This is a genomic window from Streptomyces sp. DvalAA-43 (assembly GCF_900091725.1).
Lineage (GTDB): Bacteria > Actinomycetota > Actinomycetes > Streptomycetales > Streptomycetaceae > Streptomyces > Streptomyces pulveraceus.
Genome location: NZ_FMBW01000054.1, coordinates 1 through 57,671, shown reverse-complemented (window position 1 = coordinate 57,671; position 57,671 = coordinate 1). Strand labels below are relative to the sequence as shown.

42 protein-coding genes and 5 pseudogenes (1 of these 47 running past the window's edge) are annotated in these 57,671 nt (G+C 70.4%); 22 read left to right on the top strand and 25 right to left on the bottom strand.

Annotated elements, in window-relative coordinates; genetic code table 11:
- From GA0115234_RS22085 to GA0115234_RS22060, 6 genes are all read right to left on the bottom strand, one after another.
- Nucleotides 1-675, bottom strand: the 5' portion of a protein-coding gene (locus GA0115234_RS22085; RefSeq protein ID WP_093544287.1) for a hypothetical protein. It extends 339 nt beyond the left edge of the window; the window shows 675 of its 1,014 coding nt (coding positions 1-675); it begins with the start codon at nt 673-675; its stop codon lies off the left edge, out of view.
- 44 nt (nt 676-719) lie between these two features.
- Nucleotides 720-1,250, bottom strand: coding sequence for a hypothetical protein (locus tag GA0115234_RS22080; RefSeq protein WP_093544284.1), 531 nt, complete (start codon nt 1,248-1,250; stop codon nt 720-722).
- Between the two features lie 230 nt (nt 1,251-1,480).
- On the bottom strand, nt 1,481-4,870 hold the full coding sequence (locus tag GA0115234_RS22075) for a S8 family serine peptidase (protein ID WP_093544281.1): 3,390 nt from the start codon (nt 4,868-4,870) through the stop codon (nt 1,481-1,483).
- Between the two features lie 287 nt (nt 4,871-5,157).
- Nucleotides 5,158-6,186 carry a helix-turn-helix domain-containing protein gene (locus tag GA0115234_RS22070; protein WP_093544278.1) on the bottom strand — a complete coding sequence of 343 codons (1,029 nt, stop codon included), beginning with the start codon at nt 6,184-6,186 and terminating at the stop codon, nt 5,158-5,160.
- Nucleotides 6,187-6,700: 514 nt separating this feature from the next.
- The gene (locus GA0115234_RS22065; RefSeq protein WP_093544757.1) at nt 6,701-7,804 is read right to left on the bottom strand and encodes a phosphotransferase family protein; all 1,104 of its coding nucleotides are present in this window, start codon (nt 7,802-7,804) and stop codon (nt 6,701-6,703) included.
- Nucleotides 7,805-7,829: 25 nt separating this feature from the next.
- On the bottom strand, nt 7,830-8,951 hold the full coding sequence (locus GA0115234_RS22060) for a hypothetical protein (RefSeq protein ID WP_093544275.1): 1,122 nt from the start codon (nt 8,949-8,951) through the stop codon (nt 7,830-7,832).
- Nucleotides 8,952-9,792: 841 nt separating this feature from the next.
- Here GA0115234_RS22060 and GA0115234_RS22055 point away from each other — a divergent pair.
- Both GA0115234_RS22055 and GA0115234_RS22050 read left to right on the top strand, forming a co-directional pair.
- On the top strand, nt 9,793-10,857 hold the full coding sequence (locus tag GA0115234_RS22055; RefSeq protein ID WP_093544754.1) for a PP2C family protein-serine/threonine phosphatase: 1,065 nt from the start codon (nt 9,793-9,795) through the stop codon (nt 10,855-10,857).
- Nucleotides 10,858-11,249: 392 nt separating this feature from the next.
- On the top strand, nt 11,250-11,990 hold the full coding sequence (locus GA0115234_RS22050) for a carbonic anhydrase (RefSeq protein ID WP_176729239.1): 741 nt from the start codon (nt 11,250-11,252) through the stop codon (nt 11,988-11,990).
- A 173-nt stretch (nt 11,991-12,163) separates the two neighbouring features.
- On the opposite strand, the pseudogene GA0115234_RS22045 reads toward GA0115234_RS22050, so the two are convergent.
- A pseudogene (locus tag GA0115234_RS22045) lies at nt 12,164-12,836 on the bottom strand (CBS domain-containing protein).
- A gap of 382 nt (nt 12,837-13,218) precedes the next feature.
- On the opposite strand from GA0115234_RS22045, the gene GA0115234_RS22040 reads away from it, so the two are divergent.
- Nucleotides 13,219-13,842 (top strand): CBS domain-containing protein, encoded by a 624-nt coding sequence (locus GA0115234_RS22040; RefSeq protein WP_093544273.1) that lies wholly within the window; start codon nt 13,219-13,221, stop codon nt 13,840-13,842.
- 232 nt (nt 13,843-14,074) lie between these two features.
- Nucleotides 14,075-14,173: pseudogene (locus tag GA0115234_RS44370) on the top strand (hypothetical protein); the annotation flags it as partial.
- 66 nt (nt 14,174-14,239) lie between these two features.
- On the opposite strand, the pseudogene GA0115234_RS22030 reads toward GA0115234_RS44370, so the two are convergent.
- A pseudogene (locus tag GA0115234_RS22030) lies at nt 14,240-14,897 on the bottom strand (GAF domain-containing protein); the annotation flags it as partial.
- Between the two features lie 644 nt (nt 14,898-15,541).
- Here GA0115234_RS22030 and GA0115234_RS22025 point away from each other — a divergent pair.
- Both GA0115234_RS22025 and GA0115234_RS22020 read left to right on the top strand, forming a co-directional pair.
- Nucleotides 15,542-18,142 (top strand): SdrD B-like domain-containing protein, encoded by a 2,601-nt coding sequence (locus GA0115234_RS22025; protein WP_093544271.1) that lies wholly within the window; start codon nt 15,542-15,544, stop codon nt 18,140-18,142.
- Nucleotides 18,143-18,265: 123 nt separating this feature from the next.
- On the top strand, nt 18,266-19,096 hold the full coding sequence (locus tag GA0115234_RS22020) for a hypothetical protein (protein WP_093544268.1): 831 nt from the start codon (nt 18,266-18,268) through the stop codon (nt 19,094-19,096).
- A gap of 107 nt (nt 19,097-19,203) precedes the next feature.
- Here GA0115234_RS22020 and GA0115234_RS22015 read toward each other — a convergent pair whose 3' ends face one another.
- A complete protein-coding gene (locus GA0115234_RS22015; RefSeq protein ID WP_237541600.1) occupies nt 19,204-20,544 on the bottom strand; it encodes a right-handed parallel beta-helix repeat-containing protein in 1,341 nt (446 codons plus the stop codon).
- A gap of 57 nt (nt 20,545-20,601) precedes the next feature.
- Here GA0115234_RS22015 and GA0115234_RS22010 point away from each other — a divergent pair, with 57 nt between their 5' ends.
- Both GA0115234_RS22010 and GA0115234_RS22005 read left to right on the top strand, forming a co-directional pair.
- Nucleotides 20,602-21,813 (top strand): Dyp-type peroxidase, encoded by a 1,212-nt coding sequence (locus GA0115234_RS22010; protein ID WP_093544263.1) that lies wholly within the window; start codon nt 20,602-20,604, stop codon nt 21,811-21,813.
- A gap of 202 nt (nt 21,814-22,015) precedes the next feature.
- A complete protein-coding gene (locus GA0115234_RS22005) occupies nt 22,016-22,531 on the top strand; it encodes a DUF6630 family protein (protein ID WP_093544261.1) in 516 nt (171 codons plus the stop codon).
- 51 nt (nt 22,532-22,582) lie between these two features.
- Here GA0115234_RS22005 and GA0115234_RS22000 read toward each other — a convergent pair whose 3' ends face one another.
- Nucleotides 22,583-23,809 (bottom strand): cytochrome P450 family protein, encoded by a 1,227-nt coding sequence (locus tag GA0115234_RS22000; protein WP_141718451.1) that lies wholly within the window; start codon nt 23,807-23,809, stop codon nt 22,583-22,585.
- Between the two features lie 329 nt (nt 23,810-24,138).
- On the opposite strand from GA0115234_RS22000, the gene GA0115234_RS21995 reads away from it, so the two are divergent.
- Nucleotides 24,139-25,476 carry a sensor histidine kinase gene (locus GA0115234_RS21995; RefSeq protein ID WP_093544257.1) on the top strand — a complete coding sequence of 446 codons (1,338 nt, stop codon included), beginning with the start codon at nt 24,139-24,141 and terminating at the stop codon, nt 25,474-25,476.
- A 53-nt stretch (nt 25,477-25,529) separates the two neighbouring features.
- A complete protein-coding gene (locus GA0115234_RS21990; RefSeq protein ID WP_093544748.1) occupies nt 25,530-26,201 on the top strand; it encodes a response regulator in 672 nt (223 codons plus the stop codon).
- Here GA0115234_RS21990 and GA0115234_RS21985 read toward each other — a convergent pair.
- Together GA0115234_RS21985 and GA0115234_RS21980 are read right to left on the bottom strand one after the other, a co-directional pair.
- The gene (locus GA0115234_RS21985; protein WP_237541596.1) at nt 26,185-26,922 is read right to left on the bottom strand and encodes a hypothetical protein; all 738 of its coding nucleotides are present in this window, start codon (nt 26,920-26,922) and stop codon (nt 26,185-26,187) included. The genes GA0115234_RS21990 and GA0115234_RS21985 overlap by 17 nt on opposite strands.
- A gap of 297 nt (nt 26,923-27,219) precedes the next feature.
- Nucleotides 27,220-29,013, bottom strand: a complete 1,794-nt coding sequence (locus tag GA0115234_RS21980) for a helix-turn-helix domain-containing protein (RefSeq protein ID WP_256088763.1) — start codon at nt 29,011-29,013, stop codon at nt 27,220-27,222.
- A gap of 195 nt (nt 29,014-29,208) precedes the next feature.
- Here GA0115234_RS21980 and GA0115234_RS21975 point away from each other — a divergent pair, with 195 nt between their 5' ends.
- Together GA0115234_RS21975 and GA0115234_RS43480 are read left to right on the top strand one after the other, a co-directional pair.
- Complete coding sequence (locus GA0115234_RS21975) at nt 29,209-30,222, top strand: extracellular catalytic domain type 2 short-chain-length polyhydroxyalkanoate depolymerase (protein WP_093544253.1); 1,014 nt, start codon at nt 29,209-29,211, stop codon at nt 30,220-30,222.
- 45 nt (nt 30,223-30,267) lie between these two features.
- Nucleotides 30,268-30,958: pseudogene (locus GA0115234_RS43480) on the top strand (hypothetical protein); the annotation flags it as partial.
- 304 nt (nt 30,959-31,262) lie between these two features.
- Here GA0115234_RS43480 and GA0115234_RS21965 read toward each other — a convergent pair.
- Complete coding sequence (locus tag GA0115234_RS21965) at nt 31,263-32,675, bottom strand: aminopeptidase P family protein (RefSeq protein ID WP_093544251.1); 1,413 nt, start codon at nt 32,673-32,675, stop codon at nt 31,263-31,265.
- 216 nt (nt 32,676-32,891) lie between these two features.
- Between GA0115234_RS21965 and GA0115234_RS21960 the strand changes: the two genes are divergently transcribed.
- Nucleotides 32,892-33,875, top strand: coding sequence for a LuxR family transcriptional regulator (locus GA0115234_RS21960; protein WP_176729238.1), 984 nt, complete (start codon nt 32,892-32,894; stop codon nt 33,873-33,875).
- Between the two features lie 81 nt (nt 33,876-33,956).
- On the opposite strand, the gene GA0115234_RS21955 is transcribed toward GA0115234_RS21960, so the two are convergent.
- Nucleotides 33,957-34,706 (bottom strand): RraA family protein, encoded by a 750-nt coding sequence (locus GA0115234_RS21955; protein ID WP_093544247.1) that lies wholly within the window; start codon nt 34,704-34,706, stop codon nt 33,957-33,959.
- A gap of 193 nt (nt 34,707-34,899) precedes the next feature.
- Between GA0115234_RS21955 and GA0115234_RS21950 the strand changes: the two genes are divergently transcribed.
- From GA0115234_RS21950 to GA0115234_RS21925, 6 genes are all read left to right on the top strand, one after another.
- Complete coding sequence (locus GA0115234_RS21950; RefSeq protein WP_093544245.1) at nt 34,900-36,186, top strand: alpha-L-fucosidase; 1,287 nt, start codon at nt 34,900-34,902, stop codon at nt 36,184-36,186.
- A gap of 8 nt (nt 36,187-36,194) precedes the next feature.
- Nucleotides 36,195-38,162: a heparinase II/III domain-containing protein gene (locus tag GA0115234_RS21945; protein ID WP_370804543.1), complete on the top strand. Its 1,968-nt coding sequence runs from the start codon at nt 36,195-36,197 to the stop codon at nt 38,160-38,162.
- 236 nt (nt 38,163-38,398) lie between these two features.
- Nucleotides 38,399-39,643, top strand: a complete 1,245-nt coding sequence (locus GA0115234_RS21940) for an ABC transporter substrate-binding protein (protein ID WP_161275631.1) — start codon at nt 38,399-38,401, stop codon at nt 39,641-39,643.
- Nucleotides 39,622-40,545, top strand: a complete 924-nt coding sequence (locus GA0115234_RS21935; RefSeq protein WP_256088762.1) for a carbohydrate ABC transporter permease — start codon at nt 39,622-39,624, stop codon at nt 40,543-40,545. Before GA0115234_RS21940 ends, GA0115234_RS21935 begins: the two co-directional genes overlap by 22 nt.
- 10 nt (nt 40,546-40,555) lie before the next feature.
- Nucleotides 40,556-41,467 carry a carbohydrate ABC transporter permease gene (locus GA0115234_RS21930; protein WP_093544241.1) on the top strand — a complete coding sequence of 304 codons (912 nt, stop codon included), beginning with the start codon at nt 40,556-40,558 and terminating at the stop codon, nt 41,465-41,467.
- A gap of 143 nt (nt 41,468-41,610) precedes the next feature.
- Nucleotides 41,611-43,530, top strand: a complete 1,920-nt coding sequence (locus GA0115234_RS21925) for a right-handed parallel beta-helix repeat-containing protein (protein ID WP_093544239.1) — start codon at nt 41,611-41,613, stop codon at nt 43,528-43,530.
- Between the two features lie 60 nt (nt 43,531-43,590).
- Here the strand turns inward: GA0115234_RS21925 and GA0115234_RS21920 are convergent, their stop codons facing one another.
- A complete protein-coding gene (locus GA0115234_RS21920; RefSeq protein ID WP_093544237.1) occupies nt 43,591-44,355 on the bottom strand; it encodes a GntR family transcriptional regulator in 765 nt (254 codons plus the stop codon).
- A 320-nt stretch (nt 44,356-44,675) separates the two neighbouring features.
- Complete coding sequence (locus tag GA0115234_RS21915) at nt 44,676-45,500, bottom strand: amidohydrolase family protein (protein WP_161275630.1); 825 nt, start codon at nt 45,498-45,500, stop codon at nt 44,676-44,678.
- 133 nt (nt 45,501-45,633) lie between these two features.
- Between GA0115234_RS21915 and GA0115234_RS21910 the strand changes: the two genes are divergently transcribed.
- Together GA0115234_RS21910 and GA0115234_RS21905 are read left to right on the top strand one after the other, a co-directional pair.
- Nucleotides 45,634-47,556, top strand: a complete 1,923-nt coding sequence (locus GA0115234_RS21910; protein ID WP_093544233.1) for a hypothetical protein — start codon at nt 45,634-45,636, stop codon at nt 47,554-47,556.
- Nucleotides 47,553-48,497: an aldo/keto reductase gene (locus tag GA0115234_RS21905; RefSeq protein ID WP_093544736.1), complete on the top strand. Its 945-nt coding sequence runs from the start codon at nt 47,553-47,555 to the stop codon at nt 48,495-48,497. The genes GA0115234_RS21910 and GA0115234_RS21905 overlap by 4 nt, the downstream gene beginning before the upstream one ends.
- 122 nt (nt 48,498-48,619) lie before the next feature.
- On the opposite strand, the gene GA0115234_RS21900 is transcribed toward GA0115234_RS21905, so the two are convergent.
- The 9 genes from GA0115234_RS21900 to GA0115234_RS21860 form a co-directional block, all read right to left on the bottom strand.
- Complete coding sequence (locus GA0115234_RS21900) at nt 48,620-49,828, bottom strand: NADase-type glycan-binding domain-containing protein (RefSeq protein ID WP_093544231.1); 1,209 nt, start codon at nt 49,826-49,828, stop codon at nt 48,620-48,622.
- Between the two features lie 4 nt (nt 49,829-49,832).
- Nucleotides 49,833-50,396 carry a phage tail protein I gene (locus tag GA0115234_RS21895; protein ID WP_093544229.1) on the bottom strand — a complete coding sequence of 188 codons (564 nt, stop codon included), beginning with the start codon at nt 50,394-50,396 and terminating at the stop codon, nt 49,833-49,835.
- Nucleotides 50,393-52,354, bottom strand: coding sequence for a putative baseplate assembly protein (locus GA0115234_RS21890; RefSeq protein ID WP_093544227.1), 1,962 nt, complete (start codon nt 52,352-52,354; stop codon nt 50,393-50,395). The genes GA0115234_RS21895 and GA0115234_RS21890 overlap by 4 nt, the downstream gene beginning before the upstream one ends.
- Nucleotides 52,354-52,779, bottom strand: coding sequence for a GPW/gp25 family protein (locus tag GA0115234_RS21885; protein WP_093544225.1), 426 nt, complete (start codon nt 52,777-52,779; stop codon nt 52,354-52,356). The genes GA0115234_RS21890 and GA0115234_RS21885 overlap by 1 nt, the downstream gene beginning before the upstream one ends.
- On the bottom strand, nt 52,776-53,093 hold the full coding sequence (locus tag GA0115234_RS21880) for a PAAR domain-containing protein (protein WP_093544223.1): 318 nt from the start codon (nt 53,091-53,093) through the stop codon (nt 52,776-52,778). Before GA0115234_RS21880 ends, GA0115234_RS21885 begins: the two co-directional genes overlap by 4 nt.
- 60 nt (nt 53,094-53,153) lie before the next feature.
- Nucleotides 53,154-54,920 carry a VgrG-related protein gene (locus tag GA0115234_RS21875; RefSeq protein ID WP_093544221.1) on the bottom strand — a complete coding sequence of 589 codons (1,767 nt, stop codon included), beginning with the start codon at nt 54,918-54,920 and terminating at the stop codon, nt 53,154-53,156.
- A complete protein-coding gene (locus GA0115234_RS21870; protein WP_093544219.1) occupies nt 54,917-55,639 on the bottom strand; it encodes a CIS tube protein in 723 nt (240 codons plus the stop codon). Before GA0115234_RS21870 ends, GA0115234_RS21875 begins: the two co-directional genes overlap by 4 nt.
- A 60-nt stretch (nt 55,640-55,699) precedes the next feature.
- Entirely contained in the window at nt 55,700-56,125 is a 426-nt protein-coding gene (locus GA0115234_RS21865) for a phage tail protein (RefSeq protein WP_093544217.1), read from the bottom strand.
- 62 nt (nt 56,126-56,187) lie between these two features.
- On the bottom strand, nt 56,188-56,706 hold the full coding sequence (locus GA0115234_RS21860) for a hypothetical protein (protein WP_256088761.1): 519 nt from the start codon (nt 56,704-56,706) through the stop codon (nt 56,188-56,190).
- 633 nt (nt 56,707-57,339) lie between these two features.
- On the opposite strand from GA0115234_RS21860, the pseudogene GA0115234_RS42820 reads away from it, so the two are divergent.
- A pseudogene (locus GA0115234_RS42820) lies at nt 57,340-57,671 on the top strand (hypothetical protein); the annotation flags it as partial.

The window sequence follows — 57,671 nt, the reverse complement described above, 5'->3', positions numbered from 1 at the left end:
CTCCCGCACTGCGGGGCGCAGTCCGTAACGGTTCTCGACCGGCACCGCGAGGCCCTGCATCAAGTCTCGGACATAGGTGGCGAATCGCTGCTGGCGGGGCACCAAGGGATCGCCGTGATGGTGGTACTCCACGTCCCGTACGACCAGATCGTCCGATGCCCCGACGTCATGGTGAGGCCCCAGGACCAGGCAGGCGTCCTCCCTGCCGAGGAAAGCCCGCAGTGCCTCGACCTCGTCCGGCCGGGCCTCCTGTCCGGTGACCATGTGGTCCAGCCCGAACACGAAGAGAGTGTCGGTGTCGGCAAGTACGCGCTCGTCGAGCGGGGTCCGGAATCCGGCCTGGTCGATGCGCTGATACACCGGGACGGGGTGCCCGGTGACCTCCTCCACGAACTGTTGAAACGGCACCCAGGCCCGGAAGAACAACTCCAGCGAGCCGGCGATACTCTGCTGGAACCGCAACGGGTCGGACCACTCCGGTTCCTCGTAGGCGGGCCACGCCGTGCGCCTGACCTCCGTCATCGTGGAGAACCTGTTGTCCAGCTCGGCCGGATTCCTGCCCGCCTCGGCCGGATAGCTCCACGAGACGTAGATACTCACCCGTCGTCGACCCGGGGTGTGTTCACGCGGGTTGTGGTTCTGGTTGTAGGTGCGCGCGGTCCTGACCTCGCTCATCTCGTCTCCGATCCACGATGGGACAAGCACACGGCAGCCCGCTCTCACTGCAGCTGGTCGAGCATCTCCGACAGGGCACCCTTGATCCGCAGAGCCTTCTTGATCTCGTCGGCGGATACGTACGGGTACTCCCCGTACTCGATGAAGCTCGGGCAGTGGTGCTCGCGCACGAACCTGACGAACGCCTCGGGATTGGTCCGCCAGTCCTCGGGGAATCCTTCGAGGTTCTCGAAGGCCGTGTTCACCCCTGCCCTTCCGAAAAGCACGACGGCGTCCTCGGTGTACTTGTCGAAGTCGGTATCGAAGATCCCCTGGTACATGAACCGCGTGTCGTCGTCGAAGAGCACCCAGCGCAGGTAGTGCAGTTTCAGTGGCGCGAGGAGATGAGGGTCTTCCTCCAATGCCTTGGCCAGGGTTTTGCCGTGGGCACGTATCGCATCGGCCCGGCCCGGCTTGACCTTCGCGACGATGGTGAACCCGTAGCACGCCGGTGTCTTCGGAAAGACGGGGCCGTATTTCCCCTGCTCGAGCCGGTCGATCGTGGGGATGACTGCCGCCTGCGGCTCGATCTCCATGTCCGCTCCTCCCGCCACCTGTCGGCCGGGACAATTCCTCTGATTGTCCCACGCGGCCGGCCCATCCGCCTCGTGGGCGGCACTGCCGTGATTCCGGTCGCGGGGTGCGGGCAGCACCGCCGGGGGCCTGGCCGGAGCCTGCCGCGGAAGTGTGGTCGTCACCGGTGGGGCAGCAGGTGGGTGGCCGGGCAGGCCCCTGTTGCGGGGGACTGCCCGGCCACGCCGTGTGGCTACCGGATGTCGTAGGCGCGGGTGATGTTCTGGGTGACCGCGTTGCCGTTGGAGTCGGTGAGGGTGGCCTTCAGCATGACCTGCTTGCCGGCGGCGCCGGTGTGGTCGAGGACGGCCGTCCACTCGCCGTGCTGCTGCTCGGTCTGCGCCTGCGTCCAGGTGGTGCCGCCGTCGTAGGAGTAAGACAGCGAGGCCGCCGTGATCACGCCTGGGGTGTACCCGGCGTGGCCCTCGGCCGACAGGCCGACCTTGATGCCGCTCCGCGCGGGCAGGGTGTTCGTACCGTCCACCGGCAGGTCGTACGCCGGGAAGAGGATCGGAAGACCGCGGGAGTAGACGTCCGGCTCCAGGCGGGAGCGGAAGCTCCAGGTGGTGGTGACCTCGGTGGAGCGCAGCCAGTTCCGGTCCGAGGTGTCGATCTTGGACAGGTTCTGGGTGAGTTCGTACGCGGAGTCCTCGGCCGGCACCTTGAACACGTCGTACGGATAGGCGCTTCTGGCGATCTCCTCGCCGTTGCGCTTCAGCAACAGGTTGCCGAGGTCGCCGAACGACGCGCCTCCGGACCAGTGATCGCCGGAGGCGTCGAGCCAGAGGGCGCTCTGGAAGCCGATCAGATCGCCCTGCCGCTCGGCGGCCAGCACCGGCTTGCCGGCGCTGTCACGCGGTGCGGCCGGCCTCAGGAGACCGCGGTACCACTCCTCGGTACGCCGGTCTCCGGCCCGGTAGATGCGGTCCTGGTCGCTCATGAACGCGGCAAACGGGAAGCTGGTCATCGCGCCGTGCATCCAGGCGTCGTCGCCGGTCGTGTAGTAGGCGGTACGGGTACCCGGCACGTGGACCGGGTCGAACAGGCTCACCGTGACGGTGGTGTTCCTGTTCCAGGAAGGACGGATGAACAGTCCGTCGGTGTAATCGGCCTCCTTGCCGAGGGCATTCCACTTCTCGGTGACCTGGGCCAGCTCGGAGTCCCTCGGCCGGTAGACCCGATCGGACTGCAGCGGGCCCTGGGTCGGGAACGAGAGGTTGTAGACATGGGCCGAGCCGCCCCGGGAACCGGTCGCTCGCCAGGTGGGCCGGAATTCGAAGGAGCCGTTCCGCGCACGCCCGTCGACCGAGGCGTAGAACTTCTGCACGGCGCTGCCGGCCATGAGTGATCCGCTCAGCTGCCAGGTGTCGTCCCACGTACGGGCGTAACTGAAGGTGGTGTGGCTCACCGTCGAGGGACGGTCGGTCCGCACGCTCAGCCGGTGGGCCTTGCGAGCGTCCAGAACGACGGTGGTGTCACGGGTGATCCGCAACTGCGGGCGCCCGAGGTAGCCGATGGACTCGGCTGCGTTGTCCGCGTCGTAGGTGGCCACGAAGCCGGCGAGAGCGTAGTCGCCCGGCCGCACGCTGTACATCTGGTCGGTCGCACCCTGGTTGCTGCGGCGCTCGCCCTTGTCGGTGTCGAGGCTGACCAGGTCCAGGGAGGAGGCGCCGGTCGCGGGCTCGCCGTTGCGGTCGATGACCTTGACCCGGAGGGTGACCGTTTCCGGCTGGACGTACAGCGTGACCGGCACGGAGACGTGCGCCTTGCTGCCGGTGGCCATGATCCGGCCGGTGACGGCACCGTACTGGGCGGCCTTGAGACGGGCGGTGGGGTCGATCCGCACCGGCACCTGGACGGTGGCCCCCGCGGGAACGGTCACCTTGCCCTGCTCCAGCTTGATGACGCCGGAGTCGATGTCGCTGCCGTCGTTGCCGTGCACACCGCCGACCTTGAGACTCAGGGAAAGTACGCCGGAGCTGGTGTTGGTGAAGGGCACCTGCACGGTGGTGCGGTCCGAGGTGTCCTGCGGCCAGTTGTAGCTGCCGCCCTGGACGGCGGGCGCGGAGAGCACCTGCTGGTGCACCGCCGCGGACACGTCGAGGACGCCGGCCCCGGTCTGGTCGGCACCCGCGACCTTGCCGCCGGTGCGGGCGGAGGAGACCAGGGCGGCCTTGATCTGTTGCGCGGTCCAGTCCGGGTGGGCCTGGCGGACGATGGCCGCTGCGCCCGCGACGTGCGGTGTCGCCATGGAGGTGCCCGACATCGTCTGGTAGGCGTAGACGCCGCGTCCGCCCGCGTTGGCCGCCGAGATGTCCACGCCGGGGGCCGCGATCTCGGGCTTGAGGGTGTGGGTGACGGCCACCGGACCGCGGCTGGAGAACCACGCGGTGGTGTCGTCACGGTCGACAGCGCCGACGGTCAGCACGCCGGGCGCGCAGCCGGGCGAGGAGACGGTCTCGGTGCCCGAGCCGGCGTTTCCGGCGGCGACGACGAACAGGGTGTGCGTGCTCTGCGAGAGCTGCTTCGCGGCCTCGGCCAGCGGGTCGGTGCAGTCGCCGATCGCGGGGTTGCCCAGACTCATGGAGACGACATCGGCCTGCTGGTCGACGGCCCACTGCATACCCGCGATGATCCAGGAGCTCGCGCCGGAGCCGCTGTCGTTGAGGACCTTGCCGATGAGCAGATCCGTCCCGGGGGCGACACCCTTCTTGCGTCCGTCACTGGCCGCCCCGGAACCGCCGACCGTGGAGGCGGTGTGGGTGCCATGCCCTTGCCGGTCGGCGGTGCTGTCGGAGTCCGTGAAGTTCTTGGACGCGGCGACCCGGCTCACCAGGTCCGGGTGCTCGGCGTCCACGCCCGTGTCCAGCACGGCGACCTTGGTGCCCCTGCCGTCGTAGCCCTCGGCCCAGGCCTCCGGCGCGTGCACCTGCTTGGTGGACCGGTCCAGCGTGGCCTTGACCTTGCCGTCCAGCCACAGCTTCTTCAGCGTGGAGGCAGAACGTGAGCGGGTGTGGGTGACGTCCTGCCAGAAAGTGGCGGCAGTGTCCTTGTCCGCCTTGAGCGCGACACCGTCCACAGCCGGGAGGCTCAGGCCTCGCTCGGCTCCACGAGGGGCCGCCGGCGCACTGCCGGCAACGTTCACACCGTTCCGGTAGGTGGCGATGAGCGGCAGCGCGTCGGTATGTGTGTCGTCGTATCCCTGGCGGATCAGCCCAGTGACGTTGAACAGCTGCTCGTCGACCTTGCCCTCGGCGATCGCCCGGGAGGCGTCCTCCGGGTAGACATAGAGGTCCTTGCCCATCTGGAAGGTCTGCACAATCGGCTGGGTGCCGTCCTCGCGGGGCAGCACGGCCGCCGAGCTGCGGCCCGACGTGTCCGTGGTCACCAGCACCTTGTCGCCGGTGATGAGCGTGACCGCGACCTGCTTGCCGCCCGTTGCCGAGGCACCGCCGCCGATGACGGGTCTCTTTCCCGAGGCACCGTCAGGCGGTGTATCCGCCGCCCCGGAAGGCGAGACCGCGGTGACGGCCAGGACGGCGGCGGTGGCCGCGCCCAAGGCTATACGCGCTATGGGATGCATGAGTCTCCCTACTTGAACCGTGAACATGCCATGCTGCGGCTGCATCCTGGCAGACATACGGATCACTTAGGGTTGCTGTGCGTGACGGGTTTCCCACGTGGCGGTATTCCGTCACACGGTCGCATCGAACGGATCATCAGCGCGTACCGCCGCTCCGGTGGATGCCTCCCAGCCCGGTTCACGGGCCCTCCGGCGGTGGAGCGGGAACCTGCCAGAAGTCGGCGGCCACCCTCGCAAGGGGACCGCCGGCAGAGGGAAGGTCCTCGGCTCTCAGGCCGAGAAGGAGGTCAGAGCCAGCCCGTAAGTGCGGCGTGCCATCCGAGTTGCAGGCGCGACTCCGCTCCGGCAAGGTCCATCAGACGGCGTATCCGCCTCTCCACGGTGCGTATGGAAAGGCCGAGTTGGGATGCCGCCCGCCGGTCTGAGATCCCTGCCAGCAGCAGGGCCAGGACCTCCAGTTCACCCTCGGTAGGCTGCTGGTCGGCCGCCGGTTCCGCGCGCACGCCCGTGGGAGTGGTGTACATCGGTCGGGCCTGGGCCCATTCCTTCTCGAAAAGATGGACCAGTGCCGTCAGCAGGCCGCTGCGGTGCACCACGATCGCGCTCGGCTCACCGCCGGAGTCCGCCATGTCCAGCGGCACCATGGCGCGCTCCCGGTCCGACACGACCATCTTCAGCGGCAGCGAATCGGCCATGCGGAGCTCGAGCCCTGCCGTGACGGCCGCCCGCACGTCCCGCACGACGTCGTGACCGTGGAGATAGCTCTTGGCAGCAACGACCCGGAAGTCGACCCCGCGGTCCAGCGCGGAGCTCTCCGACGTGTCGGTGTCCTCGCGCGGCACCGCGATGGGCGTGCCGACGAGGAAGACAAGCAGCTCCCGCTGAGCGCCGCACTGCAGTTGGTGGAATCGGTGTGCGACCTGCTCCACGCCGACGACCACCTCCACGACACCGCCCGCAGTGTGTGCGGCGGTAGCGCGGTACTGCTCGGTCAGCATCGAGAACGCGGTCTCGGCCTGGTGCAGCGCGTTGCGCTGCTCGACGAGGAGCGGGGCCAGGGCCACCGAGGGCGGTGTGAGCCGGTAGCGGGCAGGCCGAGGACCGGCCTCGCAGTCGGCCGAGCCGGGTGACGCGCTCCCGGCCTCGGTGGCGAGGGCCACCAGGCCGCGCGCCGCCAGGTCACGCAGGATGCGCACGCTCTCGGCCTTCTCAAGTCCGGTTTGCCGGGCGAGGTCCTGCGCGGAGGCTGTCGGGCGGGCCAGCAGCGCCGTGTAGATGGCCTCTTCGGCTGGGTCCAATCCCAGCGCCTGCAGCATCCGGCTCCTCCTCGGGCCCCTCACCGTGTCCGGCCCTGGCGCAGCCCTCGTGCGTCGAGCGGATTCTTCTCAGCCGAACCCTATCCCTCTGTCAGGTTCGCGGTCGGGCGCGGCAAGGCCCTGAGCGAGCCGGGCGAGACCCGCCCGGACGTGCCGACCGCGGATGGCCACCTGCCGGCAGAACACCCGAGATCCGGACCGGATGCGGACCAGGTCTGCTCAGCAGCAAGCGATTCCCCCGTGCTCGTACTCCAGAGGTGATGGGTGCGGTGAACCGCCAGCAGACCAAGAACCTCCTGGTGTCGTACGCGCCGAAGAAGCCGGGCTTCTTCCAGAGGCACGAAGAAAGGAGCCTGACCTGCATTTTTTACCCGTCAGGCACCTTCGCTCAGCCCAGCTCCCGGCCAAGCCACGCTTGCTCGCCGACTCCCCGTACCTCCCACAGCCGTGCCGGAGATCGTAAGGTCGCTCGGCCGGGCGAGAAATGCGTTCAGACGGACACGGCATGGTTCCGCTACCAGTAGCGGCCCTCCGTCATGGCCTCCAGCGCCGCCCGGTTCATGACCAGGTCATCGGTGGTGGCCGGGGCCGCGACCTCGCCGAAGTGGATCTGCCGGTAGCCGACTCGCAGCATCACGATCGCGTGCCGAAGGCAGGCGTAGAGCGTGTGGAAGTCCATGTCCCGCGGTGTGTACCCGGTGAGTTTCGCGTACCGCTCCTCCACCGCCGACCGCCGGAAGAACTCCGGCAGCCCCTCCTGCCCCAGTGTGACCGTGAGGTCATGGAAGAAGCGGTGCAGGTAGATCGCCCACGCGAGGTCCAGCTCCCGTGGCCCGAGGGCGGCCATCTCCCAGTCGAGGACGGCGGCGGGCTCGAAGCCGTCATAGATGATGTTGCCGATCCGCGCGTCGCCCCAGCTGAGCACCGTCTCGCCCTCCTCGGCCGGCCACAGCTCCTCCAACCGGGCGAAGGCGGCCTCGATGGCGGGTGAGCGCGGACGGCCGTCGACGACCCAGCCGTAGTACGTCCGCAGGTCCTCCACATGTCGCCGCAGCGGGCTGCCACTTCCCCGTTCCGTGAGGAACCCCGCCTCCGATACCGGCACCTGGTCGTGGAGTCGCGCCAGGACGGAGACGCTGGCGCGCTCCAGCTGTTCGCGCTCGGCGGCCGTGGCGGCATGCAGCCAATTGCCCTCGTAGGTGTACGGCATGACGTCCGGCGGCACACGCCCCTCGACGCGCTCCATCACGAAGAACTCCGCGCCGAGATGGGCGGGGTCGGTCTCCAGCCAGTGCACGGCGGGTACGGGCAGATCGGTGTGCGCGGCGACGAGGCGCATCACCTTGTACTGGCGGGTCATGTCGTAGGCGGGGAAAATGGTGTACGCGTTCGGGTCCGCGGCCAGGCGCAGGACGCAGCGGCGGACGGGGGGTGGCGCGGCGGCCTCTTCCTGCTCGATGTCGAAGAGCAGGGTCTCGCTCGACATGCCGTTGGAGTCCGGCACGGTGACGGCGGCCGGTCGGGCTCCGGGGTGGACGGCGGCCAGCCAGGATACGAGCCGGCGGGTGAGTTCCACCGGGTCGCGGGTGGTGCGCCGGATCCGGGGTGCTTCGGGAATCTCTGCCATACGAGGTCTCCGTGCGTCAGGGCGCCACCGAGTCGTAGCCGGTGAAGCCGCTCGGGTCGTGGCGGCCGAACGTGCCGTGCTCGAAGATCCCGTAGCCGGTGGCGTCGTCGAGGGTGAAGCGTGCGGCGTGTTCAGTGACGCCGAATACGGCCATGGGGTGCGCGGACAGGTCGGCGAGGTCATAGCCGCGTCGGTCGGTCCAGTGGCGGCCGCGCCACGTCCCGTGGCCCCAGTCGTCAGCGGGTGGGTAGCCCGCGCCGACGGCCAGCGGGGAGGAAATGAGGATCTCCGCGGTGAGCTCGATGTTCTTGCGGTGACGGTCGGCAAGGTGAATGACCGCGCGCTCGGGTTGGCGTGTACCGGAGCGGTACGTGATGTCCGGCTGCGGCCAGCCGAGTTGGGTGTCGGGATGGCCGTCACGTACCTCGACGGCGTCGCTGAGGGTGCGGTAGCCGTCGGGCTCTTCCTGGACGATCACCATCAGGAACCGGTCGTCGAACCGGACGGGGCACCACAGCCAGTGAAAACCCTCCGGGACGTGCTCCTCCCCCGCGCGTCCGCCATCCTCACCAGGGATGGGCCGCACGCCCCAACTGCGGTCGCGTGTGCCGGTCCACTCGTCGGCGGTGACGATGATCTCCTCGCCCTTCGCGCGGATCACGCCGGTCACCGTGCCGGCCTGAACGAAGCGGCGGCCTTCCAGAGTGAGGCGGTTGCCACGGCGCATGGTGTGGTGCGGCTCCCACAGAGGCTCGAAGGCCCCCTGCCAGCTGAGATCGCAGGACAGGCCGTCGGGGTCGGCCGGGTCGGCGGCGCAGTGCAGTGTGAAGCGCTTCAGCGGCTCGTCGACGGTGATACGGATCGGGCCGACCTCCATCCGCATCCGGTCCTCGGTGAGGGCGTCGGAGGAGCGGACGGCGAGGAGTTCGTCGCCCAGGCGAAGCGTGGCGAAGGCGTCGATCACGCCGGTATTGGGGTAGACGCCCAGGCCCAGGACGAGCAGGGCGCTGCCGGTGTGGTCGAAGACGTGGAAGATGCAGCGGTCGTAGGCGTTGCGGTCGCTGGTGGCGACGTGACGCATGGAGAGCGGCACTTGGTGCACGGGGTACTCATCGAGGGCTACGGGGCGTTCGGGCACGAGGGCCTCCGGCAGGGCTCAACGGGAGCTTGCACAGGAGCTGACGATATGTCAGATCCCTGGTCGTGGCCAGAGGGATCCCTCATGGTGAACCGGAGTACGGCAGGAGCGGGCCGAAACGTCACGACGGCTTTGACGGGTGGGCTGCCGCTGCGGGTGGCGGTGCCGCCGGGGGCTCAGATGACGGTGTCGGTGTGCGGGTGGCCGGCGAGGAGGGCCAGGGCGGTCTCCTCGGCTCCGAGGGCGGTGGCGGCGAGGGAGACGGCGCGGGTCCGTGACCGGCGTGCCGTGCGCATGCCTCCAGGCGGCGGGACCGCATCCGGCCGACTGTGGCGAGTGGGGATCGAGAAGAGCTGCCGTACAAGCAGTTCCCTTTCACGTTCAGGACACCGACACCCAGGCCCTCCTCCACCGCGTCGGCGTCCTGTTCGCCTTGCCCCCGACGACACCTTCTACGTATCACGCCTGCCCGAGGCAGCCGCCGCGCGATCACCTCGGACTTGACGAAGGGCATAGAGGCCCCCGCGCGAAGGTGCCTGACATGCCATGGGCTGGAGCAATGGTCGGCCCGGAGCGTGGCGGGGCAGCAGGATGGACGTCTTGCCCACATCATGTGCCAGGAGTCCCGTGTGTACAGGCTGTTTGAGTGGAGCCGCCAGGAGCAACGTCCGCATGCAGGCCCACACGGCGGCTTCGTTCTCCGACTGGGCAGCGTCCGTGCTCGCGCCGCTCGCTCTGCGACGGAGTGAGAGTGAGGTGGCCGGGCCGCCCCGGTGCGGCGAGTGGCCGGGCAGCGCCGCCCGGCGACGGGGGCCCGCAGGTGCCGCCCGCGCCCATGTGGATGCGGTGGCTGCCCGCCTTCTACGTCGCGGGCATCCTGGTGCTCGAACCCCTTACGCCCGTGAAATGGCCGGTGAGCTTCCTGCTCATCGCCCTCCCCGTCATCGCGGCCTTCGCCCTCGGCCCCGCTGCCGTCGCCGGCGTCACCGTGTTCGCGATCGTCTTCGAAGGAGTCCTGGCCGGCACCCCGTGCTGCGCGGGCCGCCCGGTGAGCTACATCTGGGAGCGCCACTACGTGGCCACCTACCTGAGCACCGCCGTGGTCGGCGTCCTCGGCACGTTCCTGGCTGCCCACCGCGTGCGCCGGGAACGCACCCTCGCCAATGTGCGCTTCGTGGCCGAGATCGCGCAGCATGTCCTGCTGAGCCCGGTACCGCACCGCATCGGCCCACTTCTGATCGAATCCCTCTACCTGTCCGCCGCCGCGGAAGCGCGCATCGGCGGTGACCTGTACGAGGCCGTCCCCACCACACACGGACTCCGCATTGTCATCGGCGATGTCCGCGGCAAGGGACTCCCCGCCGTCGAGACGGCCGCCACCCTCCTCGGCGCCTTCCGCGAGGCCGCCCACGACGAACCCGACCTCGCCGCCGTTGCCCACCGGGCGGAGACGAGCATGAATCGCAGAGCCGCCCACCTGGCCGGAAACGAAGTGGGCGAACGCTTCGTCACCGCTGTTTTCGCGGAGATCCCCCGCCGTCACGTGGTCCGCATCGTCAACTGCGGCCACCCCCCGCCCCTCCTCATCCGCTCCGACGGGGTCACCGAACTGGAGACGGCCGACCCCGCACCGCCCCTCAACCTGGGCATGCACCTCACAGAGGCCTACCGGATCGATGAGTACCCCTTCGGCCCCGGCGACCAGCTGCTGCTCTACACCGACGGCGTCACCGAAGCACGCGACCGCACCGGGGCCTTCTACCCCCTGCGCCGGCGTGTCCTCTCCTGGGGACCTCTCCAGCCCCGGGAACTCCTCGCCCGTCTCCACCACGATCTCCTCGTCTACAGCAACAACCACCTCCACGACGACACCGCGGCCCTCGCCATCTACCACCTGCCCGAATAGAAACGCCCCGAAGATGCGGAACGGGTTCCACGCTCCCCCGGAGAGTTACGGGCGACCCACCGGCTCGCATACTCAGATGCCCCGGACACATGGGACGTGACACGAGCACCCTGATTCTCAGTCACCTGGTCGGACGACCGTAGACGGGCTACGAGCGCGGATGAGCGAATCCCTCGGTGTGTCCGGAAAGTCGGATCCGCCGCGTGCGCGCACGTTCCTCGGGCCCGGCACGCGCGTCGGGCACTCAGCCGCCCGAGCCGGTTCTGTGGGCCGTCGGTGGCACAGCGGGCCGCACCCCCTTGCGCCTGTCGTCGTGCTCCCACACAACGCTGAACAATCGCTCTGGTCGAGATGTACGGATCCATCTCAGCGGACTGAAGGGAACAGCACCGATGCGCGGACCAGAACATCCGGGTCGCCGAACGCTTCTCGCCGGCGGACTCGTGGTCGCCTCGGCAGCGCTCACGGGGTGCTCCTCGACGAGCGCCGCACCGCTGGCGGCCGGCACTTCGCCCAACGCGCGGCCGAGCACGCCCGCCGAGGCGTTCGCGAGACTGATGGACGGCAATGAACGCTGGGTGAGCGGAGACCTTCGGCATCCCGACCGGGATCCGGACCGGCGCGAGTTCGTGGCCCAGAAGCAGGAGCCCTTCGGGGCGATCCTCTCGTGCATCGACTCCCGGGTACCGCCGGAACTCCTCTTCGACACCGGACTGGGCGACCTCTACGTGATGCGCACGGGAGGGGAGGCGGTCGGTCCGGTGGTCACGGGGTCGGTGGAGTACGGGCCCATGACGAGCGGCACTCCGCTCATCGTGGTCCTCGGGCATCAGCGTTGCGGCGCCGTCGCGGCAGCCTACGAATCCATCCGGGACGGCAAGCCACTCCCCGGCAACCTGGATGCGATCGCCAGGGCTCTTCGGCCGGCCTACGAGCAGGCGGTCCGGGAGGGCGGCTCCGACCCGGTCGAGACCATGGCCCGCGCGCAGGTTCAGTTGACCGCGTCCGCCCTGCGCTCCAACCAGGACCTGGCCCCGCTGGTGGCGAAGGGCACCCTTGCCGTGGCCGGCGCCTACTACTCGCTCGACACGGGCAAGGTGGAGGTCCTGGGCGGCGCGCCTACCAGGCCGTAGCCGCGCGGACGGACCGGATCGACGCGCCTGCGCCGCGGACTCATGTCGTACGACTCCGCCTGGCCCGTCGAGACCGACGCGGACGCATGCCTCCGCATGCCGGCAGGGCCGTGCAACGGGCATGCCGGAGCACGGTGGCCGACCCCGTGGGCGGGGGCAGCGGAACGAACATTTCACGTGTTGGTGGGTGAACTCGGTACATCGTCGGTCCGGTAGTCCAGGTATTCAGCGACGGACACCCCACCGTCGACGCTCCTGTACAACCGTTCGATGATGGGGATCAGACTCTTGAATTCGACGGTCCTCTGAGAACCACCTCCCCCTGCCGGCCTCGACCGTCACGGCGGAGGGAGCAAGACCCATCGTCTGCTGCAAGAGATCCCGGTTGATTTCCTCACGGACTGCGTCATCGTCGCGTCGGAAGACCCGTAGCAGGTCCCTGCGGCTGACGATGCCCAAGAGCTTGTCCGTTTCGTCCACGACGGGCAGCCGCTTCACGTCCTGCACTTCCATGAGGCGAGCGGCCTCGGTCACGGTCCACTCCGGACGGGCACACACCGCCGGAGCAGACATCAATTCCTCGGCGCGGGCCCCTTCGGCCTTGGCTCGCTCCCAAGCCTCCAGATGGGGAATCGGTGTCCTGCCGTTCGGGTCGGACAGGTCTGCGGACTTGCGCAACAGGTCGGCCTCGGACACGACCCCCATGGGCCGGTCCAGCTCGTCCACCACGGGAACGGCAGTGACAGCGTTCTCCGCCAACAGTCTGACGATCTCCTTGAACGGCAGGTCACGCCGCGCCCGAACGACGTCCCTGGTCATGAGCTCCGCAACAGTTCGGTGATGCACGTGACTCGCCTTTCGAGGAGTGCCGGTCGGAAAGCAGGAATCAGATGCCCCCGGTCGAGCCGGCAGGCTCGCCTTCGGTGCCGATGGACTCCGCACAACGCCCCCCACGGCATTGTGCTTCCCTCCTTTGCGGCGGCACGCCGTGCGTGGCAGTTTGGGTACAGCACCCGCAGGCGCATGGGCGGGCGCAGTGTCCGGCACTCAGCACAACGGTGACGGGAAAGGGGCCCGTGCGCGGCCGCGGCCGGCCGGAACCTCAGAGAAGAAGTGCGGTGAGCCCGGCGCGGCTCCGTCCGCACGACCCCCGCCCCCTCAGGGCGGCTGCTTCGTGGGCAGTGAGCCGTCGTACCACCATCCAGGAGTCACGTCCGAGGAGCACCCCATGGCTGCGTCCCCGTACACCGTCGGCGACGTCATGACCCACACGGCCGTGGCCATCGGCCGCAAGGCCTCGTACAAGGAAATCGTCGCGCTGATGCACCGGTGGAAGGTCAGCGCCGTTCCGATCATCGAAGGCGAGGGCCGCGTCGTCGGGGTCGTCTCCGAAGCGGACCTACTGCCGAAGGAGGAGTTCAGGCAGGACGGACCGAAGGTGCCCGGCCCGTTCGATGAGGCGTCCAAGGCCGACGCGGTACTTGCCGGGGATCTGATGTCCAGTCCGGCCGTCACCGTGCACTCCGACACCACACTCGCCGAAGCCGCCCGCATCATGGCGCGCAAGCGGGTGAAACGACTGCCCGTCGTGAACGATCTCGGCATGCTGGAAGGCGTCGTGAGCCGCAGCGACCTCTTGAAGGTGTTCCTGCGCCCGGACGAGGAGATCGACGAGGAGATCCGATCCTCCGTGCTCATCGAAGCGTCTCCACCGGACCAGGTGGACTTCACCGTGCTGGACGGTGTCGTCACCGTTCAAGGACCTCTCCGAAACCGTGCTCAGGTGCCGCTTCTGGCTCGTGCCATTCGCGCGGTCGAAGGCGTCGTGGACGTACGCATGGAACTTTCCTGACGTTTCCAGGAGAGCGGATTCAGGGACAAGTCGTCGCCGGAGACGCCGTGGCCGTAACGCAGCGGCCTTCAACCCGCCCCAGGTGTCATGGCACCCGAGGCCGGGCCCGACCGGTCCCGGTCACGCCCCGTTCGGCCCTCCTGTCCCTGTGCGGCCCCAAGGATCATGGTTCCTGAACAGCCTCCGGCATCGCGTCCGAGTGAATGGCTGTGAGACGGAGGGAGGTTCCGCCATGAAGCACATCGAGGTGGGAGACCTGATGACCGACGAGGTCGTCTCGGTCGTCCCGCTCACCTCCTTCAAGGAGGTCGCGAAACTGCTCGCCCGGCACGACATCAGTGGACTGCCCGTGCTCGACGACGAGGACCGGGTCGTCGGTGTCGTCTCCGCCATGGTCGTCCGCCGCGGGCAGTGCCAGCACACCGAGATCCGCGGCAAGAATGTGAGAAGAGTGATCGACGATCATCCGCAGGACGTGCCCCTCGTCTGCCCCGCTCAGCAGAGCCCCGACGATCTCGCTGTTGGCTTCCTGCCAACGTTGACGGTCGCGCGTCTCGGCATACAGACGGGCGTTCTCGATGGCCCATCCCGCCGCCGCCACCGCGAGTGTCGACAGCACGGTTTCGTCCTCGGCGTCGAAGGCCCCTCCGCCCCGCTTCTCGGTCAGGTACAGGTTTCCGAACACCTTGTCGCGAACCCGGACGGGAACCCCAGGAACGAGTGCATCGGGGATGGTCCGGCGGAAACCCGTAGGACGACGGATGCTCGGAGAGTTCCACCAGCCGCAACGGCTCGGAGTGCCGGATCAACTCGCCGAGGATGCCGTGCCCCTCGGGGAGGGCACCGATGGCCTCACGCTGCTCCCCCGTCACGCCCACCGCCAGGAACTGTGCGAGCCGGGTTTCCTCACCGACCGCTCCCAGAGCCCCGTACTCGGCGTCCACCACCACAACCGCGGCCTCGACGATCCGACGCAGCACCTGGGGCAGATCAAGGCCTCTGCCCACCGACATGACGGCATCCAGCAGCAGGGCCGCCTCGACCGGTCCCCGCATCACGGTGTCGAGCCGTTCCTGGAGATCACCCGGCAACGCGCCCAGCCGACGATGCGCCTCTCCGCAGTGGCCGGATCCCCTGTCTCCGTTCTCGCCCACCGTGCCTCCAGTCGTGACTCACGTAGCGCGTCAGGCCACACCTTTCACGGTAGTAGCCTCACGGTGGGGGCGCCGACCGGCCCGGCCGAGGGTCGCAGGACGGTGCAGGGGCGGATTTTCTCGTTCGTTTCGGCCGGAGAACGGAAGGCATCCGCGTGCGCACGACCGGTGCGACAGAGCTGCTCGCCACGTCGCCGCCCGCCCGTGGTGCGCTCGGAGGCCGTTGCGTGAAAGTTCAGTGGAGGACAAGTTCGCCATTCCGCCACGATCATGCTCAAAGCCCTTCTAAGATCGCTGCCGAGGCGGTTCTCCGCATCTCTATGTACTCCCTCACGAGCAGGGCATCAGGCCCTTCTGAAAGCTGAGAGCAGGAGATGGCAACTACGAATGAACAAGCGAAGGGAGCCGCGCCCGAGCCGCGTCGGCGACGGCCGGGCATGCCCGGTCGCCGCACCGCTGGCTGTCTGGCCGCGCTCGCCTTGGGAATCGGTAGCAGCTCGTTAGCCGTGGCGCCCGCAGCGCACTCACAGACGGAGAACGGATCGGTGACGGTCCGGGTGATCCGGGCCGTCGACAGCAGCGGAGTGTGGACACCCGCGCTGGAACCAGGCCTCGCGGGCGTCAAGGTGACCCTCACCGACGACGCCGGAAAGGGCATCGAGGGAGTCACGGCAGCCGACGGCACCGTGACGCTGACTCCGGCAGCGGGCACGTCCACCAGCGGCAAGTACCGGGTGCAGGTGGTGAATCCGAGGCCGGGCGCCCTGTTCCCGGCCTTCGCCTCGCGCCAGGGGCTGGACGGTGCGCCCAACCAGTTGAGCAGCAATGAGGAGTTCGTCGACCTCTCGGGCGAGAAGAACGTGGCGTACACCACGGGGCTGTGGAGTCCGGGTGACTACTGCCAGAAGAACGCACCACTGGTGACGTCCTGCCAGCCTGCCACGCGCGAGGGCGGGTCTCAGCGGACGCTGGTCTCCTTCCCGTACGACGCACGCGGCCAGGACGGGGTCGACGTCAACGTCACGAACGTCGCCACCAACGCCGAGACCGGCACCGTGTTCGGCATCGGGTGGAACAAGGCCGACAAGCGGGTGTTCTCCTCGGCGCTGGCCAAGCGCACCACGGACTACGGTCCGGGCGGCTCCGGTGGGATCTACGTGACCGACCGCGCACAGAAGAAGACCACCCTGTTCACCGTCGTCCCGGACGCGGGGACGACAGCGCACGGCCAGGGCACCGACGACACCTTCCTCACCACGCCCGGCAAGGAGAGCCTGGGCGGCATCAAGATCACCGACGACGGTAAGGACCTGTTCGTCGTCAACCTCAACAACCGCAAGCTCTACCGCTATGACGCCACGGTGGCCACCGCGGCGGCGCCCAAGGCCGTCGCCGCCATCCCGGACCCGGGCTGCCCGGCGGCAGTGGACTGGCGCCCGTTCGGCCTCGGCCTGCACGACGGCGTCGGCTACCTCGGCGGGGTGTGCTCCGGAGAGTCCACCGGGAAGCTCTCGGACCTGCGCGCGGTGGTCATGCCCTTCGACCTCGACACCGGAGCGTTCCAGAAGCCGGTGCTGGACCAGCCGTTGGACTACCCGCGTCAGTCCACGGTCGGCGGGCCTCCGTGCGACGGGGCGGGCTGGTTCCCCTGGACCGAAACCTTTCCGACCTCCCAGAACGGCCAGGCGTGCCAGAGCTATCTGGCCCAGCCCGAACCGGAGCTGGGCGAGATCGACTTCGAGGCCGACGGTTCCATGCTGCTGGCCTTCCGCGACCGCTTCGCCGACCGGGCCCCGGCCGCCCCCACGCCCACCTCAGCCGCCACCGTCCTGTCCGGCGGCGACCTGAACAAGGCGTGCCTGGCGGGCGAGTCGTACGTGATGGACACCAACAACGGGTGCGGACTCTCCCCCCGGGGCACCCGCTTCTACGACACCAGCCGGATGGGCTCCCACCACAACGCGTCCTTCGCGGGCATGGCGCTCTCCAGGGTCGAGGACACCATCGCGACCGCCGGCTTCGACCCCAACAGCACCGCCTTCGGGTACGGCACCACCTTCGTCAAGCGCGACGGTAAGCAGGACCCCGACTCCGGCCTGCGCCTCAACCCACCAGGAACCATCGCCCCGTTCGGCAAGGGCGCCTCGATGGGCGACCTGGAGGTGCTCTGCGACCAGGCCCCGCTCCAGATCGGCAACCGGGTCTGGTACGACCCCGAGCGCAAGGGCATCCAGAACCCGGGCCAGCGCCCGGTCACGGGCGCGACCGTCCATCTGTACGACGAGTCGGGCAAGCTCGTGGGAACGACCGAGACGACGGCGCGCGGCGAGTACTACTTCGACGACTCCAATGTCACCGGTGGCCTCCAGCCGAAGACCAAGTACACCATCCGCCTCGACAAACCGGACGACTACGCCAAGGGCGGCCCGCTCTACCAGTGGGTGCCCACGGAAGCGGATGTCGGCGACAACCACTTCATCGACTCCAAGGGCATCGTCCCGCGCGGCGCGCGCTTCCCGGAGCGGGCGTTGACCACCGGCGGGCCAGGAGAGAACGACCACACCTACGACTTCGGCTTCCGGCAGCAGGAGGGCGAGCTGCGCCTGGTCAAGCACGACCAGGACGGCAGAGCGCTGGGCCGGGCGACATTCCAATTGTGGAAGGAGACGAACGGCTCCGACGAGCTGCAGACCACCGGGGCGGAGCCGGACACCAAGGTCGGCAAGCCGTGCGTGACCGGAACCGACGGCATCTGCCGCGGCACCGGAGCGCCGGGCACGTACTACTGGCAGGAGGTCAGCCCACCCGCAGGCTATGCCGCGCCGGACGTGCCCGTGTTCGGGCCGCTGGAACTGACCGCCGACAACCTCGACGACGGGGTATCGGTGACGGCGGTCAACCGACGGCTTCCCACCACCGAGCCGACGCCGACACCAACGGCATCGAAGCCAGGCGCACCAGGCAAACCGGGTTCACCTGGGGCTCCAGGCGCACCGGGTACACCTGGCCACGTACCCAACTCGGGCCTGGCTGCCACGGGCATGAGTCAGGTGGTGTCGCTGGCCCTGGCCGGCTGCGCCGCGCTCACCGTCCTCGGTGCGGCACTGGTCGTACTGATGCGCAGGCGAAGGGCACAGCACCGCTAGGGCCTGTCCCGGAGCGGGGCGACCGGCACCGGTGACCGTCCGGGCCGGCTCGGGCGGGTTCGCGGACCAGCGGTTCGCGAACCCGCCCTTCTGTGTGACCGACCGATGAGAGAAGGCGACCGCATGGCTCGGAAGAGGAAGACCGACGGCCGTACGCCGCGTCGGGCCCTCTGGTTCAGGACACTGATCGCGATCACGGCGTGCGGCGCTGCGGTGGGCGGCCTGGCGGCCTACCGGACCCTGTCGGACGACACCGCCACCGAGCGGCCGGTGACGATGGACGAGGCGTCCCGGCTGGCGCTGTCGCGGTTGAATCTGTACCAGGCCAGTCCCCTGACGGTGGCCCTGACCGCCACCGAGGGCGGCGGAGTGGTGGTGCGGGTCAAGGGGGTCGTGGACTACCGGACCCACCGGGCCGTGGGGAGCTACCAGATCACCGGGTCCTCCGGGGCCTCCGGAGCTTCCGCGCCCGCCGGTGGGCAGCTCGACCACGGGCTGATCGTCTGGGACACCGGCGGCCTCGGCCTGGCCCCTGAGCCCAAGGGCGACAGCAGACCGCCCTGGCAACAGGCCGAGCACATTCCGCGCTCGGGCTGGTCCGCACGCTCCTACACGACCGATCCCCTGGACGCCGGACTCCAGTTGCTGATCGAACTCGGCGCGGACCGCCCCGACAACCCGCTGTTGCTCGCGCAGTCCGGAGCTCGCCGGCTGGGGAGCGACCGCATCGACGGCCGCGACTACGAACGGTTCGCCGGGCCACGCGCCCAGGGCGCCACGCCCGGTACGGGTCCCGACGGCGGACGGTCGCCGCTGACGTACTGGGTCGACAGTGACGGCGGCCTTCGGCGGGTGACGATGCGGATGCCGGGCCTGGGGACTCCGACCACCGTGGAGTTCTCCGGGCGCGACGGCCGCGCGAAGCTCCCCGAGGCGCCGTGGGGCACCGGCTGACCTCTCGGTGCCGATGCTCCCTGGCTTCCCCGGTTGCCGAGGGCCCTCCTCGCCCCGCGCTTCGGTGCGGCACGGTGAACGGGCCCGAGTCCACCGCGGCGCCGTGCTCAGTGGGAGTGCGGCACGGCGTCCACGTCCTTCGGGAGCGGATACGCAGCCGTATCGACGACCCCTGGCAGACCGGTAGCCGGGCTGCCCGGGACCGTCGGGTCCGGCATGGACGGCTGGGCGTGTGGGGCCGGTACCCGGCTGAACGGCACGCCGGGCGGCGCCTGTACCGACGCGGTCCGGCCGGTGGGCGCCGTGCCCCGACCACGGGTGCCGCAGCCCGCGCGCCCCTCCAGGCCCTTCGGACTCTGGGTTTCCGGCCGGTTGCCCGCGAAACAGTTGCCGGGGTCGGCCGAGGCCAGCACGAGGTCGATGCCATTGCCGGTGGCGCGGTTGCCCTCGACGCGATTGCCGCTCGCCGGATGTCCCGGCGGGTCGGTGACGACCACTCCGGCCGCCCGGTTGCCCCGGACCAGGTTGCGCTGGACGCGGTTCTCGGTGCCGCCGCCGATGCCGATGCCGATACCGAAGCCCCCGTCTGCCTGCTCGGGCGTGTCGGCGGCGTTGTTGTCGGCGACCACGTTGCCCGCGATGACGGCGCCGTGCTGCGGGGCGAGGGCCTCCAGGTCGTTGGAGTTGACCGTGACACCGACCCGGTTGCGGACGACGCGATTGCCCAGCACCGACAGGCCGTCCGAGGCATTGGTCAGCTCGATGCCGACCGCGTTGCGCTCCACGATGTTGCCGCGGACGACGGTGCCGCAGGGCTTGCACTGGCCTACGTAGATGCCGGAGTCTGCGTGCCCTGAGGCGTAGGAGTCCTCGATCACTCCGTCACGCGCGTCAAAGGCGTAGATGCCGTACAAGCCGTTGTTGTACGCCGTGACCCGGGTCGCGCGGAAGCCCCGGACGGGAGGGAAGCGAGTGGTGTCCAGAGGGTCGTAGGCGGAGCCGCCGGCACCGCGCTGCTGCAACCGCTCGTCGGTGACGCCGGTGAACAGCACGCCGTTGGCGAGGTAGCCGTGCACGGTGAGGTTCTCGACCACCGAGCCGGCGCCGGTCACGGTGATGCCGTTGGCCCGACGCACACCGCCGTCGAAGACCACCTTGTTGCGGTCCGTTCCACGGAGCACCAAACGGGGCTTCGTGACGCGCACGCTCTCCCGGTACACGCCCGGTCCGATCAGCACCGTCTCGCCCTCACGAGCGACGTCCACCGCCTGCTGCACCGAGGGGAAGTCCTGCGGGACGCGCAGCACGTGCCCCGCCGGATGCCGCGCATCGCCGGACGTCGGCCCGGTACCGGAGCACCCGGTGGCCGCCAACGCGACCGCGACGACCAGCACCGACAGACGCAGCGCCGCCCGGAACACCGCCTCCGGTACTGCCGATCGGTTCAACAGGCGTTCCGCAGACAGGGTTTGCATGTCAGATGTTTTATCGTCTCCAATAGGCCTATGCCCACCGAACAGGGAAATGCGCAGGATCCGTCCCGCCCCGCGGCAACCGGTCCCGGGCGGCGTAGGGCACTGCTCGCAGCCGGAGCGGTGCTGGCCGCCGGGGTCGGCGCGGCAGCGGACCAACTGGCGAGAGGCGACCGGACAGCCGGCCGTGCCACCGCGGGCGCCCCGCCGGCCGAGGCCGCGGTTCCCTTCCACGGCGCCCGACAGGCAGGCGTCACGGCGCCCCAGCAACCGGCGACGCACCTGCTTTCCTTCGACCTCCCCCAGACCACGACCGCCGCCGACCGGAAGGCCCTTCGCAGCGTCCTCGGCGCGCTGACCAGCACGCTCGCCACCGCCGCCTCCGACGCCCCGTCCGACCCTCGGCTCCAGGGCGGTGGCACGACCCGGCTCGCCTCCCTGGTCGGCATCGGTCCCGCTCTCGCCGCTCGGCTCGACCTCGATGTCCCTGCCTCACTAAAGGAGTTGCCGCAATTCCCCGGCGACCGCCTCGATCCGCGCCGCAGCAACGGCGATCTTCTGGTCCAACTGTGCGCAGCCGACCGCTGGACGCTCACCGTCGTCGCCGAACTCGTCGGCAGGGCCGCCCACGCCGCCGGCGCCGTGCCTCGCTGGACACAGTCCGGCTTCCTGCCCCACGCGGCCCCGGGCACCACCCCACGCAACCTGTTCGGCTCCAAGGACGGGACCGCCAACCCCGATCACGCGGCCGCCGAGCAGTGGGTCTGGGGCCCTCCAGGAACCCACGGGAACGGCACCGTTCTGGTCTACCGCAGGATCCGCATGGATGTCACCGGCTTCGCGGCGCTCTCCGAGAGCGCGCGCGACCGGGCGATAGGCCGCCGTACCGTCGACGGTGTCGCCCTCAGCGGCACCGCCGAACATGACGAGCCGGACATCTACGCCAAGAACCCCGACGGTTCCTACGTCATCCCCGCCACCGCCCACGTACGTCTCGCCAGCCCCCGCTTCGACGGCGGTGCCCGTATGCTCCGCCGCAGCTACAGCTACGACGACGGCCCGACCGACCGTGGCCTTCTCTTCTGTGCCTTCATGCGCGAATCCGCCCAGTTCACCCGCGTCCAGAACCGGCTGGCCGCCCGCGACGCCCTCACGCCGTTCCTCCAGCACCGGGCCTCGGCCGTGGCCTACGTACTGCCCGGCGCGGCGTCCGCCGGGACGCTCGGCGAACAGCTCTGGCGGTGAGCTCCACCTCGTCCCTCCACCCGGGGATGATTCGGCCCGGCTGGTCAGAGGTGGGGTGTGTCGGGAAGGAGTCGGGGCCGGGGCGGGCCGGCGCGACGTTCCGTTGTCATACCCCTGTGCCAGGCTTCTTCATGACCGCCCGGGAGAACGCCCTCGCCCGGACGACGGCCTCGGCCGCACGACCGCCCAAGGAGCGCACACCATGTCCGGCACCGCCACTGCCCGTACCTCGTTGGAGGCCACGGCATCGCTTCTCGCCCCAGCCCATCCGCGCGTCGTCGAACGGATGTTGCACGCCCACGACGATCCCGAGAGCTATGTGCGGACGCACGCGAGCCGGCTGGATGACCGCGGCATCCACGAGCCCATCGCGGAACTCGCATGGATAGCGCTCGTGGATGCGCTCTATGACCACCAGCTGCTCGCGGAATTCGACTGGAAGGAGGATCCGCAGGAGATCCGGGCCCAGTTGAAGCTGCTCGACTCCCGGCCGTCCGTGGACCCCTGGGTGCTGTTCGACGCCGACGAGATGTCCCTGCCGACGTACGATTTCCTGGCGGCCTGCGGTCGGCGCTATCGCGATGTCGGTGCGGCGCTCGCTGTCCTCGACATCGAATCGGACTGCTACCCGGTGGTGTGTCTGCGCGCGGCGCGGGCCGAGGAGTTGACGGCGCTCGCCGGCCGTGCCGGGTTCACGGCTCGCACTCTGGGGGTCTGACGGGCGGTGCCGTGATCCGCACCGCGCAGGACGCGTGATCTGCATCATGCGTCATGCCGGCCGCAGGCGGACGGGCAGCTCCACGTGCCCGTTGCTGATCAAGGTGGGCAGAGGCCGAAGTTCCCCGGCAGGTACAGCGAGTTGGGCGTCCGGAAAGCGTGCGAACAGCTGACGCAGGGCAGCCACGACTTCGAGGCGGGCGAGGGGCGCGCCGAGGCAGAAGTGGACGCCATGCCCGAAAGCGAGGTGATCCTTGATGGTTCGGGTGGCGTCGAAGACGTCGGCGTTCTCACCGTGCCAGTCCGGGTGGCGGTTGGCGGCGGCGTAGGACGCGAGGATCGCCTCCCCGGTCCGGATGGTCTGCCCACCGGGCAGGGGGATGTCCTTGAGCGCGTACCGCAGGGGCAGGTGCTTGATGGCCGGCTCGTGGCGCAACGTCTCCTCGACGACATCACTCCAGCCGCACCGGCCGGCGCGGACGTGGGCCAGCTGCTCCGGGTCGGCCAGCAGGGATGTGATCGCCTGGTCGATGACGTTGACGGTCGTCTCGTATCCGGCGCTGATCACCAGCACGAGGGTGCCGCGCAATTCGGCGTCGGTGAGAACGCTCCCATCGCCGTCCTCGTCCCGGGTGGCGATCAGGAGGGAGGTCATGTCGTCGCCGGGCGAGGACCGCTTCGCGGCGATCAATTCGTCGAGGAGCCGGTAGAGAGCCGCCGTGTTCGCCGCGGCTTCGTCAGCGGAGAGGGTGGTGGCGAACACCCGGTCCACCACCGTACGCAGACCGCTCAGCTCGACGGAGGAGAGGCCCATCATGCGACCGATGACCGCGATCGGCAGCGGATAGGCCACGTGCTCGCGCAGGTCGACCACTTCGCCGGCCGGGAGGACGTCCAGGTCGTCGAGGATGCCGGTGACGAGGTCTTCGACGACGGGGGTCAGGGCGGCGATTCGGCGGGCCGACAGGGCAGGGGCGATCAGTCGTCGCAGACGGCGGTGGTCGCTGCCGTGGGCCGTGAACATGTTGTCGACCGCCACCCAGAGAGCGAGGGGCCAGGTGGTGACCGTGTCGGCGAAGGCCGGCCAGTGCGCACGAGCATCCTTGGAGACGTCCGCACGCATCAGGAGTTGTTTCAGGAGGCCGGGATCGGAGACGGACCACGCGGTCACCCCGAGGATGTCCACGAGCGTGGCCGCCCCGCGGGCACGCAGGGCAAGGTGCTCGGCGTGGTGGTCGGCGCCGGTGGGGTCAAGGACGAAGGGCTGCTGTTCGGGCACGACGAGGGCTCCTTCAGTGGGGTGGGGGACCTGGGACCGGGCGTTGCGGGACCGCTGATCCCGGCCGAGGCGGTGCGGTACCGGGTGAGCCCGGCCGGGGCGGCGGACGAGGCCGCCCGGTCGGCAGACGAGGCCCGTCTCCGGCAGGGGCACGGGAAACATAGTGGCCCGCCGCATCGGCCCTGAGGTAGATGCGCGGCGGCCGGACAGATGTGCGGTGAGCCGGGGCCACCACCCCGACGGTCACTGTCCAAGCGGTCGTCGTGGTGCGCCTCGGGCCCGACCCGATCGATCAGAGGTCCTGGTCGGGGCGACACTATGCTGTCCGGATGGTTGAGTCGTTGCCTTCCGTGGCTGCGGTTCGGTGGCGGCCACGTGCCAGGTTCATCGTTCGTGTCGGGCGTCGCACGCTGGCGGAGTCGCTGTATCTCCTCACCGCGCCGTTGAGCGCCACTGCCGGACTTCTCCTGGTGGTCTGCGGACTGGGCGCCGGAGCGATCGGTTCGTTGTCGCCGAGGTGGTCGCCCGTCGCCGAGCGGGCTCTGGCACTCGCTCGGTGGCCCGGCGATCTGGAGTGGTGGCGGATCGGCCAGGTCCGGTCCCGGGCCGGTGGGACGCAGGGGGCGGGTCGGCGGCCGAGGCCGCAAGGGACGGCCGATTCGGCGGACCCGTGGCTGTGGCTCGATCTGGCGCACGCGGTGTTCGTGCTCCCCGTCGTAGTGGTCACCTCCGTGGTGACGGCGCTGTGGTGGTTCGTGGGAGTCGCGACCGTGACGTACCCGCTGCGCAGTCAGGTCACGCCCGGGTCGTTGCGGCCCATGACCCTGTACGCGGGCAGCGACCAGTCCCATGTCGCCCTGAGTCTGGGGCTGACGTCGCCGGCCGACCGGGTCGTCTTCGCGATCACGGTCGGCGTCCTGCTGCTGTGCACCCTGCCGCTGCTGACCCGGGCGTGCGTCGCCGCCCAGGCCGGTCTCGGGCAGGCGCTGCTGTCCAGCACGTCCGCGTTGTACCGCAGGATCAGCGGGCTGGAACAGGAGCGCGACACCGCCCGCGCGCAGGCCGTCGCGGCAGTGACCGCCGAGGTGGCCGCCCTGCGCCGGCTCGAACGCGACATCCACGACGGTCCCCAACAGCAGCTGGTCCGTCTGGCGATGGAACTGGGCCGCGCCCAGCACAACTTCGACAGGAAGCCGGAGCTCGTCCGGGCCGCACTCGCCGATGCGGTGGTCCAGACCCAGGAGGCGTTGGAGGAGCTACGGGCCCTGTCACGGGGCATCGCCCCACCGGTCCTCACCGACCGTGGACTGCGTGAGGCGCTCTCCGCCCTCGCCGCGCGTTGCGTCGTACCGGTGGAGCTCGACGCCGGCCCTTTGAGCGGTGGGCTCGATGCCGCCGTCGAGACGGCCGCCTATTTCGTGGTCGCCGAGGCACTGACGAACGTGGCCAAGCACAGCCACGCCGGCCGATGCACCGTCGGGATGCGCCACACTGAGGAAGTGCTGCGGATCTGGGTGACGGACGACGGAGTGGGAGGCGCGGCCTTGGCCAAGGGACATGGGCTACAGGGGTTGGCCGACCGGGTGCACGCGGTCGGCGGCCGGCTGCGGGTCGAGAGTCCCGGTGGCGGCCCGACGACGGTGGGTGCGGAGTTGCCATGTCACTGAGCTCGGACGAACCGACGTCCGGGGCCCTGCCGGGCCTCTCGGTCCGCGCTCCGCTGCGGATCGTCGTCGCCGATGACGCGGTGCTACTGCGCGAGGGGCTGGTCCGCCTGCTCACCGAGGACGGTCACGAGGTGGTGGCGGCGGTCGGTGACGGCCCCGCCCTGGTCGAGGCGGTGCTCGCACACCGCCCGGACGTGTCGGTCGTCGATGTGCGGATGCCGCCGACACATACGGACGAGGGCCTGCGGGCGGCGGTCACCGCCCGCGGGCAACTGCCCGGCGCGCCCATGCTGGTACTCAGCCAGTACGTGGAGATGTCCTACGCGACCGACCTGCTCGCGGACGGTTCCGGCGCCGTCGGCTATCTGCTCAAGGACCGGGTCGCCAAGGTCGAGGAGTTCCTGGACGCCCTGGACCGGGTCGCCCGTGGCGGGACGGTGCTCGATCCTCAGGTCGTCGCCCAGTTGCTCGCCGGACAGGGCCGGAACGACCCGCTGGGCGCGCTGACCCCGCGTGAACGGCAGCTGCTGGCACTGATCGCCGAGGGCCATTCCAATATGGCCATCGCCCGGCGGCTGGTGCTCTCCAACAGCGCGGTGGAAAAGCACATCGGCAATATCTTCGCGAAGCTCTCCCTGCCGCCCGACGACGCCCGGCACCGCCGGGTGCTCGCCGTCCTCGCCTACCTCGACGCCTGGCGGCGGCCCGTCACCACCCGCCCCTGAAGAAACCCAGAAGCGCCGGCGCCGGATCGGCCGTGGTGGCCGTGTTGGCCACAGCGACAACGACGACGGCCAGCGACAACAGGGCGGACAGGAGACCGAACCACCTGAACACACGCCTTGTCCGCCTGTCGGACGCCCCTGTTCTCGCGGACTTCCTCCACGAAGCCACACTCAGGCCGATCAGAACGACCGCCACCATCGTCGCGGCCATGGCTATCACCGCGTGGTAGCGGGAAAAGTCACTGACCATCACCTCGACGGCGGCCGGAGTCCGCCCACCGGCACTCGGGTAGTCGGCCAGGTCCTTCCTGACCTGGTCGAGCGTAGCGGCGAGCTCTCCGTGGGGCGTGCGGATCGGCAGCATGGACAGAAGCGAGGACAGAGGCGCTGTCGCGCCCTGGATGTTGGCCATCACCGCCGCCAAAGAGAACAGCGCAAGCGCCGTGACGACGCCTCCGGCCGCCGCGAGAGCGGCCCTGCTTCCCGCCCCGAGCCCGTCGGCCCGCAGAAATGACCTCCAGAGATGAACGCCGAGCGCGATGAGCACAAGGAGCAGGAGTGCGGCGAACACGGCTTTGGCCACGTGGTACTGGAGCCAGTAATCCATGACGTTCTTCAAGTCAGGGGAAATGTCCCGGTCGCCGGAGTCCCAGTAGTCGACGAACGCATCGGAGAGGCGCTCGATGAGATTGCGCTGATCGCGGAAGTCGCCGTCCGACATGCTCGCCGCCCATGGGCGGGGCGCGATGACGAAAGCAAGGGCCAGGACCGCGGCGAGCGCGACGAGTGCGGCGCATACGCGACCGGAGATGCCTGCGGAGCGAGCTGGTCCGTGCGTGCTGGTGGGAGGTGGGGTTGTCGTCATGCTGCCGACCATGTCGCACCGGTGCGTGCCCGGTCACTGCGGTGTGCCATCCACTTGGGGTGTGGCCTGCCACACCCCCGTCGTCCCCGGTGCCGCGGCCGAGCATTCTGGCCGCGATCACAACCGCCTCGGTGAACGAAGGTGCGACAGCTCTCAAAGACCTTGACCCGACGTTCGCCACATGGTGAGGGCCAGGTGGACCTGGAGTGCGTGGTCGCCGTGTCGCCACCGGGGGCCCAGCAGGACCGAGATGCGGTCGATGCGCTGGTAGAGCGTGTTGACATGGACGTAGAGGGCGGTGGCGGTGCGGCTCAGGTTGCCGTCGCAGGCGAAGTAGGTGACCGCGGTGCGTACCAGGTCGCTGCCGCGGGTCTCGTCGTGCTGCACCAGTGGGCCGATCGTACGGCGGACGAAGCGGTCCAGTTCGTCGCGGGCCGCCGCGCCCAGGAGTATGCCGTGGAGGCCGAGATCGTCCCGGCAGGCGCCTTCGCCGGCCCGGTCCAGCGCGACCAGTACCTCCAGGCAGCGGGCGGCGTCGCGGTGGGCCTCGACGAGAGCCGCCGCGCCGGGGGCCGCGGGCTCCGCACCGACCGTGACGGGGTGCCCGATCACCTCGGTCAGCAGGGCGGCGAGGGTGCGGGCGGCGGCGCCCGGGTCTTCGGCCCCGGGCAGGACGACGACCGTGTTACCGCCGTACTCGCCCGCGATTCCGCCCAGCCGGGTGGCGTGGCCGCCCGCCAGTTCCGTGATGCGGCGCCTTCTGGTGGTGTCACCGCCCCGGGCCACCAGCACCACATGGTCTCGTTCCAGGTCGAGGCCGACCAGCGCGGCCCGGCGGCGCAGCCCTTCGGGGTCGCGGTGCGGTGCGCCGAGCAGGTCTTCGAGGATCTCGCCGCGGAGCCGGTGTTCCGCCTCCGCGACCGTCCGTTCGCCGAGGAGCATGAGGGCGGCCGCCTGGGCGGCCCGTTCCAGGGCGTGGATGTCGGAGGCATCGAGTCCGGCGCGTACGAGCAGCAGTGTGCCGAGGTGTTCGTCGGCTGCGACGATGGGGGTGACGCAGATGGTTCCGCGCACTGCGGAGCCGCGGCCGGTCCGGGCCTGGGCCATCTCCCTTACGAGGCCGGAGGGTTCGGGCGGTGTTTCGCCCGCCGAGGCGAGCGGCCGGTCCTGTGCGTCGAGGACGAGGACGCTGCCGCGCAGTACGTCGGCCAGCGCGGATGCCAGCCCCGCAGGTCCGCCGCCGTCGAGTGCCACGGCGGTGAGCCGTTCGTGGACGGCGGCCGTCTTGCGGACCTCCTCGAAAAGGGTGGCGTTCTCGATGGCGAGGGCGGCGTGATTGGCCAGCGAGATGAGCAGGTCGACCTCGTCCTGCGAGAAGGGCCGCACACGGCGGTTGGCGGCGAACAGCACCCCGTACACCTGATCGCCGAACTTCAGCGGGACGCCCTGGATGGCCACCAGTCCCTCCGCGCCGATGACACCGTCCACGTACGCGGTGTGCTCGAAGCGGGCGTCGTTGGGGTAGTCGGCCGTGTGGTAGGGCACCGCGGTCGCGGCGACCAGTCCGCCGAGGCCGGTTCCGGCGGCGAGCCGGCCGGTCTTGAACCCGTCCGTCGTGATGCCGTCGGTGACGCGTACGTAGGTGTCGCCCTCCTCGGGGTCGGAGAGCAGCAGATATGCGACATCGGTGCCGACGAGGGTCCGGGCGCGGCTGACGATGGCCTGAAGGACGTCCTCCAGATCGCGCAGCGAGGCGAGGTCGCCGGCCGTCTCGTAGAGCGCGGCGAGGGCGGCCTCCCGGCGGCGGTGGGCCGCGAGCCTGGCACGTATCTCCAGTGCGTCGTCGACGAGTCGGGGTGCGGCCGCCACCGCGCGGAACTCCCCCTCGTCGGCCTCCTCGCGCAGCAGGCGCAGCAGAGCACCGGTGGTCTCCGGCTTCGTCGTCACCCGGCCAGTGATACCGCACCCTGCCGTCGTGCACACCGGGCGACGGAGAAAATCTCCACTCATCGCGCGTCGACGACGTGGCACACCTCCATTTCCCGCGGGGCGGCGCACGGCCAACCATGGCCCCGTCCGTCCTTGCGAACCCGGCCTCCGCCCCCCTCTTCCCGGACGGACACCAGTGAAGGAGTGCACACGATGAATGTCGGCTCCCTGCGGTCCGCCGCAGTCACCCTGACGGCCGTCCTGGCCGCCGCCCTGGGGCTCACCGCCCCCGCCCATGCGGCCGAACCCGGCCTTCCCCGGCTCAACATCACCGATACCTATGTCACCGGAATCTCGTCCGGCGGCTTCATGGCCTCGCAGCTCCAGGTCGCCTACTCCGGCACCTTCAAGGGCGCGGGCATCGTCGCCGCGGGTCCGTACTACTGCGGCAAGGGCGGCATCGTCGTGGGGCTGATCGCCTGCGGTACGGGGCTGATCTCGACCGATCCGGAAGGCATCGAGCAGATCGTCCGCCGCTGGTCGGCCGAGGGCCGGATCGACCCGGCGTCGAACCTGGCGGGCAAGCCCGTCTACACGTACCACGGCACCAAGGATCCCCTGGTCCGGACCTCGGTGAGTGACGAAGGAGTGCAGCTCTACCGTGACTTCGGGGCCCGGACCGCCTACCACGACACCGATCCGGCAGGGCACGGCTGGCCGACTCCCAACGCCCCGCTGAGCTGTGGCACCACGTTCTACCCGTTCCTGATCAACTGCGGCAACGATCCGCAGGGGGAGATGCTGGGTCACTGGCTGGGGCGGGTGAATCCTCCGGCCGCGACCCAGTCGGGCACCATCAGCCGGCACGACCAGAACCGGTACGTGCCAGGGGGGCTGGCCCAGTGGTACAGCATGGGAAGCAGCAGCTTCCTCTACACGCCCGACTCCTGCGCGGCGGGGGCCGCGTGCAAGCTGGTCGTCGCCCTGCACGGCTGTATGAGCGACAACAAGTTCGTGGGCGACCGGTTCGCCCGTGAGTCCCATCTCAATGAGTACGCCGACACCAACGATCTGGTGATCCTGTACCCGCAGACCGACATCAGCCTCCTGCGCGGCAATCCTCAGGGCTGCTGGGACTGGTGGGGATACACAGGCAGTGACTACGCGCAGAAGTCGGCACCGCAGATGCGCGCCGTCCTGAGCGAGGTGCATGCGCTCGGCGGCTGAGGTGCGCGCTCCGCACCGGATGCGGAGACCGTGGCGACGGGGCCCGTGGCATGGCGTCGTACCGGGCCTTCTGCCGTACGGCGTCCCCGGTCCCGCCCGCCCGGCTGTGTACAACCTCGGCCGGCGCCGCTGAGTACCCGTGGCCGGTACATCGTCGACGCCTCCGGCAACCGGTTCACGCTCAGGTCCGCCAGCTGGCAGGGCGCACAGGGCTCCTGGAACGGATCCGGAGACATCGACGACCGGGCGAACCGTCATGACGGCAAGAAGGCCGGCCAGATGCCGCTCGGCCTGGATCACGCGCCGATCGGGACGATCCCCACCGACTTCCATGAGCTGGGCATCAACAGCATTCGTCTGCCGTTCTCGAACGAGATGCTGCACGATCAGCGGCCGGCCCCGACGCCTCGGTCGCCGCCAACCCGGCGCTGCGGGGCAGGACACCGCTCCAGGTATTCGACGCCGTCGTCGCCGCCACGACGGCTGAGGGCTTCGCGGTGGTCCTCGACACCTCGGCGACCGGCTGCTGACCGAGGCCGACCCCGACCTCCTGGTGCTCGTCGAAGGCATCAACTGGCAGGGCATCCCCCTCGACGGGTTCGCTCACGGGCGACCCACACTGGAGCCGGCCCGTACCGTGTCGCACACCCTGGTCGCTTCCGACAGGCTCGTGTACTCGGCGCACTTCTACGGGTACACCGGTCCGCACCACACAGCGTCTGGTTCGACCGCGGTGACGGCCGGCCGGGGAGCCGGGCGGTGAGTTCGCCCTGGGCGATTTCAAGGGCCGGTGCGGCACCGACGAGTATGTGGCGGGTGTCGCCTTCACCGGTGCCTGGGCCAAGGGGACCCCGGATGCCCTGCTGTGTTGGAAGCTCGCGGACTGACACGCTATCGGAGCGCGTCGGCGGCGGTCTCCCGGACCAGGACGGCGAGCGGCGGGACGGCGTCCCGGCCCTCCGGGAGACCGGCGCGCCGCCGCGCGCCGGTCGGAACCCGATCGGTCCGGGGCTTCCGGCAGGGCCCCTTCTGCTCCGCGCTCAGCCCGCGAACCGGGCCATCCACGCCTCGATGTCGTCCGCCGATCGCGGCAGGCCCCCGGACAGGTTCTCGTGGCCGTCGTCGGTGACGAGCAGGTCGTCCTCGATCCGGACCCCGATGCCGCGCCACTCCTCGGGCACGGTGAGGTCGTCCGGCTGGAAGTACAGGCCGGGCTCGACCGTGAGCACCATGCCCGGCTCCAGTACACCGCCGACGTACTCCTCGTGCCGGGCCTGCGCGCAGTCGTGCACGTCGAGGCCGAGCATGTGGCCGGTGCCCGCCATGGTGAAGCGGCGCTGGAGGCCGAGTTCGTACGCGCGGTCGGCCGGGCCCTCGATGAAGCCCCACTCGACCAGCCGCTCCGCCAGGTGGCGCTGGGACGCCTCGTGGAAGTCCCGGTACGCGGCACCCGGCTTCACGGCGGCCATCCCGGCTTCCTGGGACTCGTACACCGCGTCGTAGATCTTGCGCTGGAGGGGGGTGAAGGTCCCGCTCACCGGAAGTGTGCGGGTGACGTCGGCGGTGTAGAGGGTGTGCGTCTCCACACCCGCGTCGAGCAGGAGCAGGTCCCCCGGGCGCACCGGGCCGTCGTTGTCCGTCCAGTGCATGATCGTGGCGTGCTCGCCGGAGGCGCAGATCGAGCCGTAGCCGACGGAGTTGCCCTCCAGGCGTGCGCGGCGGAAGAACGTGCCCTCGATCCACCGCTCGGACGAAGCGATCGCCCGGGAGAGCTCGCCGATCACATCGGTGAACCCGCGCACGGTGGAGTCCACGGCCTTGCGGAGCTCGGTGATCTCCCAGTCGTCCTTGACCAGACGGAGATCGCTGAGCGCCTCCTCCAGCTCGGCGTCGCGCTCCTCGTCGGTGGTGACGGCCGCCTCCAGGGACGGATCGACACCGCGGACGACCCGGGTCGGCGCGCCTGTGGAGGCGGCCAGGTCATCGGCGGCGGTGCGGACGTCGCGGCAGGACAGTCCGAGCACGAGCTCCGACTCGGCGAGGGAGCGGCGCCGGCCCATCCACAGCTCGGCCGTGGCGCCGGTCCAGAACTCGTCGTTGTCCCTGCTGTCCCGCGGCAGCTGGTAGCAGTAGGCGTCATGGCCGCCGTCCGCGCGGGGTTCGAGGACGAGCGCGCCGTCCCGGGCCTGGTCCCCGGTCATGTGCACGTATCCCGAGTACGGGCGGAACGGGTAGGTGTCGTCGTTCGAGCGGACCTTGAGGTTCCCCGAGGGGATCACGAGGCGCTCGCCGGGAAAGCGCGCGGAGAGCGCGGCACGGCGGCGGGCCGCGTGCGGAGACTGCTCGCCGAGCCGCAGGTCGTGCCGCTCGGTGTCCGCCCATCCTGTCCGCATCAGAGCGGACAGTTCCTCGGAGATCCCTGAGTAGAGCCCGTTCTTCCGGCGTTTTGCCACGTCATGCACCTTCTTCTGGGTGGGTTCCTCCGCTGCGAGGGGCAGGGGGCCCGATGGACAGGGCGGGCTCCCGCCCGGTGCGGTCCGGGCGCCCTCGCTGCCGACGGTCGCCGGCGGCTCCCGGACCGTAACCCGCGGCGCGCGCGTTGGGTGCCGAAGACCGCCACTGGCACGGATCGGCCACGATCCGGACAGGAGCCGTCGATAATGCACCGTATGACGAACGCGAAACTCGGCGAGGCTCTTCGGCTTCTGGGAATCGATCATGTGGCGGGCCGGGTCTATCTGGCGCTGCTGGAGCTGGCCCCCGCCCCGCTGAGCGCGATCGGTGCCGCGGCCGGTCTGGGCGGTGCGGAACTCGCCGGGGCGTACACCGCGCTCGTCGACGCCGGTCTGGCCAGTGCCGCCGAGGGGGACGGTGATGTGGTGGCCCCGGTTCCGCCCACCGCGGGCCTGGAGATCCTCGCCCGGCACCGGGCGGCCGAGGTCGAGGAGTCGCGCATCACCGTCGGGGGCGCGTTCGAGTCGTTCCGGCGGCACCGGCTCGCCGCGTACAACGACAACCTCGTCGAGGTCGTCACGGGCGACGCCATCGGACCCAGGATCCGCCACGCCTGGGCGAGCGCCCGCGACCAGATCCGGCAGTTCGAGTCACCGCCGTACTTCCCCCTGCCCGGGGCGACGGAGGACGCGCTGGCCACGCTCGCCCGCGGGGTGACGCAGCGTGTCGTGTACTCACGGGAGTCGCTGGAGCATCCGGGCCATCTGGAGGACGCCGTCGAGCCGTGTATCAGGGCCGGCGAACAGGCCAGGGTGCTGCCGTCGGTGCCGGTCAAACTCGTGATCATCGACGCGTCGTACGCGCTCGTGTCCTTGTCGATCCAGGAGGCCGACGTGCACAACACCATGCTGGTCGTACAGCCCTGCGGCCTGTTCTCCGCGCTCGTGGCGCTGTTCGAACAGTCCTGGCAGAGCGCCCTGCCGTTCCACGGCCGCACCACCCGCCCGGGAGGCGTGCCACCCGCGGACCGCCGTCTGCTGTGGCTCCTCGCGGGTGGTGCGACCGACGACGTCATCGCCCGCGAGCTGGGAATCAGTCGCCGCACGCTCTTCCGCCGCCTGCAGATCCTGATGGCCCAGCTGGGTGCCGCGAACCGCTTCCAGATGGCCTTGCAGGCGCAGCGGCGCGGATGGCTGTGACGGGCGCGCCCACGAACGGATCCGGGGCGCGCGGCCCCGGCGCCGGGCGGGCCCGCGTGCTCATCGGCGGTCCGCCGGGGCTCAGGTGGCGGGCCGGCTCGCCAGGTACTCGGTCAGGCCCTCGCCGGTGAGCGGGTAGTAGTCGGAGAGCCGTCCGCCTTCGTCGAGGCGGCGGCGGGCGAACTCCTCCCGGTCCTGGTGCAGCAGGGAGTCCTCGGCGAGCGGGACGGCGTTCCGCTGCGGCACCACGACGGCGCCGTCCTCGTCGGCGACGATCAGGTCGCCGGGCGTCACCAGGGAGCCGCCGACGCCGACGGGTACGTTGAACGCGGACGGGAACAGTTCGGTCTGCGAGGCGTAGTGCGGGGTGACGCCGGTGCACCAGACGGGCACCCCGAGCGCGCGGATCCGGGCCGCGTCCCGCACCCGTCCGTCGACCACGATCCCCGCGCCGCCGCGCAGCTTGAAGTAGCGCACGAGCATGTCGCCGAGGCAGCCGGTGAAGTGGCTGCCGTGCGCCGAGACGACCAGCACGTCGCCGGGCTGGATGGATTCGAGGACGCCCCACAGCGCGGTCTTGCGCTCGATGTCCTCCTGTTCCGCGCCGTTGAAGACGTCCTCGCGCTGCGGCAGGAACTGGAGCGTCACGGCACCGCCGGTGACCTTGACGTCCGGTTCGCGGTGCAGCGGCACCGGGCCGTCGATGAACGTCCGGGTGATGCCCATCTGATGCAGCTTCGCGCAGGCCGTCGCCGCGCTCACGTCCTTGAGGGCCTCCACCATCTGTGAGGTGGGTCGTACGTAGGCCGCGGTGTGGACCGGCGCTCGCATCGATTCATAGGTACGGGGCTCCCCCTGCCCATGGATGCGGGGCTCCCCCGCCGACGGCGCTTCCTGATCCCCAATCGGGTGCATGCACTTGCCTCTCCGCGTGCTCGTCGCACGCAACGCCAGTGACATCATCGCCTATCGATGGTAGATAACAGCCAATCGATTAGTGCTGTCAATCCATCAGGAGCCTTCCGTGACCGGTGCTTCCCCCGATTCCCCTGGTTCGCCCGATTCCCCTGGTTCCACCGGGTGGTTCGAGGCGGCGCGCTTCGGACTGTTCGTCCACTTCGGTCTGTACAGCCTGGCCGCGCGGCACGAGTGGGTACGCAGCCGGGAGGCCATGTCGCAGGAGGAGTACGACCGTTACCTGGAGCGCTTCGATCCCGATCTGTTCGACGCGCGCCAACTGGCGCGTGCCGCAAGGGAGTCCGGGATGCGTTACGCGGTGCTGACCGCCAAGCATCACGACGGCTTCTGTCTGTTCGGCTCGGCGCTGTCCGACTACACCTCGGTCCATGCGACGGGCCGCGACCTGGTGCGCGAGTTCGTCGACGCGATGCGCGCCGAGGGCCTGCGCGTCGGTCTGTACTACTCGTTGCTCGACTGGCACCACCCCGACTTCACGGTCGACGAACACCATCCGCTGCGCGGCACCGAGGCCGAGCGGGAGCCGCGTGACATGGCGCGCTACCGCGCGTACATGGAGGGGCAGATAAGCGAACTCCTCACCGGATACGGCCGGATCGACCTGCTCTTCTTCGACTTCACGTATCCGGAGAAGGGTCCTGCGGAGTGGGGTGCGGAGCAACTCCGCTCCATGGCGAAGAAGTTGCAGCCGGGCATTCTCGTCAATGACCGTCTGGGCATACCGGGTGACTATGTGACGCCCGAGCAGTACCAGCCGGACCGGCCGCTGGAGCGGGGTGGCGAGCAGGTGAGGTGGGAGGCCTGTCACACGCTCAACGGCTCCTGGGGGTACGACCGCGACAACCACGAGTACAAGGACCCCGCGCTGCTGGTCCGCATGCTGGTGCAGTCCGTCGCCTGCGGCGGCAATCTCATCCTGAACGTCGGCCCCACCGGCCGAGGCGCCCTGGACCCGCGGGCCCGCGCCACGCTCCGGGCCATCGGCGCGTGGGCCGAGCTGCACGCGCGGTCCGTGCACGGTGCTGGTCCGAGCACGTTCGAGACACCCGCGAACGCCCTGTACACGCAGTCCGGCAACCGTCTCTATGTGCACCTGCCGGCCTGGCCGCTCAGACACCTCCATCTGCCGGGACTGGCCGGGCGCGTACGCTACGCCCAGCTGCTGCACGACGGTTCGGAGATCCGGTTCCACGAGATGGACGGCGCGCGGCACGAGCACAACAACCTCGCGCCGCCTGACCAGCCGACGGGCACCCTCACCCTGACCCTGCCGATCGCCCGGCCCGACGTGCTGCTCCCGGTGATCGAGCTGGAGCTGGACGGCGGGCGGTGAGCCCCGTGGTGAAGCCGTTGAGCGAGCGCCTCTCGGCGGTGCTGGGCCCGGACGGCGGCCGGGAACCGGAGCGGTCACCGGCCGATCCCGCCGCGCGGGTCGGGGTGCCCGACGTCACCTGCCGCGCCGTGTGGGACGGGGTCCCGGGGCCGGTGCGGGAGCAGGTGCTGACGGACGCGGCCGAGGAGCTGGGGCGTCCGGCACCCCGTCTGCTCGCGAGTGCGTGGGCCCGTACCTTCCGGGACGGTGATCGCGGCGCGTACGAGGACGCGGCGTGGGGCTTGCAGGAGCGGGTGTCCCTGCTGGCCCTGGCGGCCGTTCTCACCGGCGAGTCGGCGGAGGCGACGGAGTCTCCCGGGGCCTGCCCTCATCTGGATGCCGCGATCGACGGGCTGGTGGCGTTCGCCGAGGCCAGTACCTGGTGCTGGGCGCCGCACGAGCGCTTCGCCGCGCAGCGCGGCGATCTCGTGCCCGATCCGGACGACCCCTGCCTCGACCTGGGCGCCGCCGAGGTCGCCTCACTGTTCGCATGGGCGGACCATGCCCTGGGACCTCATCTCGACCGCCGGATGCCGGGGCTCCGGCGTCGGCTGCGCCGCGAGGTGGAACAGCGGGTGCTGCTGCCGTTCGAACGCCGCCGGGACTGGCACTGGATCGGCGCCGATGGCGGCGCCAACAACTGGAATCCGTGGATCCACGGTGCCGTCCTCGCCGCCGCGCTGTTGCTGTGCGAGGACGGTGCCCGGCGCGCCCGCCTCGTCCGGCTGGTCGTGGAGGGGCTCGACCACTACGTGGTCACGCTCCCCGACGACGGCGGGATCGACGAGGGCATCGCCTACTGGTGGGTGGGGGCCTGCCGGCTGCTGGAGATCCTCGGCCTGCTGGCCGACGCCGGCGGCCCCGCGCCCGACGCCCGCCGGACGGCTCTCCTCGGCGCGTTGCTGCGGTACCCGCAGCGCATGCACCTCGGCGGCGACTGGTACGTGAACGTGGGCGACGCGCCCGCCCGGCTGACCGCCGACCAGCCCTGGCAGGTGCCGTTCCGCTGGGGCATGCGGCTCGGGCAGCCGGAGACGGTGGCGCACGCACTGGCCGGAGCGCGGCGGCAGCACAGCGCCGCACCACCGCGCGCCGGTCTCGGGCGGGCGCTCACCGCACTGGCCGACGAGCGGTGGTGCCGGGCGGTGACGGCCGACGAGCCGGACACCTCCGCGCCCTGGCTGGCGGGTGAATCGTGGCTGCCGCGCCTGCAGATCCTGGTGGCCCGCGAGACGGCGGGCACCACGGACGGCCTGGCCGTCGCGGTGAAGGGCGGCCACAACGGCGAGCACCACAATCACCTCGACGTCGGCTCGTACTGGGTGGCGGCGAACGGGCGGCCCCTGGTGGTGGACGTCGGCCGGCCCACGTACACCGCGCGGACCTTCGGCCCGGACCGCTACGCGATCTGGCCGTTCCGGAGCGACTGGCACAACGTGCCCGACCCCGGCACCGCGCAGCAGCCGGGCCCCGCCCACCGGGCCCGGGAGGTGCGCGTCGAACTCGCCCCCGGCGTCGCCGGGATGACCGCCGAGCTCAGCGGCGCCTATCCCCGCTCCACGCTCACCCGCTGGGACCGCACGGTACGTCTCGTCCGGTCCGATGGAGTCGACTCCCCGCAGGTGAGTGTCGAGGAGCGGTGGGAGGGGTGCACGGAGAGCGTGGCTCTGCATCATGTCCTGGCCGGACAGGTCGAGTACGGGGACGGCTGGGCCACGGTCACCGCCTCCGACGGGAACGGTCTGGTGATGCGCTGGGACCCTCGCGCCGCGGTCGCCTCCATCGTACGCAAGGACCTCGACGACCCCGTCCTGAGCAGGAGTTGGGGGGATCGGCTCACCCGGCTCACGCTCACGGTCCGCTCCCCCGGCGCCCAAGGCAGCTTGACCGTGCGGTGGTTGCTCGCCGGTGGATCCGAACGGATCCCGGAGAACTGAACTCAGAGGTTTGCGGCAGCACTCTTGAACAAGCGGGGTGCCGCACCTAGCATCAGCAATCGATAGACGATAGTCACCGAGGCGAGGGCCCCGCCCCACCTCCGCCGCATCGCACCACCCCCGCCGGGCGATCCCCACCCATGACCGCCCGCGACCTCCCACCGCTGCCCCACCGGGAACTCCGCGGCCGAACAGCAGCTATCGATTATTCACGACTACGCAATGGAGCGTGTCCCATGAGAACAATGTGGCGCCGTACCTGCGGGCTCGCCGTGGCTCCCCTGGTGATGGCCTCGGCCGTAGCCTGCGGTGGCGGGTCCGACCAGGCCGCGGAGGGCACGACCCTCCGCGTCATCGTGAACATCACACCGAACCTGACGGAGAAGTACTGGAACGACCTCTTCGCCGGGTACGAGAAGGATCATCCCGGTGTGAAGGTCGAGCTCGAACTGACCGGCACGATCTCGGCCGACGCCAAGCTGAGACAGGACCTGGCCGCGGGCGATCCTCCGGACGTCGCCCAGCAGATCACACCGAACGCCGACACCGCGTCGCTCTTCGCCGATCTGTCCGACCAGCCCTGGACCGCCAGGACTCCGCTGGCCGACCAGTACGCCATCGACGGCAAGCACTACGTGGTCGGGGTGGGCGAACAGATCCAGTCGCTCGTCTTCTACAACAAGGCCGCCTTCGAGAAGGCGGGCCTCGATGCCACGAAGATCCGGACGATGGATCAGTTCACGGCGGCCATGGCGGATTTGAAGGACGCCGGTTACAAGCCGTTGCAGGCCGCCGGCCAGTGGGTCACCGGATCCCAGTTCTCGATGATGGCCGACGCCGGGGTGCTCACCGCCGACCCCGGGTGGACGGCCAAGCGCAAGGACGGCAAGGTCTCCTTCGCCAAGAGCGACTACCTGCCCTACCTGGAGCACTACAAGAGCTGGATCGACAAGGGCTACCTGGACAAGAGCGCGCTCGGCCTCACCTACGCGGACGGCCAGACGGCCTTCCTGAACGGCAAGTCCGCGATGTACGTCATGGGTTCGTTCTTCGTTCCCGCCGCGGACGCCGCGAAGAAGAGCGACGGCATCGGCGTCTTCACCATGCCGACCGACGGTGCCTACCCGTCCGGTCAGTTCGGCAACATCTCGAACCCCTACGTCGTGGTGAACAAGTCGCGCCACAGGGCCGAGGCGATCGAGTTCGTGAAGTGGGCGACCACCGACCCGGAGGCCATCAAGAGCCAGCTCGCCTCCGACGGCAATCTGCGCGAGGGCTTCACGTACCCGATGTCCGGCCTCGGTTCGTCCGTCCAGAAGGTCCTGGACAAGGCCCCGTCGGTGATCGTGAAGTCCGGTGAGAGCCAGCCGATCGCCGGGTTCAGTGACGAACTCAACAAGCAGGTCCAGTCCCTGTACACGGGCTCGTCCGCCTCGGACGCCGCCGACGGATTGGACAAGTGGTGGAACTCGCAGGGCTGAACGCGGGGACCGGGCAGCGTCGCCGGGCGCGGCTGAAGGAGTCGGCCGTCTCCCTCGGGATGATCGGCCCGGCCGTCCTGCTCTACACGGTGATGACCGTCGTACCGGTGGGCGTCGCGGTCTATCTCAGTCTGACGGACTGGGACGGCTTCTCCACCGCGGTGTTCATCGGGCTCGACAACTACAAGCATCTGTTCGACGACCCGAGTTCGTCGGACGCCTGGTATGTGACGGCGCTGATCGCCGTGGCCGGTACCGTCCTCATGGTGGGTCTGGGGCTCGTGTACGCGCTCGCCCTCAAGGGCCGTTCGCGCACGAACTCCTTCTTCCGGGCCGTCGCCTACTTCCCGCACGTGATCAGCGCGCTGATCCTCGGCTATCTGTGGGCGGCGATCCTCGGCACCAACGGCGCCATCAACAACACCCTGGCCAAGTTCGGGATCGAGCCGCTCGGATTCCTCTTCGACGAGCAGTTCGCACTGATCTCGCTGATCGCCGTGATCGTGTGGGCGGGATTCGGCTTCAACGTCGTCCTGTTCGTGGCCGCTCTGCAGACGGTGCCCGCCGAACTACTGGAGGCCGCGGCGATCGACGGCGCCTCCAGGCGCCAGATCAATCTGCGGATCGTGATCCCCATGATCGCGCCCGTGGTGACCGTGGCGACGGTACTGAACCTGGTCGGACTCATCCGGGCGTACGACATCGTGGTCAGCCTCACCGGCGGCGGTCCGGCCGGTTCGACGCAGACGTTCACGTACCTCATTCTCGCCCGTTCCTTCGAGGGCACCAAGGTCGGGTACGCGACCGCGCAGGCGGTGTTCCTGATGGTGGTGTCCGCCGCGCTCGCCCTTCTCGTGACGGCGCTGCGCAACCGTCAAGACCAAGCCGCGACAGGTCAGTGAGGAGCCGGTGGTGGTCGTACTAGAGGCAGAGGTCCGCGACGAGCCGAAGGCCTTGCCGGCCGAGGCGGACGAGACGGGGCGCGCAAAGCACGAGGAGGCCCGTTCGCCCGTGCGATGGGTGCTGCTCGGCGTTCTCCTCGTCGTGATGATCGTGCCGATCTATCTGCTCGTGGTGAACGCCTTCAAGTCGCAGCAGGACATTCTCGACAACCCGTTCTCGATCCCGCTGGGCGGGCTGACCTTCGAGCACATGTCGGCCGCGATCCACAGCCCGCAGTTCAACGTCATCGGCGGCTACGGCTTCACGCTGTTCCTCGTCGTGCTCGTGGACGTGCTGTGCATCCTGCTCGCGGGCCCCGCCGCGTACGCGATCGCGCGCAGCCTCAAACGGCGTACGCAGCTGGTGCTGCTGTACTTCCTGGCCGGCACGTTCATTCCGGGCGCCGCCGTGATCATCCCGGTGATCTATGTGCTGCGCGAGATCGGCCTGGCCAATACCGTGACCGGTCTGGTGGCGCACGACGTGGCGTCCACACTGCCGGTGAGCATCTTCCTGTTCGTCGGCTTCATCCGCACCATCCCGGTGGACATCGACCACGCGGCGACGATCGACGGCGCGGGCCGGTTCCGGACGTTCTGGTCCATCATCTTCCCGCTGATGCGGCCCGCGGTCGTCACGGTGCTGATCCTCAACTCGATCGGGATCTGGAACGACTTCGTCTCCCCCCAGATCCTGCTCAGCCCGTCCTCCGGGCACTACACGGTCACGACGGCGATCTACGCCGGCATCAGCCAGTACTCGACCGACCTGACGAAGGTGTTCCCCAACCTTCTGCTCGCCATCGCGCCCGTCGTCATCTTCTTCATCTACATGCAGCGCCACATCATCAGCGGTCTCACCGTCGGCGCCGTGAAGGGATGAGCCCCAAAGGGACGACCGGGCTCACCGTTCCCCGTCCGAGCAAGAGCCGAGAGAAGAGAAAGGACTACGGAGTGCTGAGGAGAAGGAGGCCACGGTCCCGCAGAGGACAGTGGTCCGCAGCAGCCCTGCTCGCATCCCTGGCCATGGTGGCGGCCGGTCACCCCGCCGCCGCCCATCCGGTCGAGCCCCGGGCCGGACAGACCTACTACGTCGCCGTGTCCGGCCAGGACACCGCCTCCGGCACGAGCGACCGGACCCCGTTCCGGCACATCCAGAAGTGCGCCGACGTGATGGTGCCGGGCGATACGTGCCTGGTCCTGTCCGGCACGTACGAGGAGACGGTCGTGCCGGCCCGTTCCGGCACCGCCGCACTGCCGATCACCTATCGCGCCGCCCCGGGCGCGAAGGTGACGGTGAGCGGTGCCTCGAAGATCGGCGGTTTCCAGCCGGTCACCGCCGCCGATGTCACCGAGATCGCCAGGACCGACCCGTTCACCGCGGACTCGCAGTTCAGTGACGCGGTGGTGGCCGGGCACGTCTACCGCACGGACGTCGACCTCGGTACGGACGTGACCACCGTGCAGCTGTTCACCGACAAGAAGATGGGCATCGAGGCCCAGTGGCCCTATCCCGGCCTCGACCTGCTCGCCCCCTCGCTCCAGTACGCCGGTGAGGGCAGCGCGGACGCCACCGTCGCCGACGCGGACCTGACCCGCCCGGCGGGGTACTGGGACGGCGCGCGTGCCCTCACCGGCTACTGGTACGTCTCGGCCACCACCACGGTGAAGAGCTCCGCCGTCGGCTCGGTGACGCTGGAGACCGCACCGCCGTGCGTCCACAAGGTCGTGCCCGGGGAGACCCGGTACGCGCTCTCCGGGAAGATCGGTGAACTCGCGCATCCCGGCGAATGGTTCTACGACCCGGCCGCGAAGCGCCTGTACATGTACGCCACCGACGACCCCGGCGCCCACACCGTCGAGGCCAAGCGCCGCACCCTCGGCTTCGATCTGGCGGGCACCAGTCATACGACGGTCGCCGGCATCGGCCTGTTCGCCACCACGATCAGGACGGGTGCCACCAGCACCGGTGTCACTCTGGACGGCATCAACGGCCAGTACCTGTCGCACTACACGGACATCACGCAGGGCGCGACGGACTGCGGCAGCACGGTGACCCGGGGCGTCGGCGACACCGGCATCATCCTCGACGGCACCCGGAACAAGATCGTGAACAGCGATCTGTCGCTCAGCGCCGGGAACGGGATCGCCCTGCGCGGGCAGAACAACACCGCCACGGACAACGTCATCCACGACGTCGACTACATGGGCACCTACGCGGCGGGCATCGCCGTGCAGGGCAACAGCCAGACGGTCACGCACGACACGATCTCCCGCGTCGGCCGCAGCGGCATCAACCTCCAGTGGAACGAGGTGGCCGGCCTCACCCCGGGCAAGGACCTGATCGCGTACAACGACATCTCCGGGTACGCCCGGCTGAGCCTGGACGTCGCCGCGATCTACACCTGCTGCAGCGCGTGGATGATGGGCACGTCCATCGACCACAACGTACTGCACGACCCGGCGCCGACCACGACGTCCACCACGTTCGGGATCTCCGGGATCTACGCGGACAACGGCCAGAGCGACCTCGTGATCGCGAACAACGTGGGCTGGGGCAACCGGGAGGGCACGGTGATGCTCAACGGTCTGGGCACCGGTTCGCACGACAACGGCGTCTACAACAACACCGGTGGGATGACGCTGTTCTACGTGAAGGAACCGGGGCAGTCGACCGGCACCGAGATCTACAACAACGTCGGTACGATCCGGGGCCTGGACGGCGCCACCGACGGCGGGCTCGTCCTCTCGAACAACCTGCCCTCGGAAGTCGATCCGCTGTTCGTCGACGCGGCCGACCGGGACTACCGGCTGACCGCCGCTTCCCCGGCACGCAATCAGGCGATTCCACTTCCGGGAATCAATGACGGATCCACGGACGCGACGCCGAGTCTGGGCGCCTATCAGTACGGGGCGCCCAAGTGGACCGCGGGCGCCCGTCGGTAAACGGCGCCACATGGTCATGGGCCCGATCCGGAATTCCGGATCGGGCCCATGACCTATTGATCAATTCGACTTCGCCGCCGTCTTCCGGGGCGTCGCCTTCTTCGCCACGGCCTTCTTGCGGGGCTTCTTCGTCTGCCGCGCATCCGGGACGGGCCCTCGTCCGGCCGCGTGGTCGGCGAACGCCTCGGCCGCCTCGGCGGGGTCCCCGGACCGCAACAGGCCGACGAGACGGCCGTGCTCGTCGGCCATCGCGCACCAGTCACCGTCGAAGAGCGGGTCGGAGATGGCCCGCAGCGTGCGCAGGCTCGGCTCGATGACCTCCCACATCCGGGCCAGGAACGGATTGCCCGCGAACTGGCTGACCAGGGTGTGGAACCCTATGTCGGCGTCCCGGAAGCCGCTGACGTCGTTCGTGGCGACCGCCTCGTGCATCCGCTCGACCAGCGCGTCGAGCTCGGCGAGCTGCTCCTCGGTGATGTGCTCGGCGGCGAGCCGCGCGGCGAGGCCCTCCAGCGGTTCGCGCACCTGGCGGGCGTACTCCGCGTCCTTGGCGGAGATCTCGACGACGAAGTGGCCTCGGCGAGGCACATGCGTGAGCAGGCCCTCACGGGCCAGCCGCTTGACCGCCTCGCGCACCGGGGCCTGGCTCACACCGAGCCGCCGCGCGATCTCCGATTCGACCACCCGGTCGTTCGGCGCGAGATCGCCCTCGACGACGGCCTGGCGGAGCAGTTCGTACACCTGGTCCGAGATCAGGGTCTTGCGGAACCGGTCCTTGTTGGTGGCCAGCGTGGAGACGAATCCACCCGACGCATGAGATGCCATGAATTCCCAATCCTGCACTGGGGCACGTCAGTTGCGACATAATACGCGCCCATCTTCTCCCGGTGGGATCTCACCGGGGGTTTTCGACCGCCTGGCCGGCCATTCCCATGGAACGACCTCATGGGCGGGCCCACCGCCTTCGCTGTCGTCGAACGAACAGTTCCGTGACCCTCTGGCCGGCCCGGTCCGCGTCACACCGGGAGCTGTCATGATCGAACGCTCCCTGCAGCGTGGCGGGCAGCCGGTCACTGGTTCATCGTCTATCGATCATCGAGGGAATCGAATCAGGGGCGTTCGAGCACTGTCAACCACGCTTTCGGTCAGCCGTCGAGTCCGTACACGCGGACCGCGGTCGTGTGCCGGAGGCGTTCTCGCTGATCGTCCGCCAGATGGGCCAGCCCGAGCTGGGACGCCGCGAGCGATTCGGCCCGTGAGCCGCGGGGCAGGCAGATCGGCCAGTCGGAGCCGATGAGGCAGCGATCGGGGCCGAGCGCGTCCACGACGTGGCGCACCATGTGCGCGATGCGCCGGGGCGGCACCCCGTGCTGCTGGGTGAGCAGGCCGGAGATCTTCACCACCACGTCCGGGCTCGCGGCGGCGCGCTCGACCTCGCGGTACCACTCCACCGCGGCCGGTGCGCGCAGGTTCGGGGGGTTGCCCAGGTGCTCGACGACGACGGTCAGCCCGGGGTGGCGCGCGGCGGCATCGGCCGCTGCCGTCAACGCCTTTCGATGCAGGTTGAGTTCGAGCACCAGACCCACGTCGGCCAGCACGGGGACCAGTGCACGGGCCGACTCGGGGGTGTCCGTCCACGAGGTGCCGCCGAGCCGCATCCCGTTGGGGCGCAGGTCGCCCAGCTCGCGCAGGAGGCCGCGGAACGGTTCGGGCCCGCCCGCACCGTGGACGTGCAGGTTGGCCACGTATCCGACGGCCAGGTCCGGGCGCCGCAGCCGTATGTCGCGCAGGGCGAGCGTCTCTCCGGTGTCGCCCCGCGCCGCCTCGACCAGCACCGCCCCGCTCACGTCGAGGCCGGCGCCCGACCGCTCCAGGTCGTGCTCGTCGAAGGCCCGATGGTGCTCGCTCTCCGGCCGGATCCAGGGGAACCCCTCGGCCGGATCCCACAGGTGGACATGGCAGTCGATCACGGTGCGCCTCCTTCTCGGGGCTCGCGGGGCCGCTCCGGAGTATTGACACGTCGGCTCCCCGCCAGTGAGTCTAACCATCGGCTATCGATGGGCGATTGTTCAATCCGTATGTGACAAGGGGCAGGTGTTCTCGATGCTCAGGCCTGAGCGGACCGGCGGCACGCACACAGGGGGCGAGGCACACGGACCTCTGCTCACCGCGACTCGGCGCGTCACCGACATTCCCACATGGGCACATCTGGAAAGGGAGTTGTTCGCCGTCCAGGACAAGGCGTGGCGGCTCTTCGCCGACCGCTACACCGAGGGCGACGGCCGCCTCGTCTTCCGCGACACACTCGGGCGGGGGCTGGACGGCCGGGACGGCGTGGACGACTTCTACGAGCCGTTCTTCAACTGGCCGACGCTCTATCTGCTGGGCGGGAGCGCGGAGTTGCTGACCGCCGCGCGGCGGCACTGGCACGGAGTCACCGCGCAGCTCACCGAGATGGGCATGCTCGTCGACGGACTGGAGCGCGGCTACGACTGGTTCCATCAGGGCGAGGGCCTGCTGCTCTTCTATGGGCTGTGCCTCGCCGATCCCGACGACCCGGAGCTGCGCGAACTCGCCTGCCGCTTCGCCGACTTCTACCTTCCCGGCGGCCCGAACTACGACCCCGTGAACCGGGTGGTGCGCGCCCCGCACAACGGTGCGGCGGGGCCGCGTTTCGGCTTCAGCGACGAGGAGGCGTACTTCCCGTGGAGCCTGGCCCTGCGCCCGTACGGTCTGCCGCTGGACGGGATCGAGGGCGTCACGTCCTTCGACTCCCTGGCCGCGTCGCCCGAGCGTGCCCGAGCGTACGGCCGCGCGATGTGGGAGCGGATGGGCCGCGGTGACACCATCGCGAACCTGGGTGCCACCGGACTGGCCACCCACGCCTTTCTGCTGAGCGGGGAGCAGCGCTACGCGGACTGGGTGGCCGAGTACGTGGGTGTGTGGCGGGAGCGGCTCGCGGGTCGCGACGTCGTGCCCGACAACGCGGGCCTGGACGGTGAGGTGGGGCAGTACCTGGACGGCCGCTGGTACGGCGGCCACTACGGCTGGTCGTGGCCGCACGGCCTGTCCCCCGTCGGCAGCGCCACCGTCGTCGGCGCGGCCAACGCGACCCTCCTCACCGGGGACCGGGGCTTCCTCGACCTCGCCCGCAATCCGCTCGACGCGGTGCTGCGCCACGCCGAACAGCGCTCCGCCGACCAGATGGGCACCCTCGGCGAGCGCTGGGAACCGCATCTGCGCGCGATGGCGGCCGAGCGCACCCTCATGGTGCCCCAGCGGCACAACGACTCGGGCTGGTTCGACTTCACCGTCATGCCGGGCCAACTCCCTCTCTCGCTCTGGCACTTCAGCCGCGAGGAGGCCGACCGGGACCGGATCGAGCAGCTGCGTGCCGCATCCCGCTGGGACTGGTCCACCGTGCACACCCAGCGCATCAAGGACGAGGCCGGGCACGAGGAGCCCTGGTACGAATTCCTGCACGGGCGGAACCCGCACTTCCCCGAGCGGATGCTGCGCAGTGCCCTCGCGAGTTGCGCCGAGCGGGTGGAGGCCATCGGGAACGACACCGTCGACCCGGCCGTCGGCCCCGACGCCCTGGACATCCACCACTGGCAGCACCTCAACCCCGTGGTGACCGAGGCCCTGCTGCAACTGACCACCGGCTCCCCGCAGGTCCTCTACAACGGCGGCCTCGTCCATCTGCACCTGCGCTACTACGACGCGGACGCCCGCCGCCCCGGCCTGCCGCAGGACGTCGCCGCACTCGTCTCCGACATCCGCCCGGACCACACCGTGGTGGAGCTGGTCAACCTCGGCGGGGCGGCGCGCTCCCTGCTGGTGCAGTCGGGTTCGTTCGCCGAGCACCACGTCGCCACCGTCCGCGTGGACGACGGCCCCGAGCTGCCGGTCGACGGACCGCACTGCCGCGTCGGCCTCCCCGGGAACTCGCGGATCCGGCTGACCCTGACCATGACGCTGCGCGCGAACCGCGCGGCCTGTACTTCTCCGTGGGAGACGGCATGACCGACAGCGCCGCGACCGGCCGCCTGCCCTTCGTCCTGCCCCGCCTGGGCATCGGCACCGCTCCGCTGGGCGGGCTCTTCGAGCCGGTCGGCGAGGAGGAGGCCGCCGCTGCCCTCAAGGCCGCGACGGACGCCGGGATCACGTACTTCGACACCGCGCCCCGCTACGGACACGGCCTCGCCGAACAGCGCCTGGGGCGCCTGCTCGCCCCGTCCGGGGGCACCGCCCCGGTGATCTCCACGAAGACGGGCTGGCTGCTGCGCCCCCGGCCGGACGGTTCCCCGGGAGAGGTGATCACCGACTGGACGGAACGCGGCATCCGCGAGTCCCTGGAGGCGAGCCTGACCCGCCTGGGGCGCTCCAGCGTCGACATCCTGTATCTGCACGACCCGGACGACTACCCGGACGAGATACGCCGCACGGCCTATCCGGCGGTGCGACGGCTGCGTGACGAGGGGCTGATCCGCGCGATCGGGTTCGGCATGAACCACAGCGGTCCGCTCGCCTCGTACGTGGCGGAGTTCGAGGTGGACGTGGTGCTCATCGCGGGCCGCTTCTCGCTCCTGGACCACGAGGCACTGACCACCCTGCTGCCGCTGTGTGCCACGACGGGCACCGCCGTCGTCGTCGGCGGTGTCTTCAACACCGGCCTGCTGGCCGATCCGTCTCCCGGCGCCATGTTCAACTACCGGCCGGTTCCCGCTCGGGCGCTGGAGCGGGCACGGCAGTGCCGGGCGCTGTGCGAGGAGTACGCCGTGCCGCTCCCCGCGGCAGCGATCCAGTTCCCGCTGCTGCACCCCGCCGTCGACTCGGTGGTCCTCGGCTGCCGTTCGGCTGCCGAGGTGGCGGCGAACGCGGCGGCTGCCCGCTTCCCGGTCCCGGACGAGCTGTGGCAGCGGCTGGCGGGGGCCGGGTTCGTGCCCGAGCAGTTGCTGGGATGAGCGCGCCGGTGTAGCCACGGATGGTTCATCGGCGCGATGCGAATCGTCGTCCGGTCGGGCCGGGCGGGCCGGGAGCGGCGCTGTCCGGCCCGCTCCCGGCCTGGTCGCGGACCGCGCCGGGCTCAGGTGCGCTTGAAGAACTCGACCTCGCCGACGGCGATCGGCCGCCCCTCGCCCCGCCCGGCCGCTTCCTTCAGCACCAGCCGGACGGAGACGACGTCGCTGATGCCGGTCCGTACGGTCTGCCGGCCCGGTTTGTCGGTGAGCGTCACCGTCTTCCTCTCGGCCTCGCCGCCCTCCTTGGTGATGATCAGTTCGGCCCGGGTGGGCCTGCCCGCGCGGTTGAATTCCTCGGGCTCCGTCGAGGCACCCGTGTACACCACGACGCCGACCAGCCGGAACGGCTTGTCGAAGGTGCAGGTCAGGTACGAGCCGAGCGCGGGTGCCCCCCAGTACTTGTTGGTCAGTCCGTCGGTGGCGTCGGACGCGGGATGGCCGGAGGTGTGGGCGCTCGCGGTGACCCCGGTCGGGCTGATCTCCGCCGTTCCGCCGAGCTTGTCGCGCACGTCCTCGAAGACGTAGCGCCCGGCCGGGACGAGCAGGAAGCCCACGAACAGCAGTCCGACGACCGCCAGCACCAGCAGGGTCCGCCGCAGCACCCGGCCCGATCCGCTCCTCACCCGGCGGCGGAACGGCCATACCGTGCGCCACCACGGCAGCGGCGCGGGCTGCTCCCTGGTCTGCAACGGTGCCGCGCAGCGGCGGCAGAACCGGCGCCCCGGCAGGTTCGGGGTGCCGCAGGCCGGGCACGGCGGCCCCTCCGGCTCCTCGTCCGCCGTCACGGGCCGCACGACGGGCCGCCGGGCGACCGGCTTGGCCGGCTGCACCGCGACCACGGGGCCGTCCGGTGCCGGTGGCTCCGGCCGGGCGGGGGCCGGCCGCACCGGTTGTTCCGGACGCACGGGGGCGGGCTGCGCGGCTGCCGGTGCGGGTGTCGCGGGCACTGCGGGCAGCGGCGCGGCGGGCTCCGGGGCGCGTGTCCGCACCGGTTCGGCCGTCGGCTCGGGGCGCGGGGCGGGCGGGGACGGGGCCGGAGGAGCTTCGGTCTCCGGGCCGGTTCCGGTCACGGGCCCGGCCGGGGCGCCGGTCGCGGGCCCGGCCGCCGGGGCCTCCGGTTCCGCCGGGCCGACGGGATCCGAGGGACCGGCAGGTTCCGTGGCGGCGGGGGTGTTCCGCGGTGCCCGGGAGGACCAGCCCAGGTAGGAACCGCAGTTCCCGCAGAATTCGTCGTCCTCGCGGTTGGCCGTACCGCACGCCGGACACGAGCGCATCGTGTCAGCCTCCTGTCTCGTCTGGCGGGCCCGGCAGGATCTCCACCCGGCACGTGAGGTGTACGGGGCACGAGGCCGCGACGACGTCCCGGACGCGGCCCGCGTCCACCGGTCCGCCGTCCAACGCCCAGACGCGCACCAGCAGTTCCCCGGTGGGCGGCGGGGGCAGCTGCGCGCCGGGCTCGGACGACCACGTGGCGCCGCCGCCGTCCTGGACGTCGGCCTGCACCCCGAAGCAGAGCCGGAGGTGTTCGACCAGGCCGCGGCGGGTGCCGCGCCACCGGTGCAGTTCGACGGCGCGGGCGATCACGGCCCGCCGCAGCCCAGCGGGCCACGCCGGATCGACATCGGCCGCGACCCAGGACGAGAGCCAGGGCAGGAAGTCGGCCGGGGTCAGCGACGGGTCGAAGTACGCGGGGAGGTTGTCCAGGGTGGACAGGACGGGTGCCAGGACGGTGTCGAGGCCCGCTGTGAACCGCTGGGCCAGATCGTCGTCCGCGTACAGCGCGGGCAGCAGGCCGCCGATCGGGTAGCGGCTGGCGAGCCCGGGTACCGCGGCCCTGGTCATGAGCCGTCACCCGGCGTGCTCGCGACGACTTCCACCTGGTGCTGGTGCGAGAAGACCAGGGCGCCCGGGGCGACGTCGATCCGCTGCACCGCCGCCCCGCGCCGGCCGGTGATCGGGTCCGCGGGGAACATCCGTACCTCCTCCACCAGGGACACCCCCGGCACGCCCTGGAGCACGGCGAAGATCTCGCCGTACTGCACGGGCCTGCCGAACGGCCACCCGGTTCCGTCCGCGCCGCCCCGCAGCGGGTCGATGTGGCGGAACAGTGCCGCGACCGCCTCCGCGCGGACCCGGTCCACGTCGCCCCCGGCCGTCATCAGCCGGGCGACCACGGTGACGCCCTGGTACGCGGGCGGTTCCACCACCAGCCGGGTGCCGACCAGGCGCCGTTCGTCGAGCCGTGCCGTGACCGTCGAGAGCACGGAGTCCGACGGGATCAGCTGCTCGAACCGGAGCTGGCCCCCCTCGTCGGCGACCGCGTCGGGCACCACCAGGACCCGTACCGCGCCGCCCTCGCCCGCGACGGCGGGCAGGCACCGCACCCGGCGCAGCGAGGGCGCGGCCTCCCGGGCGATGGCCTCGTAGTCCCCTGCCGTGACCGCCCGCTCCTGCACCCGCAGGATGTTGGGCGCCCGGACCTTCGCGTTCTCCACGGTCTCGCCGTCGACCCCGCCCCGGGCCGCCTCACGGTTCTCCACACCCGCCACGTACGGCACCGAGCTGCGCAGCACGCAGATGGCGCCCCGCGCGACGTTCCCGGCCGCCCCGCCGCCCGTGCGGTAGCGGGGAACCCGCAGCTGTGCGCCCTTCTCGGGCACCGCTCCGTACGCGCGCATCGTCCCGTCCGGCTCGCGTACCTCCGGCGGGAAGGCGAACTCGCCGGAGACGGCGTCGATCCGCACATGCCGGTCGTGCGGGGCGGAGGCACCGAAGTGCTCCACCGGGGTCCAGGTCTCCCAGCCCTCGGCGGAGGACACCTGGACGACCGGCGGCTCCCCGTCCAGCAGCAGCGGCGCCCTGCTCACGGAGAACCTCTGCCCGGCGACGCCCTCGGAGGTGCCGAGCGGAACGTCGAGTACGGTCTCCGCGTGTTCGACGTCCATCGTGCCGCCGACGGTGAACACCTCCGCCTCCCGGATCGTCGGGGACTCGGAGTAGAACGGCTGGCCGGGTTCCGGCGCGGTGACCCGGCACCGCAGCCATCCAGCCCGGGTCCCGGCGGTCACCGACGCGGTGTGTCCGGCCGGGACGAAGACGATCACCTCGCCGGGCCTGTTCAGTCCGCCGGTGCTGTCGGTGCCGGTCTGGCAGGTCACCCAGCGGGCACCGTCCCACGCCTCCCACACCAGCGGCGGCTGCCGCGGGTCGACGCCCACACCCTCCACCCGGCTGTCCAGGCGGACGGCCACGATGCACCGGGGCACGGCGGTGGGCAGCCCGAACAGCAGGGCGTCACCGGGTTCCGGCCGGGGCTGGAAGCACGGGATGTCCTTGCCCGCGCCGAGCGGTGCGGTGCGGTCCGTCTGGTCGCCCGAGACCGGCGCGGTGACCAGCCGGACCAGCGAACTCGGCACGATCGACAGGTCGTCGGAGGTCGAGAAGACCACCGCCTCCTCCGCCTCGCCGCGCGAGGTGGCGACCTCCGTGCCCGCCGGGAGCCGCACGGTCTCCGGCTGCGGCGCCGACAGCCAGAAGTCGACCTCCGCCCGCGCCACCGTCGGCGGGAACAGGGTGACGCCCAGCAGGTCGAGGAAGGCCGCGTAGTTCTTGTCCGGGACCCGGTTCAGCCGGTACAACAGCTGGTCGACCATGTACGCGAACGTCTCGATGAGCGTGACCCCGGGATCCGACACATTGTGGTCGGTCCACTCGGGAGAGCGCTGCTGGACGTACCGCTTGGCCTCGTCGACGAGCTGCTGGAAGCGCCGGTCGTCCAGGTTGGGTGAGGGCAGGGCCATCAGCGCGCTCCCGGTTCTTCGGATCCCTCGGAGGACGGGATGGTGTAGAAGGGGAAGACGAGGTTGCGCAGGTCGTTCGTGGCCCGCACGGTGTAGTGCACGTCGATGTACAGGGTGCCCTCCTCGATGGCGTCGAACGCGATCACCACGTCGGTCACCTCGATGCGCGGCTCCCACCGCTCCAGCGAGGTGCGGACCTCGTGCGCGATGCGTCCGGCGGTGGCGCCGTCACCGGGCGCGAAGACGTAGTCGTGGATGCCGCAGCCGAACTCCGGGCGCATCGGCCTCTCGCCCGGCGCCGTGCCGAGCACCAGCCCGATCGCCTCCTCGATCTCCCGGTCCCGCTCGACCATGCCGATGCCGCCCGTGGCACCGACCCGCAGCGGGAAGCCCCAGCCTCGTCCGATGAACCCGCTGCCGCTCACATCGGGCCCCCGATCAGCACGTTCAGCGCACCGCTGATGATGGGTGCGCCGCAGGAGGTGTTGTCCCGCATCCGGGCGGCGGGCAGCCCGCCGATCAGGACCTGTCCGGTGACCATGGCGGCCGGGTTGGGCATGATCACGTTGCCCGGTCCGAGTGCGGCGTGCGGGGGGACGACGCACACGTGCAGGCTCCCGGTGACGGCCGCGGGCCGGCCGCCGATCAGCACGGTGGCGACGGCCACCGCGCCCGGGGGCGGGGTGCCGATGAGGCCGCCGTGGGCGGTGCTGTCGCCCGTGCGGGCTGCGGGGGGCATGGCCGGGGTTCTCCTTGCTGGGAAGGGGACTTCTGGAGACTTCGGATGGATGGCGGACCGTCAGTTGATCTTGATGAGCCTGGCCTTGAGCACCCCGAGCAGTCCGCCGTCGATGGTGACCCCGGTCTTGCCGTCGACGGTCACCGAGCTGCCCTTGATGTTCACGTCGCCCGTTCCGGCATCGAGGGTGATCCCGGAAGCGGAGAGCTTCACGGAGCTCAGCGCCCGGTTGCCGCCGGGCGCGTACACCGTCAGCGCGATCTCGTTCCGCCGCTCGTCCAGGGTGACTTCGAGCCGCTTGTCGCCGGTGGCCAGCCGGACACCGGAGGGGCCGCGCGGGGCGTCCAGCAGCTCCAGCCGGTTGCCCGAACGGGACACCAGGGAACGGCGGTTGACCTTGCCGCTGGTCGGGTCGACCAGCGGGACGTCGTGGGGCGAGGGCTTGTCCACCCCGTTGTAGAGGCCGCCCAGTACATAGGGGCTGTCCAGGAGCCCCTGCTCGAACCCGACCAGCACCTCGTCGTTGACCTCGGGGCTGAACACCCCGCCGCCGCCCTGGCCGCCCCACTGCACCGTGCGGACCCAGTCGGTCACATAGGTGTCGTCGAGCCAGGGGAACTTCAGCCGGACCCAGCCGCGTTCGGACTTGCCCTCGCGGATGTCGGTGACCACGCCGATCGCCAGCCCCGGTATGCGCGGGCCGCGCGAGGGCGCGTTCGAGCCACTGGTCAGACCCGCCAGCGAGCGGTCGGGCGCCGCGCTCACCAGCACGGTCGTGCGGTAGCCGCCGTTCGGTTCGAGTACGTGGTGCGCGGCCGTCGCCGTGTAGCGCCCGGCGAAGGCGGGCCCCACATTGCCGAGGGCCACCGGCTCGCCCGCCCGCAACTGCGGATTGCCCTCCGCGACGGCTTCGATCTCGCCGAATCCGGAGCTCACCGAGGCGGCCACCGAACCGGCCACGGCCGTGGCCTCGGCCTGCGTCCGGTACGGGGTGTCGGTCACCGTCATCCGGGCGTTCGCGCCGAACGCCCCGGCCACCAGCGACGGGCTCATTCCGGGGGACACGGTGTCGCTGCGGATGGACTGCTCGCGGGCCACCAGCCGGGTCTTGGTGTCGACGTTCCAGCCGCGCACCTCGACGCTGTCCGCCCCGTCCGCGCCGGTCAGCACGGCCCGCAGGGCCAGCAGATTGCGCCCGTACTCCAGAACCATCGGGTGCCGGGTGGCGGGGGTGGCGGGCGAGGGGGCCGAGGCGGCGGGCTTCGGTTTCACGAATTGCAACAGGCCCTTGTCGTCCACCCGCACCTGCGCGCCGCTCTCGCCCGCGAGGTACTGGAGGAACTCCCAGTCCGAGACGTTGGGCTGGGTCAGCTGCTTGTACGTGATGGGCGCGGCCTCGATCTTCCCGCAGGCCAGCCCCGCGCCCGCAGCGACCTTGCGGACGATGTCCGCGGTCTTCATGTTGCGGTAGGCCACCACCTTCCGGCCGCGCTGGAGCCGGTGGGCCTTGGAGAAGGCGCGGACCACCGTGAACGAACCGGTGGTGTCGCTGTCCAGCTCGACCGCGGTGACCTCACCGGTGAACAGCCGCTCGCGCACCCGTTCCTGCACGGTGACCACGGATATCTTCAGCGGGGTGCCGATGGTGAGCCCGGTGGCGGTGAGCAGCTTGTGATCGGGGTCCCGGTACATCAGCACGGCGGTGTCCGGGAGGCCGACGTTCTCGTCCACCACACAGCTCACCAGCTGGGCCGCCCAGGCGGGAGGCAGCTCGCCGGGGGCCTCGACGATCGGATCCGCCGCGAAGGAGCGGCCGGCGGCGGTCATCGGCTGCCCTCCGGGGCGTGATCTTCCAGTCCGGGCACGACCAGTTCCCTGCCGGGGGTCAACTGCATGGGGTCGTCCACGTCGTTGGCCTCCGCGATCGTGCGCCACGCGGTGGCGTCGCCGTACTCCCGCCAGGCCAGCAGCGGCAGGCTGTCACCGGCGACGACCCGGTGGGTACGGCGTGCCTCCCGCGAGCCGGACGTGGGGTTCTGCCCGGCCGGATCGACGCTCGCCTCCTCGATCGACAGGGAGCAGGTGGCGCGCAGCGGCTTCCCGTCGACGTCGAACAGCGTGTACGAGACGGAGAGGTTGGAGAGCACGCCGTCGAACGAGGTGGTCTTCGACGTCCCCCAGTCGAAGCGGACCCAGGGGCTGGCGGGCGTCTTGCGGGCCAGGCTGCTCGGGGTGGGCACACATGCCGTCATCAACTGCTCCACCGCTTTCTCCACCGAGTTGTCATGGGTGGCGGTGGCGTCGAGGAAGACCTCCAGGGACAGCGACCGGGGCCCGCTGCCCACGAATTCGGGCAGCGCGGACTGCCCGGCCATCCGGGACGGCGTACGCCGCCACTCGGTGCTCTTGCTCAGCGACAGCTTGGCGGGGTTGAACTGCAACGTGAGCCGGGCGAGGTTCCCGCCCGGTTTGGCACCGACGGTCGCCGGCGGTTCCATGATGGTCAGCTGGGCGCGAGCACGGCTCGTGCGGACAGCGGGTGACATTGCGCTCCTCCTTCCCGGAGTTCTCCGATACCTGCACCTGCTAAGGAATGTGACGACTCATCACGAGGGCTCCAGGCCCTCGTGCGCGATCTCCAGCGTCTCGATCGCCGCCTGGGAGTTGGCGGGGTCGAAGGACGGCCCCTGCCAGCGGACCGGCACGATGCCCTGCACCTGCCAGCTGATGATGCGGCTGAGGTCCGGACGGAGTGCGACGATCTCGCCGTCCTTGGGCTCGACCCGCTGGATCGTCTCGTTGAGCCACCGCGCGATCTTGAGCGTGTCGGCCGTGACGGGCCGGGTCAGGGTGATGTTGGTCCAGGTGATCCGCCCCGGCAGCTGCCAGGTGAATCCGTTGTTGCCGCCCTCGGCGTACTGCTCCATCTCCACCTCGGCGCCCAGACCCGAGCAGGTGTGGAAGGCCCCCAGGTCACTGCCCCCGATGACGAGCTTGAAGAACACGCTCGTCGCGAAGATGTTGTCCGTCATGTGCTTCTCTTCTTCTCTGCTGATTCCAAGTGCGGTGCCGCGCCCAGCTGTTCATGCCGCTTTCAGCGGCGACCGTCGTACAGCCGCCCGGTACGCTCCCGCCCTCTGCGCATGTCCGCGCGGATCAGCCGGCTCACCGGATCGAGCAGACGACGGGCCAGTTCCTCGATGTCCGGCCCGGTGACCCGGTTCTCGGAAGGAGCATCCGTGGTGGCCGGGTCGGCCGAACCACCGGGCCCGGTCGCTCCCGGCGACTTGGGGCGCTTCACCGGTACCGCCCGCACCGGAACGCCGGTGATTCCGGCGTCGGCCGCCGCGCGCTGGAGCACCTCGGCCGTGGACCCGGAAGCGGCGGCTCCGGCGGCCGGAGCGGGTGCGCGTCGCGGAACCCGTACCGAAAGGCTCGGTGGCCCGGGAAGGGGAGCACCGGTTCCGGCCTCCGGGCCGGTGGCCATGGGAGCGCCGGATTCGGGCACCACCGGCAGTGTCATCCGCTGGACGGGCACGGTGGCTGCTCCCGGCCGGTCCGGTGCGGGCGGATGCGGGCGCACGACCGGGACCGGCTGAACGGTGGACGGCACGGAGGGAGCTGCGGAGCGGGTCGTCGACGTGGTCGAGGGTGCGGGGCGTGGTGCCGTCGGCGTCGGGCCGGGGCGGTCGGCGGAAAGTGACTCCGCGGGCTGCCGCTCCGGCGGGCGTGTCTCGGCGCGGGACGGGGGCGTTGTCGTGCCGCCGCGTACCGAACGCTGTACGAGCCGCAGGAGCGAACCGCCGCCCCTCGGCCCGCGGCCCGCCCGGTCCGTGCCGGTCCCCGCTCCGGTCCTGACCTCGGCTCGGGCTCCGGTTCTGGTTCCTGTCTCAGCACCCTGGAGCCGGGTGGGGTCGCTGGTGGGCGTCCGGTGCGAGGGCGTCCGGCTCCGCGTGGCGCCGGGCGACGGGCTCCCGGGCACAAGGCGTTGGACGGTCCTGCCGGGCCCCGGGCCCTGAGGCTGCCCCGGGCCGGTCGCACGGCGCTGGTGCGGCGAGGCGGCTTCGGCGGGGCGGGGGCGCGGACGAGCGAGTGCCGATGCGGGTGCGGGTGCGGGACCTGCCGGTGTCGGGTGCTCCCCCGTCCGCGTGGTGCCGGCCGCTGGACATCACGACGCCAGGTTGCCGCCACGACCGGCCGGGAAACGTTCCCTGCGACTGGTGCCGAGAAGCCCTCGCTGGAGCCGGTGCTCACTTTGAGGGCCCGGCCCGAGAGCAGGGCCCGTGACCGCTGGATGGCCGGCATCGGCTCCCCCGCGCGGGCGGCGGGTACGGATGCCCGCTCCCGCTCCGGGGTGATCCTGCGGACACGTACGGGTGTGGTGGGAGAGGAGGAGGGGGCGGAAGAGCTGGTGGTGGGCGTGCTCGCGCGCCTGGCGTCCGCTACGCGCTGGACTACCGCAGGTTCCGTTGCCGTCCCACCGATAGCGGCAGTGACTGCGGGAACGGCGGACGAGCGCACCGGCATTTCGGCAGGCGGGTACGCGGGCATCGGCGTCGGCCCAGACGGTGCGGAGGA

Coding starts and splice junctions, on each gene's coding strand:
- GA0115234_RS21925 (WP_093544239.1), top strand. CDS start 41,611: ATGGTGGCGGCCGGTCACCCCGCCGCCGCCCATCCGGTCGAGCCCCGG.
- GA0115234_RS21865 (WP_093544217.1), bottom strand. CDS start 56,125: ATGACGGACAACATCTTCGCGACGAGCGTGTTCTTCAAGCTCGTCATC.
- GA0115234_RS21960 (WP_176729238.1), top strand. CDS start 32,892: ATGACGAACGCGAAACTCGGCGAGGCTCTTCGGCTTCTGGGAATCGAT.
- GA0115234_RS22010 (WP_093544263.1), top strand. CDS start 20,602: ATGCCCACCGAACAGGGAAATGCGCAGGATCCGTCCCGCCCCGCGGCA.
- GA0115234_RS22055 (WP_093544754.1), top strand. CDS start 9,793: ATGCGGTGGCTGCCCGCCTTCTACGTCGCGGGCATCCTGGTGCTCGAA.
- GA0115234_RS22050 (WP_176729239.1), top strand. CDS start 11,250: ATGCGCGGACCAGAACATCCGGGTCGCCGAACGCTTCTCGCCGGCGGA.
- GA0115234_RS21895 (WP_093544229.1), bottom strand. CDS start 50,396: ATGACCAGGGCCGCGGTACCCGGGCTCGCCAGCCGCTACCCGATCGGC.
- GA0115234_RS22070 (WP_093544278.1), bottom strand. CDS start 6,186: ATGCTGCAGGCGCTGGGATTGGACCCAGCCGAAGAGGCCATCTACACG.
- GA0115234_RS22020 (WP_093544268.1), top strand. CDS start 18,266: ATGGCTCGGAAGAGGAAGACCGACGGCCGTACGCCGCGTCGGGCCCTC.
- GA0115234_RS22080 (WP_093544284.1), bottom strand. CDS start 1,250: ATGGAGATCGAGCCGCAGGCGGCAGTCATCCCCACGATCGACCGGCTC.
- GA0115234_RS21880 (WP_093544223.1), bottom strand. CDS start 53,093: ATGCCCCCCGCAGCCCGCACGGGCGACAGCACCGCCCACGGCGGCCTC.
- GA0115234_RS21955 (WP_093544247.1), bottom strand. CDS start 34,706: ATGCGAGCGCCGGTCCACACCGCGGCCTACGTACGACCCACCTCACAG.
- GA0115234_RS21890 (WP_093544227.1), bottom strand. CDS start 52,354: ATGGCCCTGCCCTCACCCAACCTGGACGACCGGCGCTTCCAGCAGCTC.
- GA0115234_RS22005 (WP_093544261.1), top strand. CDS start 22,016: ATGTCCGGCACCGCCACTGCCCGTACCTCGTTGGAGGCCACGGCATCG.
- GA0115234_RS21975 (WP_093544253.1), top strand. CDS start 29,209: ATGAATGTCGGCTCCCTGCGGTCCGCCGCAGTCACCCTGACGGCCGTC.
- GA0115234_RS21875 (WP_093544221.1), bottom strand. CDS start 54,920: ATGACCGCCGCCGGCCGCTCCTTCGCGGCGGATCCGATCGTCGAGGCC.
- GA0115234_RS21995 (WP_093544257.1), top strand. CDS start 24,139: ATGGTTGAGTCGTTGCCTTCCGTGGCTGCGGTTCGGTGGCGGCCACGT.
- GA0115234_RS21870 (WP_093544219.1), bottom strand. CDS start 55,639: ATGTCACCCGCTGTCCGCACGAGCCGTGCTCGCGCCCAGCTGACCATC.
- GA0115234_RS21900 (WP_093544231.1), bottom strand. CDS start 49,828: ATGCGCTCGTGTCCGGCGTGCGGTACGGCCAACCGCGAGGACGACGAA.
- GA0115234_RS21920 (WP_093544237.1), bottom strand. CDS start 44,355: ATGGCATCTCATGCGTCGGGTGGATTCGTCTCCACGCTGGCCACCAAC.
- GA0115234_RS21985 (WP_237541596.1), bottom strand. CDS start 26,922: ATGTCGGACGGCGACTTCCGCGATCAGCGCAATCTCATCGAGCGCCTC.
- GA0115234_RS21905 (WP_093544736.1), top strand. CDS start 47,553: ATGACCGACAGCGCCGCGACCGGCCGCCTGCCCTTCGTCCTGCCCCGC.
- GA0115234_RS22075 (WP_093544281.1), bottom strand. CDS start 4,870: ATGCATCCCATAGCGCGTATAGCCTTGGGCGCGGCCACCGCCGCCGTC.
- GA0115234_RS22040 (WP_093544273.1), top strand. CDS start 13,219: ATGGCTGCGTCCCCGTACACCGTCGGCGACGTCATGACCCACACGGCC.
- GA0115234_RS21910 (WP_093544233.1), top strand. CDS start 45,634: ATGCTCAGGCCTGAGCGGACCGGCGGCACGCACACAGGGGGCGAGGCA.
- GA0115234_RS21940 (WP_161275631.1), top strand. CDS start 38,399: ATGAGAACAATGTGGCGCCGTACCTGCGGGCTCGCCGTGGCTCCCCTG.